General features: G+C 69.1%; 58 protein-coding genes (1 of these 58 only partly in view). 46 read left to right on the top strand and 12 right to left on the bottom strand.

Annotated elements, in window-relative coordinates:
* The 14 genes from M3C17_RS08195 to M3C17_RS08260 form a co-directional block, all read left to right on the top strand.
* Positions 1-617 (top strand): YggS family pyridoxal phosphate-dependent enzyme (locus M3C17_RS08195; protein ID WP_259977159.1); only part of this gene is annotated, 617 nt, incomplete at its 5' end.
* Between the two features lie 43 nt (positions 618-660).
* Positions 661-1,134, top strand: coding sequence for a cell division protein SepF (locus M3C17_RS08200; protein WP_259977160.1), 474 nt, complete (start codon positions 661-663; stop codon positions 1,132-1,134).
* 4 nt (positions 1,135-1,138) lie between these two features.
* On the top strand, positions 1,139-1,438 hold the full coding sequence (locus M3C17_RS08205; RefSeq protein ID WP_259977161.1) for a YggT family protein: 300 nt from the start codon (positions 1,139-1,141) through the stop codon (positions 1,436-1,438).
* Positions 1,439-1,619: 181 nt separating this feature from the next.
* Positions 1,620-2,216, top strand: a complete 597-nt coding sequence (locus M3C17_RS08210; protein WP_259977162.1) for a DivIVA domain-containing protein — start codon at positions 1,620-1,622, stop codon at positions 2,214-2,216.
* Positions 2,217-2,225: 9 nt separating this feature from the next.
* Positions 2,226-2,864, top strand: coding sequence for a signal peptidase II (lspA, locus tag M3C17_RS08215; protein ID WP_259977163.1), 639 nt, complete (start codon positions 2,226-2,228; stop codon positions 2,862-2,864).
* Positions 2,865-2,866: 2 nt separating this feature from the next.
* The gene (locus M3C17_RS08220; protein ID WP_259977164.1) at positions 2,867-3,787 is read left to right on the top strand and encodes an RluA family pseudouridine synthase; all 921 of its coding nucleotides are present in this window, start codon (positions 2,867-2,869) and stop codon (positions 3,785-3,787) included.
* Between the two features lie 53 nt (positions 3,788-3,840).
* Positions 3,841-4,413, top strand: coding sequence for a GNAT family N-acetyltransferase (locus tag M3C17_RS08225; protein WP_259977165.1), 573 nt, complete (start codon positions 3,841-3,843; stop codon positions 4,411-4,413).
* 127 nt (positions 4,414-4,540) lie between these two features.
* Complete coding sequence (locus M3C17_RS08230; RefSeq protein WP_259977166.1) at positions 4,541-5,146, top strand: RNA polymerase sigma factor; 606 nt, start codon at positions 4,541-4,543, stop codon at positions 5,144-5,146.
* A complete protein-coding gene (locus tag M3C17_RS08235; protein ID WP_259977167.1) occupies positions 5,121-6,224 on the top strand; it encodes a hypothetical protein in 1,104 nt (367 codons plus the stop codon). The genes M3C17_RS08230 and M3C17_RS08235 overlap by 26 nt, the downstream gene beginning before the upstream one ends.
* Positions 6,225-6,293: 69 nt before the next feature.
* The gene (gene dnaE / locus M3C17_RS08240) at positions 6,294-9,812 is read left to right on the top strand and encodes a DNA polymerase III subunit alpha (RefSeq protein WP_259977168.1); all 3,519 of its coding nucleotides are present in this window, start codon (positions 6,294-6,296) and stop codon (positions 9,810-9,812) included.
* 67 nt (positions 9,813-9,879) lie between these two features.
* Positions 9,880-11,274, top strand: coding sequence for a hypothetical protein (locus M3C17_RS08245; protein WP_259977169.1), 1,395 nt, complete (start codon positions 9,880-9,882; stop codon positions 11,272-11,274).
* Between the two features lies 1 nt (position 11,275).
* The gene (gene hisD, locus M3C17_RS08250) at positions 11,276-12,580 is read left to right on the top strand and encodes a histidinol dehydrogenase (RefSeq protein WP_259977171.1); all 1,305 of its coding nucleotides are present in this window, start codon (positions 11,276-11,278) and stop codon (positions 12,578-12,580) included.
* A gap of 10 nt (positions 12,581-12,590) precedes the next feature.
* Positions 12,591-13,061 (top strand): transcriptional regulator NrdR, encoded by a 471-nt coding sequence (gene nrdR / locus M3C17_RS08255; RefSeq protein ID WP_259977173.1) that lies wholly within the window; start codon positions 12,591-12,593, stop codon positions 13,059-13,061.
* A 10-nt stretch (positions 13,062-13,071) separates the two neighbouring features.
* On the top strand, positions 13,072-14,109 hold the full coding sequence (locus M3C17_RS08260; RefSeq protein ID WP_259977174.1) for a quinone-dependent dihydroorotate dehydrogenase: 1,038 nt from the start codon (positions 13,072-13,074) through the stop codon (positions 14,107-14,109).
* Here the strand turns inward: M3C17_RS08260 and M3C17_RS08265 are convergent.
* Complete coding sequence (locus M3C17_RS08265; protein WP_259977175.1) at positions 14,084-14,656, bottom strand: DUF3043 domain-containing protein; 573 nt, start codon at positions 14,654-14,656, stop codon at positions 14,084-14,086. The genes M3C17_RS08260 and M3C17_RS08265 overlap by 26 nt on opposite strands.
* 46 nt (positions 14,657-14,702) lie before the next feature.
* On the opposite strand from M3C17_RS08265, the gene M3C17_RS08270 reads away from it, so the two are divergent.
* The 5 genes from M3C17_RS08270 (at position 14,703) to M3C17_RS08290 (ending at position 19,753) form a co-directional block, all read left to right on the top strand.
* A complete protein-coding gene (locus tag M3C17_RS08270; RefSeq protein ID WP_259977176.1) occupies positions 14,703-16,106 on the top strand; it encodes a dipeptidase in 1,404 nt (467 codons plus the stop codon).
* A 69-nt stretch (positions 16,107-16,175) separates the two neighbouring features.
* Positions 16,176-16,538 (top strand): iron-sulfur cluster insertion protein ErpA, encoded by a 363-nt coding sequence (erpA, locus tag M3C17_RS08275; RefSeq protein ID WP_259977177.1) that lies wholly within the window; start codon positions 16,176-16,178, stop codon positions 16,536-16,538.
* A 143-nt stretch (positions 16,539-16,681) separates the two neighbouring features.
* Positions 16,682-17,578 (top strand): cytochrome c oxidase subunit II, encoded by an 897-nt coding sequence (coxB, locus tag M3C17_RS08280; RefSeq protein ID WP_259977178.1) that lies wholly within the window; start codon positions 16,682-16,684, stop codon positions 17,576-17,578.
* Positions 17,579-17,581: 3 nt separating this feature from the next.
* Positions 17,582-19,315, top strand: coding sequence for a cytochrome c oxidase subunit I (ctaD, locus tag M3C17_RS08285; RefSeq protein ID WP_259977179.1), 1,734 nt, complete (start codon positions 17,582-17,584; stop codon positions 19,313-19,315).
* Between the two features lie 3 nt (positions 19,316-19,318).
* Entirely contained in the window at positions 19,319-19,753 is a 435-nt protein-coding gene (locus tag M3C17_RS08290) for a cytochrome c oxidase subunit 4 (protein WP_206253308.1), read from the top strand.
* Between the two features lie 67 nt (positions 19,754-19,820).
* On the opposite strand, the gene M3C17_RS08295 is transcribed toward M3C17_RS08290, so the two are convergent.
* The 7 genes from M3C17_RS08295 to M3C17_RS08325 all read right to left on the bottom strand — a co-directional run bounded on the left by M3C17_RS08295 (position 19,821) and on the right by M3C17_RS08325 (position 25,733).
* Entirely contained in the window at positions 19,821-20,240 is a 420-nt protein-coding gene (locus M3C17_RS08295; RefSeq protein WP_259977180.1) for a rhodanese-like domain-containing protein, read from the bottom strand.
* An 80-nt stretch (positions 20,241-20,320) separates the two neighbouring features.
* On the bottom strand, positions 20,321-20,845 hold the full coding sequence (locus M3C17_RS08300; protein ID WP_259977181.1) for a GNAT family N-acetyltransferase: 525 nt from the start codon (positions 20,843-20,845) through the stop codon (positions 20,321-20,323).
* On the bottom strand, positions 20,842-21,255 hold the full coding sequence (locus M3C17_RS08305; RefSeq protein ID WP_259977184.1) for a Rid family hydrolase: 414 nt from the start codon (positions 21,253-21,255) through the stop codon (positions 20,842-20,844). The genes M3C17_RS08300 and M3C17_RS08305 overlap by 4 nt, the downstream gene beginning before the upstream one ends.
* Positions 21,256-21,334: 79 nt before the next feature.
* Complete coding sequence (locus tag M3C17_RS08310; protein WP_259977185.1) at positions 21,335-23,149, bottom strand: cytochrome bc complex cytochrome b subunit; 1,815 nt, start codon at positions 23,147-23,149, stop codon at positions 21,335-21,337.
* Positions 23,146-24,222 carry a ubiquinol-cytochrome c reductase iron-sulfur subunit gene (locus tag M3C17_RS08315; RefSeq protein ID WP_149085634.1) on the bottom strand — a complete coding sequence of 359 codons (1,077 nt, stop codon included), beginning with the start codon at positions 24,220-24,222 and terminating at the stop codon, positions 23,146-23,148. The genes M3C17_RS08310 and M3C17_RS08315 overlap by 4 nt, the downstream gene beginning before the upstream one ends.
* Before the next feature lie 36 nt (positions 24,223-24,258).
* Positions 24,259-25,059 carry a c-type cytochrome gene (locus tag M3C17_RS08320; RefSeq protein WP_259977186.1) on the bottom strand — a complete coding sequence of 267 codons (801 nt, stop codon included), beginning with the start codon at positions 25,057-25,059 and terminating at the stop codon, positions 24,259-24,261.
* Positions 25,060-25,079: 20 nt separating this feature from the next.
* Entirely contained in the window at positions 25,080-25,733 is a 654-nt protein-coding gene (locus tag M3C17_RS08325; RefSeq protein ID WP_259977187.1) for a heme-copper oxidase subunit III, read from the bottom strand.
* Between the two features lie 192 nt (positions 25,734-25,925).
* On the opposite strand from M3C17_RS08325, the gene trpD reads away from it, so the two are divergent.
* Complete coding sequence (gene trpD, locus M3C17_RS08330; RefSeq protein WP_259977188.1) at positions 25,926-26,996, top strand: anthranilate phosphoribosyltransferase; 1,071 nt, start codon at positions 25,926-25,928, stop codon at positions 26,994-26,996.
* 2 nt (positions 26,997-26,998) lie between these two features.
* Positions 26,999-27,985, top strand: a complete 987-nt coding sequence (locus M3C17_RS08335) for a PHP domain-containing protein (protein WP_259977189.1) — start codon at positions 26,999-27,001, stop codon at positions 27,983-27,985.
* A 13-nt stretch (positions 27,986-27,998) separates the two neighbouring features.
* On the opposite strand, the gene M3C17_RS08340 is transcribed toward M3C17_RS08335, so the two are convergent.
* The 3 genes from M3C17_RS08340 to M3C17_RS08350 form a co-directional block, all read right to left on the bottom strand.
* On the bottom strand, positions 27,999-28,952 hold the full coding sequence (locus M3C17_RS08340; protein WP_259977190.1) for a 5'-3' exonuclease: 954 nt from the start codon (positions 28,950-28,952) through the stop codon (positions 27,999-28,001).
* A 32-nt stretch (positions 28,953-28,984) separates the two neighbouring features.
* Positions 28,985-29,689 (bottom strand): hypothetical protein, encoded by a 705-nt coding sequence (locus M3C17_RS08345; RefSeq protein ID WP_259977191.1) that lies wholly within the window; start codon positions 29,687-29,689, stop codon positions 28,985-28,987.
* 89 nt (positions 29,690-29,778) lie between these two features.
* A complete protein-coding gene (locus M3C17_RS08350) occupies positions 29,779-30,321 on the bottom strand; it encodes a hypothetical protein (RefSeq protein WP_259977192.1) in 543 nt (180 codons plus the stop codon).
* Between the two features lie 235 nt (positions 30,322-30,556).
* Here M3C17_RS08350 and rpsA point away from each other — a divergent pair, with 235 nt between their 5' ends.
* The 11 genes from rpsA (at position 30,557) to M3C17_RS08405 (ending at position 42,612) form a co-directional block, all read left to right on the top strand.
* Complete coding sequence (gene rpsA / locus M3C17_RS08355) at positions 30,557-32,011, top strand: 30S ribosomal protein S1 (RefSeq protein WP_136028795.1); 1,455 nt, start codon at positions 30,557-30,559, stop codon at positions 32,009-32,011.
* A 145-nt stretch (positions 32,012-32,156) separates the two neighbouring features.
* The gene (locus M3C17_RS08360; RefSeq protein WP_259977193.1) at positions 32,157-32,999 is read left to right on the top strand and encodes an ABC transporter ATP-binding protein; all 843 of its coding nucleotides are present in this window, start codon (positions 32,157-32,159) and stop codon (positions 32,997-32,999) included.
* On the top strand, positions 32,996-34,036 hold the full coding sequence (locus M3C17_RS08365; RefSeq protein ID WP_259977194.1) for an aliphatic sulfonate ABC transporter substrate-binding protein: 1,041 nt from the start codon (positions 32,996-32,998) through the stop codon (positions 34,034-34,036). Before M3C17_RS08360 ends, M3C17_RS08365 begins: the two co-directional genes overlap by 4 nt.
* 101 nt (positions 34,037-34,137) lie before the next feature.
* The gene (locus M3C17_RS08370; RefSeq protein ID WP_259977219.1) at positions 34,138-34,923 is read left to right on the top strand and encodes an ABC transporter permease; all 786 of its coding nucleotides are present in this window, start codon (positions 34,138-34,140) and stop codon (positions 34,921-34,923) included.
* Entirely contained in the window at positions 34,914-36,923 is a 2,010-nt protein-coding gene (acs, locus tag M3C17_RS08375) for an acetate--CoA ligase (RefSeq protein WP_259977196.1), read from the top strand. Before M3C17_RS08370 ends, acs begins: the two co-directional genes overlap by 10 nt.
* Complete coding sequence (locus M3C17_RS08380) at positions 36,920-38,224, top strand: O-acetylhomoserine aminocarboxypropyltransferase/cysteine synthase family protein (protein ID WP_259977197.1); 1,305 nt, start codon at positions 36,920-36,922, stop codon at positions 38,222-38,224. Before acs ends, M3C17_RS08380 begins: the two co-directional genes overlap by 4 nt.
* On the top strand, positions 38,221-38,796 hold the full coding sequence (locus M3C17_RS08385) for a CoA-binding protein (RefSeq protein ID WP_396819883.1): 576 nt from the start codon (positions 38,221-38,223) through the stop codon (positions 38,794-38,796). Before M3C17_RS08380 ends, M3C17_RS08385 begins: the two co-directional genes overlap by 4 nt.
* A gap of 30 nt (positions 38,797-38,826) precedes the next feature.
* A complete protein-coding gene (coaE, locus tag M3C17_RS08390; protein WP_259977198.1) occupies positions 38,827-39,426 on the top strand; it encodes a dephospho-CoA kinase in 600 nt (199 codons plus the stop codon).
* A 138-nt stretch (positions 39,427-39,564) separates the two neighbouring features.
* Positions 39,565-40,113, top strand: a complete 549-nt coding sequence (locus M3C17_RS08395; protein ID WP_259977200.1) for a hypothetical protein — start codon at positions 39,565-39,567, stop codon at positions 40,111-40,113.
* A gap of 39 nt (positions 40,114-40,152) precedes the next feature.
* Positions 40,153-42,225 (top strand): excinuclease ABC subunit UvrB, encoded by a 2,073-nt coding sequence (gene uvrB / locus M3C17_RS08400; RefSeq protein WP_259977201.1) that lies wholly within the window; start codon positions 40,153-40,155, stop codon positions 42,223-42,225.
* Between the two features lie 12 nt (positions 42,226-42,237).
* Positions 42,238-42,612, top strand: coding sequence for a TfoX/Sxy family protein (locus M3C17_RS08405; RefSeq protein ID WP_259977202.1), 375 nt, complete (start codon positions 42,238-42,240; stop codon positions 42,610-42,612).
* On the opposite strand, the gene M3C17_RS08410 is transcribed toward M3C17_RS08405, so the two are convergent.
* Positions 42,609-42,857: a hypothetical protein gene (locus M3C17_RS08410; protein WP_396819885.1), complete on the bottom strand. Its 249-nt coding sequence runs from the start codon at positions 42,855-42,857 to the stop codon at positions 42,609-42,611. The two genes, M3C17_RS08405 and M3C17_RS08410, sit on opposite strands and share 4 nt — an antisense overlap.
* 39 nt (positions 42,858-42,896) lie before the next feature.
* Here M3C17_RS08410 and M3C17_RS08415 point away from each other — a divergent pair, with 39 nt between their 5' ends.
* The 14 genes from M3C17_RS08415 to tpiA all read left to right on the top strand — a co-directional run.
* Entirely contained in the window at positions 42,897-43,340 is a 444-nt protein-coding gene (locus tag M3C17_RS08415) for a MarR family winged helix-turn-helix transcriptional regulator (protein WP_259977204.1), read from the top strand.
* A gap of 56 nt (positions 43,341-43,396) precedes the next feature.
* Positions 43,397-44,149, top strand: coding sequence for a DUF4129 domain-containing protein (locus M3C17_RS08420; RefSeq protein ID WP_259977205.1), 753 nt, complete (start codon positions 43,397-43,399; stop codon positions 44,147-44,149).
* Positions 44,146-44,619 carry a hypothetical protein gene (locus M3C17_RS08425; RefSeq protein WP_259977206.1) on the top strand — a complete coding sequence of 158 codons (474 nt, stop codon included), beginning with the start codon at positions 44,146-44,148 and terminating at the stop codon, positions 44,617-44,619. Before M3C17_RS08420 ends, M3C17_RS08425 begins: the two co-directional genes overlap by 4 nt.
* Positions 44,616-45,587: a MoxR family ATPase gene (locus M3C17_RS08430; protein WP_259977207.1), complete on the top strand. Its 972-nt coding sequence runs from the start codon at positions 44,616-44,618 to the stop codon at positions 45,585-45,587. Before M3C17_RS08425 ends, M3C17_RS08430 begins: the two co-directional genes overlap by 4 nt.
* Entirely contained in the window at positions 45,584-46,891 is a 1,308-nt protein-coding gene (locus M3C17_RS08435; RefSeq protein ID WP_259977208.1) for a DUF58 domain-containing protein, read from the top strand. Before M3C17_RS08430 ends, M3C17_RS08435 begins: the two co-directional genes overlap by 4 nt.
* Positions 46,888-47,448: a hypothetical protein gene (locus tag M3C17_RS08440; RefSeq protein ID WP_259977209.1), complete on the top strand. Its 561-nt coding sequence runs from the start codon at positions 46,888-46,890 to the stop codon at positions 47,446-47,448. The genes M3C17_RS08435 and M3C17_RS08440 overlap by 4 nt, the downstream gene beginning before the upstream one ends.
* Before the next feature lie 37 nt (positions 47,449-47,485).
* The gene (gene uvrA / locus M3C17_RS08445) at positions 47,486-50,374 is read left to right on the top strand and encodes an excinuclease ABC subunit UvrA (RefSeq protein ID WP_259977210.1); all 2,889 of its coding nucleotides are present in this window, start codon (positions 47,486-47,488) and stop codon (positions 50,372-50,374) included.
* A complete protein-coding gene (uvrC, locus tag M3C17_RS08450; protein WP_259977211.1) occupies positions 50,374-52,278 on the top strand; it encodes an excinuclease ABC subunit UvrC in 1,905 nt (634 codons plus the stop codon). The genes uvrA and uvrC overlap by 1 nt, the downstream gene beginning before the upstream one ends.
* Before the next feature lie 36 nt (positions 52,279-52,314).
* Complete coding sequence (rapZ, locus tag M3C17_RS08455; protein WP_259977212.1) at positions 52,315-53,187, top strand: RNase adapter RapZ; 873 nt, start codon at positions 52,315-52,317, stop codon at positions 53,185-53,187.
* A gap of 63 nt (positions 53,188-53,250) precedes the next feature.
* Positions 53,251-54,228 carry a DNA-binding protein WhiA gene (gene whiA, locus M3C17_RS08460; protein ID WP_259977213.1) on the top strand — a complete coding sequence of 326 codons (978 nt, stop codon included), beginning with the start codon at positions 53,251-53,253 and terminating at the stop codon, positions 54,226-54,228.
* A 187-nt stretch (positions 54,229-54,415) separates the two neighbouring features.
* Complete coding sequence (locus M3C17_RS08465; protein WP_259977214.1) at positions 54,416-55,042, top strand: superoxide dismutase; 627 nt, start codon at positions 54,416-54,418, stop codon at positions 55,040-55,042.
* A gap of 115 nt (positions 55,043-55,157) precedes the next feature.
* Positions 55,158-56,168 (top strand): type I glyceraldehyde-3-phosphate dehydrogenase, encoded by a 1,011-nt coding sequence (gene gap / locus M3C17_RS08470; protein ID WP_259977215.1) that lies wholly within the window; start codon positions 55,158-55,160, stop codon positions 56,166-56,168.
* 10 nt (positions 56,169-56,178) lie between these two features.
* Positions 56,179-57,393 (top strand): phosphoglycerate kinase, encoded by a 1,215-nt coding sequence (locus tag M3C17_RS08475; RefSeq protein WP_259977216.1) that lies wholly within the window; start codon positions 56,179-56,181, stop codon positions 57,391-57,393.
* On the top strand, positions 57,384-57,450 hold the beginning of the coding sequence (gene tpiA / locus M3C17_RS08480) for a triose-phosphate isomerase (protein WP_259977217.1). 725 nt of this gene lie beyond the right edge of the window; 67 of the gene's 792 nt are visible here — the first part of the coding sequence; its start codon is at positions 57,384-57,386; its stop codon lies beyond the right edge, outside the window. The genes M3C17_RS08475 and tpiA overlap by 10 nt, the downstream gene beginning before the upstream one ends.

Here is a 57,450-nt window from a genome sequence, read left to right on the forward strand (position 1 = left end):
CCGGACGGTCGCCGGACGAGATCACGCGCATCGTCGTGACCAAGTTCCATCCGGCGTCCCTGGTGCGTGACCTCCACGCGCTGGGGGTGCGCGCGGTCGGGGAGAACCGCCAGCAGGAGCTCACGGCGAAGGCCGACGAACTGGCCGACCTCGACCTGGAGTGGCACTTCATCGGTCAGGGACAGACGAACAAAGCCGGCGCCATCCGTCGCAGCGCCGATGTCGTGCACTCGGTGGACCGCGAGCGGTTCGCCGATGCACTGCATCGCGCAGCCCCCGGCGACGACGTGCTCGACGTGCTCGTCCAGGTCAACCTCACCGATGACGCGGGCCGCGGAGGCGTCGCCCCGAGCGCCGCGACGGCGCTGGCCGAGCACGTGCTGACCCTGTCCACGCTGCGGCTCCGCGGCGTGATGGCCGTCGCCCCCCTCGACGAGGAGCCCGCCTCGGCGTTCGCGCGCCTGCGCCGCGTCGCGGACGACGTGCGGACCATCGCCCCTGACGCGGCCTGGATGTCCGCCGGGATGACCGGCGACTTCGTCGAGGCCGTCCAGGCCGGTGCGACACACCTGCGGATCGGTTCCGCAATCACGGGACCGCGCCCCGAGCGGGGTTAACCTGTGACAAGACCAGCCCGAGACGTTCGAACCGGAGGACACGATGGGTAACCCGCTGAAGAAGACCATGGTGTATCTCGGCCTCGCCGACGAAGAAGAGGTCTACGAGGAGGAGGCGCAGGCTCCGGCCCGCGCCCACCGCGAGCGTGAGCGTGAGCGCGAGGAGCCGGCCCCGGCGCCCGTCACGCCGCTCCGCCGTCCCGTCGCCGTCCGCCAGCCCGCAGCAGGAGCCGTGAACGAGATCCTCACCGTCCACCCGAAGCAGTACCGCGACGCGCAGCTCATCGCGGAGAACTTCCGTGAGGGCGTCCCGGTCATCATCAACCTCTCCCAGATGAGCGACGCCGACGCGCGCCGCCTCATCGACTTCGCGAGCGGTCTCTCCCTCGGTCTGTACGGCCGCATCGAGCGGGTGACCTCCAAGGTCTTCCTGCTCTCGCCGGAGAACATCGCCGTGTCGGGTCACGGGGGAATCGCGCACGCAGACGCCGAGTCTGCGGGCTTCGACCACTCCTGACCTCGTGCAGCTGGTCTCGGTTCTCGCCAGCATCGTCCATCTGGTGCTGCTGCTGTACATCTTCGTGCTCTTCGCCCGGCTGATCCTCGACTACATCCCGATGTTCAATCGGGAGTGGCGTCCCAAGGGCTTCGGCCTGGTCGCTGCGGAAGCGGTCTACACGGTCACCGATCCGCCGATCCGGTTCTTCCGGCGGATCATCCCGCCGTTGCGCATCGGGCAGCTGTCGCTCGACTTCGGCTTCGCGTTGACGCTTCTCGTCGTGCTGATCCTGATGAACATCGTGCGGCTCTTCATCCGCTGAGCGGCCCGCGTGTCGCGCACCAGGGCGCCGATGACTTCGCCGAGCCTGGGTGTCGTGGCATCGCGACCCCAAGGCTCGGGGGCTATGCTGGCACCCAGGTGCGCGCCCCGGGTTCGCGCCACATCACGAACACGCCATACATCGGTACTGGCAATCGAACTCATCGAAAGAGGAGCCACCCATGGCACTTACCCCGGATGACGTCGTCACCAAGCAGTTCCAGCACGTTCGCTTCAAGGACGGGTTCGACCCGGACGAGGTCGACGACTTCCTCGACGAGATCGTCATCGAGTGGCGCAAGGCCCTCGAGGAGAATGCCGAGCTGAAGGCCAAGCTGGCCGCCTACGAGTCCGGCGCCGCTCCGGCCGCGACCGAGGCCCCGGCCGCTGCGGTCCCCGCTCCTGCTCCGGCCGCCGAGGCCGCTCCGGTCGAGGCAGCGCCCACCGGCTCCGCCACCGCGACCGCCGGCATCATCGAGCTGGCTCAGCGCCTGCACGACGAGCACGTCGCCGAGGGTGAGGCCAAGCGCAACCAGCTCATCTCCGAGGCCGAGGCCGAGGTCGCCCGCATCCGCACCGAGGCCGAGGCCAAGCAGCGCGAGGAGACCGCCCGTCTCGAGCGCGAGCGCAACACGCTCGAGGCCCGCATCACGGAGCTCCGCAACTTCGAGCGCGACTACCGCGCCCAGCTGCGCGGCTACATCGAGGGCCAGCTCCGCGACCTCGACGAGAAGTCGGCTTCCACGGACTCCACGCCCGTCTCCGCGATCGGTCTGTAAGGCGCCCTCTTGCCAGGACGTCGCCCCCTTCGTCGGTCGGCGGCCGGTGCGATCGTTGCGATTCTCGCAGCGGTCGTGCTGGCCGCCGATCAGTTTGTGAAGTACCTCACGATCGAGCACCTGCCTCTGCACGAGGTCGTCCCGGTGCTCGGGGAGTTCCTTCAGCTGTACTTCGTGCGCAATCCCGGCGCGGCCTTCTCGCTCGGCTCCGAGGTCACGTGGATCTTCACGATCGCGATGGCCGTGGTCGCCGGCGTGATCATCTGGAAGGCCTTCGGCCTGCAGTCCCGGCTGTGGGCGGTCGTGCTCGGCTGCCTCCTGGGCGGTGTGCTCGGGAACCTCACCGATCGGCTCTTCCGGGAGCCCGGGTTCCCGGTCGGACACGTGGTCGACATGATCTCGATGCCGTGGATGATGCCGGCCATCTTCAATGTGGCCGACATCTTCATCGTCACGGGCATGATCTCGGTAGCGCTGCTCGTGGTCTTCGGTCTCCGCTTCGACGGGACGCGCGAGCGCGATCACGAACCGGTCGAGTCCGACGAGGAGGCCGAGGCCGCGGCCGTCGCCGCCGAGCGGCATGATCGTGCCGACGCCCCCGGCGACGACGCCACCACCGGCGCGGGCACGGCCCCCGAGGGGCGCTGAGCGTGGAGTCGCGCTCCCTTCCCGTCCCGGACGGGCTGGACGGCACGCGGGTCGACGCGGCCCTGGCGAAGCTCCTCGGGTTCTCCCGGACGTTCGCCGCCGAGGTCGCCGCGGACGGCGGCGTGCGGCTCGACGGCGTCACCCTCGACAAATCCGACCGCTTGCGCGGCGGGGCCTGGCTCGAGGTGGACTGGACCCCCAAGGAGGCGCCGAGGATCGAGCCGATCGCCGTCCCCGACCTCGGCATCGTGTACGACGACGACGACATCGTGGTGGTGGACAAGCCGACCGGCGTCGCGGCGCACCCTTCGCTCGGCTGGGAGGGACCGACGGTCGTCGGCGCTCTCGCGGCAGCCGGGTTCCGCGTGGCGACCAGCGGCGCCCCGGAGCGCCAGGGGGTCGTGCACCGACTCGACGTCGGCACGAGCGGTCTGATGGTCGTGGCCAAGAGCGAGTCCGCCTACACGGCTCTGAAGCGGGCGTTCAAGGAGCGCACGGTCGAGAAGATCTACCACGCGGTGGTCCAGGGGCACCCCGACCCGCTCGCCGGGACGATCGATGCGCCCATCGGGCGGCACCCGAACCACTCCTGGAAGTTCGCGGTCGTCCCCGACGGCAAGCCCTCCGTGACGCACTACGAGACGCTGGAGGCCTTCCCGGGGGCATCGCTGCTGGAGATCCATCTGGAGACCGGGCGCACGCACCAGATCCGCGTGCACATGGCCGCGCACCGGCACCCCTGCGTCGGCGACCCTCTCTACGGCGCCGACCCGACGCTGTCCGCGCGCCTGGGGCTGACGCGTCAGTGGCTGCACGCGCATCAGCTCGCCTTCGCGCACCCCACGACGGGGGAGTGGGTGCAGTTCGAGTCGCCCTATCCTGCCGACTTCCAGCACGCTCTGGACGTGCTCCGGGGCGAGTAGGCACCGGCCGCGTCCTGCGCCGTGGTGTCGGGGGTCTGGGCCAGACTGGCCGCATGAGCATCGAGGTGCGCCCCGCGACCGTGTTCGACGACGTCGCGACGCTGGTGGGGCCGAAGAAGCCGACGTCGAACGTGTGCTTCTGTCTGAGCTATCGGATCGGCAACAAGGAGAACGTGTCCTTGCGCGGGCAGGCGAGGGCCGACCGGGTCCGCGAGCTGTGCGACCACGACCCGCCTCCCGGGGTCATCGCCTATCGCGACGGCGAGCCGGTGGGATGGGCGGCGCTGCACCCGCGCCGTGACACGAGCTTCGCGCGCAACAGACTCATCCCGCATGTCGACGACCTCGACGTGTGGTCGCTGTGGTGCTTCCGCGTGCGGCCGGGGTTCCGCAAGCAGGGAGTCTCCCATGCGCTGATCGAGGGAGCGGTCGCATACGCCAGAGAGCGCGGGGCGCCGGCGGTCGAGGGGTACCCGCTGGACAACCGCGGCGAGAAGGTCAACCTGACGATGGCGTACGCGGGGACGAGGGCCCTGTTCGAGGACGCGGGATTCACGAAGGCCGCCGACACCGGTTCGGTGCTCGACGGCTTCCCCCGGGTGCTGATGCGGCTAGACCTGCGCTGAGCCGCCCCACGACGGACGCCAGCGCGGTCTGCATGAGATCCCTCGCCGCGATCGCCGAAGCGGATGGCAGGGAGAGATCTCCGTGACGAGTTTCGAACCGGACGAGCACTCTGAGGCAATACATAGTGTGAGCACAGACAGCGAGATCATTCAGCGCTCGCTCGGGCAGCCCCGGGCGTTCGCCGAATTGTTCGACAGACATGCCGGGGCGGTGGGGGGCTACGCGACCCGTCGTCTCGGTCCAGACGCGGGGGAGGACGTCCTCAGCGAGACGTTCCTCGTCGCCTTCGCGCGTCGATCGTCGTTCGACACGGCGTGGGACTCGGCGCTTCCCTGGTTGTACGGGATCGCCTCCCGGCTGATCAAGAAGCACCGGGCGCGTGAGGCGAAGCACCTGCGTTCTGCGGCCCAGTCCGCGGCGCGTGAGGAGCACATCTCGCAGGGCGACCTCGACGTGACGATCGCGCGGCTGGACGCCGAGCTCTCCACCCGTCAGCTCGCTCCGCTGATCGCCGCGCTGTCGTCGAAGGATCGCGAGACTCTCCTGCTGTACGCCTGGGGCGATCTGAGCTACGAGGAGATCGCGCTCGCCCTCGGTGTCCCTGTCGGGACGGTGAGGTCTCGCATGAACCGTGTGCGGACACGGTTGGATCCGGCTCGCACCCGCGGTCGGAACCAGGTGGTCACGGAGAGGGAAGGAGAAGTCGATGGACGTTTTCGAGCGCGTGCGTGAGGTCAACCGGGGGGCGGGCCTCAGCGAGGAGCACAGGACGTCGGCGAGGGCGCGTCTTCTCAGTGGAATCGATGCGGGCATGGCGGCGGCGCGGAAACGCATCGGCCGACGCCCCGTGTTCATCCTCGCCGGGGTGGCAGCGGGGGCGGCGGCGGCGACCGCGGGGGTGCTGGTCGTCGCGCAGCTGAACGCACCGGAGCCGCGGGTGGAGGCGGTTCCGGTGCAGACCCTGGACCCGAGGCCGCAGGGGGATCCGCTGCCGCGGCCGTCCGCGACCTCGGGCACGGGGATCACCGAGCCCTTCCCCGGCACCACCCCGCAGGCGGGGCAGTACCTGCACGTCACCACGACGGTGGACTCGCTGCTGTATCGGGACCCGCGGGTGACGGTGTTCACCTGGCCGGCGCACGAGGAGGGGCTCCCGCCGATCAGCGCGCTGCTGGTGCGGGATCACAGCGAGACGTTCGTCCCCGCTGATCGCACGGGGGAGTGGAGTGGGACTCAGGGCCCGAACACGCAGCGGCTGCAGTTCTTCCCGGAGGACCAGGGGCCGGGAGGGGAGTCGGCGTGGGACATCCTACTCCCGGCGAGTGACAGCGTGGGCCGGTGGACCTTCACCGGGGGATTCGACACCGAAGTGGGGCCGCCCCGTGGTTCGGCCGAGTACTACGCGCAGTTCCCCCGTGATCCGCAGGCGCTGCTGGAGTTCGCGAAGAGCTTCGAGCGCGGGTACGACATCTCACCGGAGCAGGCGGATGAGGCGGCGGTCATCACGATCATGGACGAGCTCCGGTCGAACGTGACCCCGGTCGACCTCAGGGACGCGCTGGTGAAGGCCCTCGCGCTCTCCCCGATCGTCGAGGCGAGCTCGGCGAATGGGAGCACGACCTACCGGGTCGCGTTGCAGCACATCGATGCACGGACGGACACTCTGACGATCGACGAGGCGACCGGCTGGATGAGCGAGTACACGCTGCGCTGGAACCGCACGGACGGCGCGGACGGGGACATGGTCCCCAGCGACGTCCCCGACATCCGGTTCACGTCGAGCGTGTCGATCGTCGACGGCGCTCCCTGAGTCCTCCGCGGCACGGACACGGCCCCGGCACCGATCTCGGTGTCGGGGCCCCGCCGTAGACTCGAGGACATGGCCTCCGACTCCTTCGTCCACCTGCATGTGCACAGCGAGTACTCGATGCTGGACGGCGCGGCCAAGATCAACGCGATGACCCAGGCGGCCGCCGACTACGGCATGCCGGCGATCGCCGTGACCGATCACGGCAACACCTTCGCGGCCTTCGAGTTCTACCGCGCGGCACAGGCGGCGGGCGTCAAGCCCATCGTCGGTCTCGAGGCGTATGTCACGCCCGGCACGCATCGCAGCGACAAGACGCGTGTGCAGTGGGGCTCGCCCGACCAGAAGAGCGACGACGTCTCGGGCTCCGGCGCCTACACCCACATGACGATGTGGAGTCAGAGCACGGAGGGCATGCACAACCTCTTCCGGCTCAGCTCGCTCTCGAGCATGGAGGGCTACTACTTCAAGCCCCGCATGGACCGCGAGCTGCTGCAGACGTATGGCAAGGGCCTGATCGCGACCACGGGCTGCCCGTCCGGCGAGGTGCAGACGCGGCTCCGCCTCGGCCAGTACGACGCGGCGCGTGCGGCGGCGGCCGAGTTCCAGGACATCTTCGGCAAGGAGAACTACTTCGCCGAGATCATGGACCACGGTCTCTCGATCGAGCGCCGGGTCATGACGGACCTGCTCCGGCTCGCGAAGGACCTCGGCATCCCGCTGGTCGCCACGAACGACTCGCACTACACGCACCAGCACGAGGCCGACGCGCATGAGGCGCTGCTGTGCGTGCAGTCCGGCTCGACCCTCGACGACCCGAACCGCTTCAAGTTCGACGGCGACGGCTACTACATCAAGACCGCGGCCGAGATGCGACAGCTGTTCCGCGACCACCCGGAGGCGTGCGACAACACGCTGTTGATCGCCGAGCGCTGCGAGGTCGAGTTCAACACCTCGGCGAACTACATGCCGCGTTTCCCCGTGCCCGACGGCGAGACGGAGGACAGCTGGCTGATCAAGGAGGTCGAGAAGGGCCTCCACTACCGTTACCCGAACGGCATCCCGGACAAGGTGCGCAAGCAGGCCGAGTACGAGACCGGCATCATCCTGCAGATGGGCTTCCCCGGCTACTTCCTCGTCGTCGCCGACTTCATCAACTGGGCCAAGGACAACGGCATCAGGGTCGGGCCGGGCCGAGGTTCCGGCGCGGGCTCCATGGTCGCGTATGCGATGAAGATCACCGACCTCGATCCTCTGGAGCACGGTCTGATCTTCGAGCGGTTCCTGAACCCGGATCGCGTCTCGATGCCCGACTTCGACGTCGACTTCGACGACCGTCGCCGCGGCGAGGTCATCGAGTACGTCACGGAGAAGTACGGCTCTGAGCGCGTCGCCCAGATCGTCACCTACGGCACCATCAAGTCCAAGCAGGCGCTCAAGGACGCCGGTCGCGTGCTCGGCTTCCCCTTCAGCATGGGGGAGCGGCTGACCAAGGCGATGCCCCCCGCCGTGATGGGCAAGGACATGCCCCTCGACGGGATGTTCGACTCCGCCCATCCGCGGTACAAGGAGGCCAGCGAGTTCCGCGCGCTGATCGAGACCGACCCGGAGGCGAAGACCGTCTTCGACCGCGCGCTCGGGCTGGAGGGCCTCAAGCGGCAGTGGGGCGTGCACGCGGCCGGCGTGATCATGTCGTCCGAGCCGCTGCTCGACATCATCCCGATCATGCGCCGCGAGCAGGACGGGCAGATCGTCACGCAGTTCGACTACCCGTCCTGCGAGACGCTCGGCCTCATCAAGATGGACTTCCTGGGGCTGCGTAACCTCACGATCATCTCCGACGCGCTCGACAACATCCGTATGAACCGGGGCGAGGAACTCGACCTGGAGCATCTCGGGCTGGACGACCCCGCCGTGTACGAGCTCCTCGCGCGCGGCGACACGCTGGGTGTGTTCCAGCTGGACAGCCCGCCGCTGCGATCCCTCATGCGCCTGATGAAGCCGGACAACTTCGGCGACATCTCGGCGCTCATCGCGCTGTACCGCCCGGGGCCCATGGGAGCGAACTCGCACACCAACTACGCGCTCCGCAAGAACGGACAGCAGGAGATCACGCCGATCCACCCCGAGCTGGCCGAGCCGCTCGCGGACATCCTGGAGGAGTCGTACGGACTCATCATCTACCAGGAGCAGGTGATGGCGATCGCGCAGAAGGTCGCCGGGTTCAGCCTCGGACAGGCCGACATCCTCCGGCGCGCGATGGGCAAGAAGAAGAAGTCCGAGCTCGACAAGCAGTACGAGGGTTTCGCGGGCGGCATGACCTCGCGCGGCTTCGGCGAGGCGGCCATCAAGGCGCTGTGGGACATCCTGCTGCCCTTCTCCGACTACGCCTTCAACAAAGCGCACTCCGCGGCGTACGGGCTCGTGTCCTACTGGACGGCCTACCTCAAGGCGCACTATCCGGCCGAGTACATGGCTGCGCTGCTCACGAGCGTCGGCGACTCGAAGGACAAGATGGCGCTCTACCTCAACGAGTGCCGTCGCATGGGCATCAAGGTGCTGCCGCCCGACGTGTCCGAGTCCATCAACTTCTTCGCCGCCGTCGGCGACGACATCCGCTTCGGGCTCGGGGCCGTCCGCAACGTCGGCAGCAACGTGGTCGACGGCATCGTGCAGGCACGGAAGGACGAACGCTTCACCTCGTTCCACCACTTCCTCGACAAGGTGCCGCTGCACGTGGCCAACAAGCGCACGGTGGAGTCGCTGATCAAGGCGGGCGCCTTCGACTCGATGGGTGACACGCGTCGTGCGCTTCTCGAGATCCATGAGGACGCCGTCGAGGCGGCGGTCGATCGCAAGCGGAATGAGGCGCAGGGCGCCATCGGCTTCGACTTCGACAGTCTGTACGACGGCCTGGAGGAGGCGGCCCCGGCCAAGGTGCCCGCGCGGCCGGAGTGGATCAAGAAGGACAAGCTGGCGTTCGAGCGGGAGATGCTCGGGCTGTACGTGTCCGACCACCCGCTCGCGGGACTCGAGGTGCCTCTCGCGAAGCATGCCTCGATCTCGATCCACGACCTCAACAACTCGGAGGATCTGCAGGACGGTGACCAGGTCACCGTCGCGGGTCTCGTCACCAGCGTGCAGCACCGCGTGGCCAAGGCGAGCGGCAACCCGTACGGCATGATCACCGTCGAGGACTTCAACGGCGAGGTCACGGTGATGTTCATGGGCAAGACCTACACGGAGTTCCAGCACACTCTCCAGCAGGATGCCATCCTGGCGGTGCGCGGCCGGGTGTCGCGACGCGATGACGGTCTGAACCTGCATGCCCAGTCGGCGTTCGCGCCGGACGTCGGATCGTTCGACGCCTCCGGTCCGCTCTCCCTGGTGCTGGCGGAACAGCGGGCCACCGAGCGGGTGATGACGGAACTCGCCGAGGTGCTGAGACGGCACAACGGCGAGACGGAGGTGCTCCTGCGCGTGCACCGGGGCGGCACCGCGAAGGTGTTCGAGGTGCCCATGCCGGTGAAGGTCTCGGCCGACCTCTTCGGTGACCTCAAGTCACTGCTCGGACCGACCTGTCTGGGGTGAGCGGGTAGGATCGTGAGCCGTCGACAGCACCGCTGAGAGCGGGCGCGCCGATGACGAAAGGACCACTATGAGCACGGATCTTCCCGAGCCGGATGCCGCGGACGCGGTGTTCAGCGATGAGGACGGAGTCCTGTACGACGACGAGGTCACGCCCGAATACGGCATCCTCGGGTTCACGCTGCGAGAGCTGCTGATCGTCGGTGTGTGGCTGCTGTCCTTCATCGTCTCCTTCTTCCCCTTGAGCGGGGGCGTGTCGCTGTGGGGTATCGGCATCCAGTGGATTCTGCCGATCGGCGTGCCCACGGTCGCCGTGTTCCTGCTCGTCCTGCGGCGCTTCTCTCCCGACGGCATCCGGCGCGTCGGCTCGCTCGGCATCGACCAGTTCGCGTCGGTCGCGTTCGCGGTCTCGGCCTGTGTCTGGGCGGGCAATCTGTGGCTCGCCGTCTCGGCGGTCATCTCGACCGGGCATTGGGGCCTGCCCTGGAATGCGCTGTTGCAGGTCGTGACGTCGGTGGCGCTCGTGGTGCTGACGGTGTTCGCACCGCTCATCCCCGGTCTCAAGGAGGACTTCCAGGGTCGACTGGTCACGCTGGCCCACCGGAACGCCAACCCCGTGCGCCCGGTGATCCCGCGTCCGCGCCCGGAGGGGGCGACACAGGGCGCTGCCGACGACTCCCGTACGGAGGCCGAGTCCGAGGGATACCGCACCGACGTGATCCCGGGCGCGCTGGACCCCGAACTCGCTGCCGACCGCGAGCGGGCCGTCGATCACTCCGCTCGCCACGAGGACGTCACGCTCGAACGCGATGTCGATCGCGACGCGTACACCGAGGACTACTCGGGCCGAGTGCCGCTCACCGCGCACGCGTCCGGCGGGGGCACCGGCACGGTTCCGGTGGCTTCCGACGAGGAGTACACCCCGGTCTACTCGCGCCGCTCGCGCGCGGAGCAGCCCGAGATCGTGTCAGACACCGGGAGCATCGAGTCGCTGCTGGGCACGCGCGCGCAGCCCGTCACCGGTCCGGTGGAGCTCCAGGACGAGGAGGCGCTGGGCGACGTCCGCGCGCAGCAGGACGACGCGACGGCGTTCTCGGGCGCCCCACCCGCTGAGGCAGGCGACGCCACCGTGGCTCCGGACGACGCGACCGCCGTGCGGGGCGACGCCTCCGCAGCGTCGGACGGCGCGATCGCGACACCGGACGACGCGACCGCCGTGAACCCCGTCGTGGCGGAGCAGGACATCGAGGCCACCAACCCCCGGGAGGCCGCTGCTGCACAGCCGTTCTGGATCCTCGCGCCGACCGAGCGCGACGTCCACGACGAGCGCGGTGCGCCTCTGTTCCGCATCGGCCCGAGTGCCTGGGCCCTGGTGATCGAAGACCGCGGGGGTGCGTTCGTCGTGCGCCATGACGACGGCCGGATCGGGTACCTCCACGACATCTCGGACATCACGAAGGGCTGACATGCGCACGATCGATCTGCGGGGGCGCGAGCTCTCGCCCGCCGACATGCTCGCCGCCGTCCCGCGCGCGACCCAGGCCAGAGCGGAGGCACTGGACACCGCGGCGCGGCTCGTCGACGAGGTGCGCGATCGCGGCGAAGGAGCGCTGCGGGAGCAGGCGGAGCGCTTCGATCGCGTGCTCGGTCACGAGGTCCGCGTCCCCGAGTCGCACCTGACGGAGGCGCTCGCTTCCCTCGACCCCGCCGTCCGGGAGGCACTGGAGGAGGCGATCCGTCGCGTCCGTCTGGCCTCGGCGGCGCAGGTCCCCGCGGCTCAGTCGACCACCATCGGCCCCGGCGCCGTGATCACGCAGCGGTGGCAGCCGGTGCACCGTGTCGGCGTGTACATCCCCGGGGGCAAGGCGATGTATCCGTCGAGCGTCGTGATGAACGTCGTGCCGGCGCAGGTGGCCGGCGTCCAGCAGATCGCGCTGGCCTCGCCGCCGCAGGCGGACCAGGGCGGCCGCGTGCACCCCACGATCCTGGCGGCTGCGGCGTTGCTGGGAGTGAGCGAGGTGTACGCGATGGGCGGTGCGGGTGCCATCGGTGCCTTCGCGCACGGCGTGCCGAGTCTCGGCCTGGATCCGGTGGACGTGGTGTCCGGTCCGGGGAACAACTACGTCGCCTCGGCCAAGCGCGCCGTCGCCGGCGTGGTCGGCACGGATTCCGAGGCCGGAGCCACCGAGATCCTCGTGGTCGCGGATGCCGCGGCCGACCCTGGACTGATCGCGGCGGACCTGGTGAGCCAGGCCGAGCACGACGAGCAGGCGTCTGCCGTGCTCGTCACGGACTCCGACCGCGTCGCCCAGGAAGTTCTCACCGAGGTGCGCCGGCTCGCCGGCTCCACGCGTCACAGCGCGCGGGTCGAGGCTGCTCTGACCGGCCCGCAGTCGGCCATCGTGCTGGTGGACGACCGGGCGATGGCGGTGGCCTTCAGCAACGCGTACGCCCCGGAGCACCTCGAACTGCACCTGGCTGATGCGGAGGATGCCGCGGCGGCCTTCACCAGCGCCGGCGCCGTGTTCGTCGGCGACCAGACGCCGGTCAGTCTCGGGGACTACATGGCCGGCAGCAACCACGTCCTGCCCACCGGTGGTCAGGCACGGTACGCGCCGGGGCTCGGCGCCTACACGTTCCTGCGCCCGCAGCAGGTGGTGTCGTACGATCGGGCGGCGCTGGCCGCGGTTCGCGAGGGTGTGGTCGCGCTGGCCGAGACCGAGGTGCTGCCGGCGCACGGGGCGGCGATCGAGGCGCGCTTCACCGCGTAGGATCGGTCAGATGCACTGCCCCTTCTGCCGCCATCCTGACTCCAGGGTCATCGATTCCCGCACCAGCGACGACGGACTGTCGATCCGCCGTCGGCGTCAGTGTCCGGAGTGCGGCGGTCGGTTCTCGACCACGGAGACGGCGAGCCTGAACGTCATCAAACGATCGGGCGTGATGGAGCCGTTCAGCCGCGAGAAGGTCATCTCCGGTGTGCGCAAGGCATGCCAGGGTCGGCCGGTGACCGAGGCCGATCTGGCCATCCTGGCGCAGCGGGTCGAGGAGGCCGTGCGGCAGACCGGTGTCTCGCAGCTGGACACGAATGAGATCGGGCTGGCGATCCTGGGGCCGCTGCGCGAGCTCGATGAAGTCGCGTTCCTGCGCTTCGCGAGCGTATACCAGGCGTTCGACTCGCTGGAGGACTTCGAGGCGGCGATCAGCGATCTGCGCGCCGACCACGACAGGGCGGAGACGGCGGACCGGTAATCTGGCAGGGATGTATCCGCTGCTCTTTCGCGCCGTTCTGTCGCGCTTCGACCCCGAGTTCGCCCACCACGCAGGCATGGCGGTGATCCGTGTCCTCGGCGTGCCGCCCTTCTCCTGGGTGACGAGCGCGATGACGCGGCCGGACCCCTCGCTGCGGGTGGAGGCACTTGGTCTCACCTTCCCCTCGCCGTTCGGTGTCGCGGCCGGCTTCGACAAGAACGCCGTGGGCGTGCGCGGGCTGGCGGCACTCGGCTTCGGTCACGTCGAGGTGGGTACCGTCACCGCGATCCCGCAGGACGGCAACCCGAAGCCGAGGCTGTTCCGACTGATCGCCGACCGCGCCGTCATCAACCGCATGGGATTCAACAATCGCGGAGCCGATGCGGCCGCCCGGCGCCTGGCACGCTTGCGGCGCGGCGCTCCGGACACGGTGATCGGTGTGAACATCGGCAAGAGCCGTGTGGTCGATGTCGAGGACGCCACCGCCGACTACGTCGCCTCGGCCACGCGCCTGGCACCGCTCGCGGACTACCTGGCCGTCAATGTCTCGTCGCCGAACACTCCCGGCCTCCGCGGGCTGCAGGCGGTGGAGACGCTGGCGCCTCTGCTGCGCGCGGTGCGGGATGCGTCGGGAGCGACGCCGCTTCTGGTCAAGATCGCGCCCGACCTCCCCGATGAGGAGATCGCCGCGATCGCGCGTCTCGCCGTCGACGAGGGGCTGGCGGGCATCATCGCGCACAACACCACCATCAGCCGCGAGGGGCTGCTCGCTGACGCGAAGACCGTCGAGGCTGCCGGTGCGGGCGGACTCTCCGGGGCACCGCTCAAGCAACGGTCCCTCGAAGTGCTCCGCGTGGTCCGCGCCGCCGTGCCGGAGGACTTCTGCGTGATCGCCGTCGGCGGAGTGGAGACGGCCGAAGACGTGCAGGAGCGTCTGCGGGCGGGTGCCACCCTGGTGCAGGGATACACCGCATTCCTGTATCGCGGACCGTTCTGGGGCCGCGAGATCAACAGGGGGCTGGTCAGTCGGGGTACTGCCCGCGCTTGACCTGCGGCTTGGGCAGACGCATGAAGCGCATCTGGAGGGCGCGCATGCCCGCGTACCAGCCGAGCCCCTTCTCGACCCGGTCCTTGCCGAACTTGGCGGCCGCCTTGCGCTTGACGCGCATGCCGAGCAGGATCATGCCGCCGATCGCGATGACCAGGTACGCCATCATGAACAGGTAGGCGTAGAAGGAGATCATGGCGTTCGTCGGCAGCAGCGACGCGAGGATGACGAGCACCATGACGCCCATCACGAACTCGGCGGGGTGCCAGCCGGCGTCGACGTAGTCGCGCACCCAGCGGCGCTGGGGACCCTTGTCCCTGACCGGGAGGTACTTCTCCTCGCCGGCCGCCATGCCCGCCTGGGCCCTGGCGCGACGCTCGTTGAGCTCCGCGCGGGCGGCGGCCTTCGCCTCCTTGGTGTTCGCGACGAGCGGGCGGCGACGTGCGGCCTCCTGCTCGGCGCGGGTCGGCGTGGCGCGTCCCTTGCCGACGGCAGGCGTCTGGGGGGCGTCGTCGTTCGTCGAAGGGGAGGCGGGGGTAGTGGCCACGAGGATCCTCGGTTCGCTGAAGGTGGGTCACCTTAAGATTACTCGCATGACCTCACCTGCTCTTCCCCCCGAGTCCGACGCCGCCGTCCTCGAGGCGGCCACTCTCGGCATCCCCGCCGCACTGTCCGACCTGGGGCACTTGGTGCGCATCCCCGGCATGGCGTGGCCGGCGTTCGACCAGACGCAACTGGAGCGCAGCGCCGACGCGGTGGCGACGCTCGCGAAGGAGACGGGCGTCTTCGATGAGGTGCGGGTGCTGCGTGCCGCGGTCCCCGGGACCGACGAACAGGGACAGCCCGCGGTGCTGGCCACGCGGGCGGCGCGCAACGGCCGACCGACGATCCTCCTGTACGCCCACCACGACGTGCAGCCCCCGGGCGACGACGCCCTCTGGGAGACGCCTCCGTTCGAGCCGACCGTGCGCGATGGACGCCTCTACGGCCGCGGGGCCGCCGACGACAAGGCGGGCATCATGGCCCACATCGCCTCGATCCGGGCGGTCTCGGAGGTGCTGGGCGACGACCTCGACCTCGGCATCGCGATGTTCATCGAGGGGGAGGAGGAGTACGGATCGCGCTCCTTCGCGCAGTTCCTCTCCGACAACAAGGAGGCGCTGCGCGCGGACGCGATCGTCGTCGCCGATTCGGGCAACTGGGATTCCGAGACGCCCGGGCTCACGGTGTCGCTCCGCGGGAACGCCCGTTTCACGATGTCCGTGCGCACGCTCGACCACGCCTCGCACTCCGGCATGTTCGGCGGCGCGGTGCCCGACGCCATGATGGCCACCGTGCGTCTGCTCTCGACGCTGTGGCACGAGGACGGTTCGGTCGCGGTCGAAGGTCTCGTGGTGCGGGACGCGGAGACGCCCGAGTACACGGAGGAGACGCTGCGGCACGAGGCGGGGCTTCTTCCCGGCACCACGCCGATCGGCGACGGCACGATCCTCAGTCGCATCTGGAACAAGCCGTCGGTCACGGTGATCGGGATCGACGCGACCAGCGTCGCGGCGGCGTCCAACACACTGCTCCCCGAGGTCACCGTCGTGATCAGCGCGCGTGTCGCCCCCGGCCAGACCGGGCGAGACGCCTACGAGGCCATGGAGCGTCATCTGCGCGCCCATGCACCGTTCGGTGCCGAGCTCCGCTTCTCCGACGTCGACCTCGGCGACCCCTTCCTGGTGGACACCAGCGGCTGGGCGGTCGAGCTGACGCGCGATGCGATGAGCGACGGATACGGCGTGGCGCCGGTCGACCTCGGTGTCGGCGGGTCCATCCCGTTCATCGCCGACCTGGTCCGCGAGTTCCCCGAGGCGCAGATCCTCGTCACCGGCGTGGAGGATCCGCACTCCCGCGCGCACAGCCCCAACGAGTCGCTGCATCTCGACACGTTCCGCCACGCGGTGGCCACCGAGGCGCTGCTGCTCGCCCGGATGAACGCCGTGCAGATCTGAGCCTTCCGCCATGACCGGCGGTAGAATCAGGAGAGAAGCCGTGTACTGCGGCCCGTCACAAGGAGCGACATGAGCGACACCACCCTGTCCGCAGAGACCACCCGCGCCCACGGCGTCAGCCTGACGGACGCCGCAGCCACGAAGGTGAAGAACCTTCTCGAGCAGGAGGGCCGCGACGACCTCCGCCTGCGGGTCGCGGTGCAGCCGGGCGGCTGCTCCGGCCTGATCTACCAGCTGTACTTCGACGAGCGCTACCTGGAGGGCGACGAGACGGTCGACTTCGACGGGGTCGAGGTCATCGTCGACAACATGAGCGTCCCGTACCTGGACGGCGCCTCGATCGACTTCAAGGACACGATCTCGGAGCAGGGGTTCACGATCGACAACCCGAACGCCGCCGGCAGCTGCGCCTGCGGTGACAGCTTCCACTGATCGGCGCTTTTCCGGACCCAGGGCCGTCGTCACCTCGTGTGGCGGCGGCCTTTCCGCGTCTGGAACCTGCGTGGATGGCATGAATCAGGTGTGAGCTTGCTCTAGACTGAGGTGTGCCCTGTCCGCAATCTGAAAGGTGCATCGTGCCCTCGAAACGCCGCCTTCGTTGGGCCGCACTCCCTGTGGGAGTCGTGGCAGCCGTGGCCCTGGCGGGATGTACTCCCACCGAGCTCAATGGCTTTCTTCCGGGCTTCGTGGAGGGTGGTCCGGCAGCAACCAACCAGACGGAGCGCGTCTCGTCCCTCTGGGTGAACTCCTGGATCGTGCTCCTCGCGGTCGGCGTGATCACCTGGAGCCTCATGGCCTGGGCCGCGATCGCCTACCGCCGCCGGAAGGGCCAGACCGGCCTGCCCGTGCAGATGCGGTACAACATGCCGATCGAGATCTTCTACACGATCGTGCCGCTCATCCTCGTGCTGGGCATGTTCTTCTTCACCGCTCGTGACCAGACGGAGATCGAGGCGAAGTGGGACGACCCCGACGTCGAGATCACCGCGATCGCGAAGCAGTGGGCCTGGGACTTCCAGTACAACGGCGAGACCGAGGACGACACCGTGTGGACCATGGGCATCCAGGCCCAGCCCGACGCGGAGGGGAACATCGACCAGGCCGAGCTGCCGACGCTGCTCCTGCCGGTCGACAAGAAGGTCACGATCAACCTGCAGTCGCGCGATGTCATCCACTCCTTCTGGATCATCGACTTCCTCTACAAGAAGGACATGTTCATCGGGAAGGACAACTCCTGGTCCTTCATCCCGACCCGTGAGGGTGAGTACGCGGGCAAGTGCGCCGAGCTCTGCGGCGAGTACCACTCGATGATGCTCTTCAACGTGAAGGTCGTCTCCCAGGAGGAGTACGACGCCTACCTCGAGTCGCTCGAGGAGAAGGGCAACACGGGAGACATCACCGACGCCTACGACCGTCTCTCCAACCTCCCGGGTACCTCCGGGAAGACCGAAACCGAGGAAGGAGAGGAGTAAGTCATGTCGACCACCGAAGCTCCTCGCACGGACGAAGCGCCTCGCTCCCGTCCCACCACGCTGCCGGCGCGCCAGGCCGCTCTCATGAGCTCCTCGCGTGTCGAGCAGAAGGGCAACATCGTCGTCAAGTGGATCACCTCCACTGACCACAAGACCATCGGGTACATGTACCTCATCGCCTCGGTGATCTTCTTCCTCCTCGGCGGTGTGATGGCTCTCGTCATCCGCGCCGAGCTGTTCGCGCCGGGAATGCAGATCATCCCGACGAAGGAGCAGTACAACCAGCTCTTCACGATGCACGGCACGATCATGCTGCTGATGTTCGCGACGCCGCTGTTCGCGGGCTTCGCGAACGCGATCCTGCCGCTGCAGATCGGTGCGCCGGATGTCGCCTTCCCGCGACTCAACGCGTTCGCCTTCTGGCTGTTCCTGTTCGGCTCGACCATCGCGGTCGCCGGCTTCCTCACCCCGCAGGGCGCGGCGTCGTTCGGCTGGTTCGCCTATCAGCCACTCGCGAACGCCTCGTTCTCACCCGGTGCCGGCGGCAACCTGTGGATGCTCGGCCTCGGAATCTCGGGCTTCGGAACCATCCTCGGTGCGGTGAACTTCATCACCACGATCATCACGATGCGCGCTCCGGGCATGACGATGTGGCGCATGCCCATCTTCAGCTGGAACACGCTGATCACGAGCCTTCTGATCCTGATGGCCTTCCCGGTGCTGGCTGCGGCGATCTTCGCTGCTGCTGCCGACCGCGTGCTCGGCGCGCACATCTACGACCCGGCGAACGGCGGCGTGCTGCTGTGGCAGCACCTGTTCTGGTTCTTCGGTCACCCCGAGGTCTACATCATCGCGCTGCCGTTCTTCGGCATCGTCTCCGAGATCTTCCCGGTGTTCAGCCGCAAGCCGATCTTCGGCTACAAGACGCTGGTCTACGCGACCATCGCGATCGCGGCGCTGTCCGTGGCGGTGTGGGCGCACCACATGTACGTCACCGGCTCGGTCCTGCTGCCGTTCTTCGCCCTCATGACGATGCTGATCGCCGTCCCGACGGGTGTGAAGATCTTCAACTGGATCGGCACGCTGTGGCGAGGATCCGTCACGTTCGAGACGCCGATGGTGTTCTCTCTCGGCTTCCTCGTGTCGTTCGTGTTCGGTGGTCTGACGGGTGTCATCCTCGCGGCGCCGCCGCTGGACTTCCACCTCAGCGACTCGTACTTCGTCGTCGCCCACTTCCACTACGTGGTGTTCGGCACCGTCGTGTTCGCGATGTTCGCCGGCTTCTACTTCTGGTGGCCGAAGTGGACCGGACGCATGCTGAACGAGCGCCTCGGCTACGTGCACTTCTGGATGCTGTTCGTCGGCTTCCACATGACGTTCCTCATCCAGCACTGGCTGGGCGTGGACGGCATGGTGCGCCGTTACGCGGACTACTCCGCGGCTGACGGATGGACCTGGCAGAACCAGGTGTCGACGATCGGCGCCATCATCCTCGGCGCCTCGATGCTGCCGTTCTTCCTGAACGTCTGGATCACGGCCCGCAAGGCGCCCAAGGTGACGGTGAACGACCCGTGGGGCTACGGTGCGTCGCTGGAGTGGGCCACGTCGTGCCCGCCGCCGCGTCACAACTTCACGTCGATCCCGCGGATCCGCAGCGAGCGTCCGGCGTTCGACCTGAACCACCCGGAGGCGGCGGAGTTCGCAACCACCGCACCCGGCGAGCGAGAGGGCCACTGAGCCATGCGCGACAACGTCATCATCTGGTGGGTCCTGACCGCGTTCTTTGCGCTCGTCGGGGTCGTCTACACCGGCTGGAACATCCTGGCTCACCCGAGCCTCCCGCTCGTGAACCAGATCGAGTGGGTCGGCACGGTCGCCCTGTTCTTCTCGGCCTTCATGGGCGCGATGGTCGCGTTCTACCTCGACCGCACGCACAAGGCGCAGAACGGCGAGCTGCCGGAGGACATCCTGACGTCGGACATCGACGACGGTGACCCGGAGCTCGGCGAGTTCAGCCCGTGGTCCTGGTGGCCGCTCGTGCTGGCCGCCTCCGCCGGTGTGTTCGTCGTGGGTCTCGCGGTCGGTCACTTCCTGCTGCCGATCGGTCTGGCGATCTTCGTCGTGGCGATCGTGGGCTGGGTGTACGAGTACTACCGCGGCAACTTCGCCCGCTGAACCACGCTGTACGAAGGCCCCCGGAGTCTCTCCGGGGGCCTTCGTCGTGTGAGGGCACAGCGGGTGCTCACGCGCGCGTACGGACGCGGGGGATGCCCGTCAGCGGGTCCACAGGGCGGTGGTGAATGCCGTCGGCGTCCTCGATCGGGTAGCCCTCGCGCGCCCAGTACTCGAAGCCGCCGATCATCTCCCGCACGCGATAGCCCAGACGCGCGAAGGCGAGGGCCCCGCGGACCCCGCCGTTGCATCCAGGGCTCCAGCAGTAGACGACGACATCGGCCTCCGCAGGGATCTCCTGTGGCGCGCGCTGTGCGATCTCGCTGTGGTGCATATGGACGGCCCCGGCGACGCGACCCTGGGCGAAGGCTTCCGCCGAACGGACGTCCACCACCACGAGTGCGCGTCCGGCGGATCGATCCGTGTGCACATCACTGGGGTCGGTCTCATAGGCGAGGCGGGCGGCGAAGTAGTCGGAGCGATCGATCATGAGCCCAGACTACGGAGCGACGCGAGCCGACGACCGAGGGCGACCGTCGTGCGTCGCCCGAATCCTGCCGTCGTGCGCGGTCAGAGCGCCGCGGTCATCTGGATCCGTCGTCCGTGCCGCGTCAGGGCCAGTCGTTCCTCGACGGCGACGAGCGCGCGGAGGAAGTCGGTGTCGGGCGTCGACTCTTCGAAGCCGCAGCGGGAGTAGAAGGGAGCGTTCCAGGGCACGTCCGCGTAGGTACGCAGTGTGAGGTGAGTGTGGCCGCGTCGGCGCGACTCGTGCTGGGCCGCCAGGACAAGGGCGCGCCCGATCCCGCGGCGGCCGTACGCGGGCGCAACGGACAACTGTTCCAGATGAGCGTGATCGGGTCTCTCCAGGACCTGCACGAACCCGACCGGTGGCTCGAGTCGACCGGTGGACTCGTCGGTGACGGAGGGTGCGGCGATCAGGACGAATCCGGCGGCTCCTCGGCGCTCCTCGGCTGTCGCCGGCGGAGGCCAGTCCTCTGCGCGGAAGCGATCGGTCAGAAGGCTGTCGGCCGCACGTTCGACGTCCTCGAGGGCGGCGTGGTCCTGATCCGTCGCGTGCCTGATGACGATGCTCATGCGCGGTCCGCGGGAAGGGCGGCGACCGCCTCGATCTCGACGAGCTGGTCGTCGTATCCGAGGACCGTGACGCCGAGGAGCGTGCTGGGGACGTCATGAGCGCCGAATGCGGTGTGGATGACGTTCCAGGCGGTGACGAGGTCCTGCTGCGCCGAGGAGGCCACCAGGACCCGTGTGCTGATGACGTCTGTGAGAGTGGCGTTCGCAGCGCTGAGCGCCTGCTGCAGCGTCTCCACGCACCGCGCCGCCTGTGCGGCGTAGTCACCGGGCGCGGTGGTCGTCCCGTCGTCTTCCAGCGGGCAGGCTCCGGCGAGGAAGACGAGACGAGAATCCGCGGGTGCAGTCGCCGCGTAGGCGTAGGGCGCATCGGCAAGCTGGGGGGCACGGAGCAGTCGGACAACCGAAGACATGAAGCGATCCTCTCATCGTGGATGACGACGAAGGCCCCGTCCGAGCGGACGGGGCCTTCGATGGGGGAGGGGCGGCGATCTACTCGCCGTCCTCCGACTTCTTCTTCCGCGGCTTCTTGACCGGCTCCGTGGAGATCACGGTGCTCGGGGTGTTCGGAGTCTCGTCCACGTGGGTCTCCTCCACCGTGAGCGGTGCGTCCGGGAAGCCCGCACGCTCGTGAGCGCCCTGGATCTCGGCGGTCTCTGCGGCCTCGTTACCCGCGGTCACGTGGTGCTGGTGAGCATCCGCCGCCTCGACCTCGGCCTGCGTCAGAGGGGCGAGCCGGTCCTCGAAGAACCAGCGCGACATCGCCGAGCGGAGGTTCTCGGTCCACGGGATTCGTCCCTTGGCGTTGGGACGAACCACGAGCGGCTCGTAGCCGTCGACGTCGATGAGCTTCCAGCGGTCGTACTTGTCGACGGGCTGGTGGACCTCGATGTACTCGCCGCCGGGGAGGCGGACGATGCGACCCGACTCGAAGCCGTGCAGCACGATCTCACGGTCCTTCTTCTGCAGCGCCAGGCAGATGCGCTTCGTCACGAAGTAGCCGATGATCGGGCCGAGGAACAGCAGCGCCTGCAGCGTGTGGATCACGCCCTCCATCGTCAGCATGAAGTGCGTCGCGATGAGGTCGGACGAGGCGGCAGCCCAGAGCACGGCGTAGAAGATCACGCCGGCGACGCCGATCGCAGTGCGGGTGGCGGCGTTGCGCGGACGCTGTGCGATGTGGTGCTCGCGCTTGTCACCGGTGACCCACGCCTCGATGAAGGGGTAGATCGCCACGATCACGATGAACAGACCGAGCACGGCCACGGGAGCGAGGATGCCGAACGACCACGTGTGGTCGAGGAACACGATGTCCCAGTTCGACGGCGCCAGGCGCAGCGCGCCATCCGCGAAGCCGATGTACCAGTCCGGCTGCGTACCGGCGGACACGGGCGAGGGGTCGTACGGGCCGTAGTTCCAGATCGGGTTGATCTGGAAGAACGTCGCGATCAGCACGATGGTGCCGAAGACGATGAACAGGTAGCCGCCCATCTTGGACATGTACACGGGCATCATCGGGAAGCCGACGACGTTGTCGTTCGAACGGCCGGGGCCGGCGAACTGCGTGTGCTTGTTGATGACCATGAGCATGAGGTGCAGCACGATGAACGCGATCACGATCATCGGCAGCAGCAGGATGTGCAGCGTGTAGAGGCGACCCACGATGTCGGTGCCGGGGAACTCGCCGCCGAACAGCAGGAACGAGGTCCAGGTGCCGATCAGGGGGAGGCCCTTGATCATGCCGTCGATGATGCGCAAGCCGTTGCCGGAGAGCAGGTCGTCCGGCAGGGAGTAGCCGGTGAAGCCCTCGGCCATCGCGAGGATGAACAGCACGAAGCCGATCACCCAGTTCAGCTCGCGCGGCTTGCGGAACGCACCGGTGAAGAAGACGCGCAGCATGTGCACGCCGATGCCGGCGATGAACACCAGGGCCGCCCAGTGGTGGATCTGGCGGACCAGGAGGCCACCGCGGAGGTCGAACGAGATGTGCAGGGTCGACTCGAGAGCCGACGACATCGCGATGCCGCGCATCGGGGCGTACGCACCGGTGTAGTGCGTCTCGACCATGGACGCCTGGAAGAAGAACGTCAGGAAGGTTCCGGAGAGGAACACCACGACGAAGCTCCACAGGGCGATCTCGCCGAGCATGAACGACCAGTGATCGGGGAAGATCTTGCGACCGAGCTCCTTGACGAAGCCCGAGAGGCTGGTGCGCTCATCGATGTAGTTCGACGCGGCACCGACGAAGCGGCCGCCGAGAGGCGCCTTGGTGTCCTTCTCGTCCTTGGACAGCGTTGCGGTGCTCAATGGCGCTCCCAGAAGCTCGGGCCGACGGGTTCGGTGAAGTCGCTGCGGGCGATGAGGTAGCCCTCGTCGTCGACGGTGATGGGCAGCTGCGGCAGCGGCCGCGCGGCCGGGCCGAAGATGACCTTCGCGTGGTCGGTGACGTCGAACTGCGACTGGTGGCACGGGCACAGCAGGTGGTGCGTCTGCTGCTCGTACAGGGCGACAGGGCAGCCGACGTGCGTGCAGACCTTGGAGTAGGCCACGATGCCGTCGTACGACCAGTCCTTGCGGTCCTCGGCCTCGATCAGCTGCTCGGGACGCAGACGCATCATGAGCACGATCGCCTTGGCCTTCTCCTCGAGGTAGCCCTCGTCGTGGCCCAGCTCGGCGAGGTCCTCGGGGATCACGTGGAACGCGGAGCCGAGCGTGACGTCGGCGGCGCGGATGGGGGTGCCGTCGGGGTCGCGCACGAGGCGCATGCCCTCATCCCACATGGTGTGCTTGAGCAGCGCCACCGGGTCGCCCTTGGTGGGGTCGTCCGGCGTGGAGTGCGGCGCCAGGCCGCGGAACAGCGTGACTCCCGGGATGATCGACGCGACGATCGCCGCGAACAGCGAGTTCCGGATCATGGTCCGGCGGCCGAAGCCCGACTCCTCGTTCGCATCCGCGAACGCCTTGATGGCGGCCTCACGCGTCGAGTCCTTGCCCCGAGTGGGGTGGCGGAGCTCGACGTGCTCCTTGTCGGACATGAGCGCCTTCGACCAGTGGATCGCGCCGATGCCCAGGGCCAGCAGCGCGAGTGCGATGCCGAGACCGATGAAGAGGTTGTTCTGACGGATGTCGATGAGCGCGCCGCTCTCGATCGGGAACAGCATGTAGGCGGCGACCGCCCAGATGCTTCCGGCGAGAGACAGGTAGAACAGCGTGTAGACGGTGCGGACTGCGGCCTTCTCGGCGCGCGGGTCCTTGTCGGTCATCCGCTCGCGGTGCGGCGGAAGCCCGGGGTTCTGCACGGGATCGCTGACTGCGACACCCAGCCCCGGAGAGGGCTGGTAGGCCCTGTCAAGAGCCTGCGAGTCGTCGTCGTGTGCCATGGTGCTCCTCGTACGTTCCTCTTCGATGAATAAGCGTCAGTTGGACTTCGCCGTGATCCACACGGTGATGGCGACGAGCGCGCCGATACCGAAGATCCACACGAACAGGCCCTCGGAGACCGGTCCGAGCGAACCGAGGGAGAAGCCGCCGATCTGCACGGACTGCTGCTGGAAGAGCAGCGCCGAGATGATGTCGCGCTTGTCCTCGTCGGACAGGTTCATGTCGCCGAAGACCGGCATGTTCTGGGGGCCGGTGACCATGGCGGCGTAGATGTGCAGCGCGCTGGTCTCGGTGATCGCCGGAGCGTACTTGCCCTCCGTGAGCGCACCACCCGCGGCGGCCACGTTGTGACACATCGCGCAGTTGACGCGGAAGAGCTCGGCACCGTGTGCCACGTCGCCCTCGCCGTCGAGGATCTCGTCGGCGGGGAAGGTCGGGCCAGGGGCCTCGGACTGCACGTAGGCGGCCATGGCGAGGACCTGCTCCTCGGTGAACTGCGGCTCCTTCTGCGGCGCCTGCGGTCCCTGCATCTGCAGCGGCATGCGACCGGTCGACACCTGGAACTCGACCGCCAGCTCGCCGACGCCGTAGAGGCTCGGGCCGTTGGGCGTGCCCTGCAGATCAAGACCGTGACAGGTGGCGCAGTTGGCCTGGAACAGCTTCTCGCCGTCTTCCACGGTGAGCTGCGTGGCCGCGGTGGGGGCATCGTTCGCCGCGAAGGCGGCCGACGCTCCTGCGTACACAGCGCCCGTGATCATCAGGCCTGCGCCGATCAGCGCTGCCGCTGCCAGGGGACTGCGGCGACCGTGGGAACGGCGCTTCTTCTCTCGTGCCATCTCGGGGATCAGCTCCGCTCTTATTTCAGGAAGTAGATAACGAAGAACAGCACGATCCAGACGACGTCGACGAAGTGCCAGTAGTAAGACACCACGATCGAGGAGGTCGCCTCCTTGTGCCGGAAGTTCTTGACGGCGTAGGCGCGTCCGATGACGAGGAGGAACGCGACGAGACCGCCGGTGACGTGCAGGGCGTGGAAACCGGTCGTCAGGTAGAAGGCGGACGCGTAGGAGTCGGCCTGGATGGGCATGCCCTCGGCGACCAGCTGCGCGTACTCCCAGACCTGGCCGGAGACGAAGATCGCGCCCAGGGTGAAGGTGAGGAAGAACCACTCGACCATGCCCCAGCCGAACAGGCGGCGGCGGCCGGCGCCGTTCTTCTGGCCCTTCGCGATGCGGTAGGGCTGCAGGTCCTCGGCCGCGAACACGCCCATCTGACACGTGAACGAGGAGAGCACGAGGATCGCGGTGTTGACTGCGGCGAACGGAACGTTCAGCAGCTCGGTCCGGTCGGCCCACAGCTCGGGTGAGGTGCTGCGGAGGGTGAAGTAGATCGCGAAGAGTCCCGCGAAGAACATCACCTCGCTGCCGAGCCACACAATGGTGCCGACAGCTACCGGGTTGGGCCGCTTGATGGTTCTCGCCGCCGGGGCATACGTCGCTGAGGTCGTCACCCCTCCATTATGGCCGATCCGCAGACGTGATTCTTGCACCCGCGGCCGGTGAATCGCTCGCCCAAGACTTAGGGGACCCTAAGAAAACACTGCGAATAGCCGGTGAATCCGCGGGAAACAGGGGTTCGCGCGGATGTGGGCCTCCGCCCGGAACGATCTGCACGTTTTCTCCGCGCCGATAGGATCGCACACATGGCTGATTCCCTGACCTGGTCCGACGTGCTCACTTCCCTGCTGGAGCGCCGTGATCTGAGCGTCTGGGAGTCCACCTGGGCCATGCGGCAGATCATGCAGGGCGGCGTCACCGAGGCGCAGCTCGCCGGCTTCCTGGTGGCGCTGCGTGCGAAGGGCGAGACGATCGACGAGATCGTCGGATTCCGCGATGCCATCCTCGAGGCCGCTGTCCCGCTTCCGGTCTCACCCGACGTGCTCGACATCGTCGGCACCGGCGGGGACAGAGTCGGCACCGTCAACGTGTCGACCACGGCCGCGATCATCATCGGGGCGACCGGCATCCCGGTCGTGAAGCACGGGAACCGCGCGGCGAGTTCGGCCTCCGGCTCCTCCGACGTGCTGGGAGCGCTCGGGCTCGAGCTCTCGCTCGATCCGGCCGACGTCGCCTCCATCCTCGACCGCACAGGGATCACGTTCGCGTGGGCCGGCGCCTTCCACCCCGGCTTCAAGCACGCGGGCGCCGTGCGGGCGCAGCTCGGCGTGCCCACCGTCTTCAACATGCTCGGGCCGCTGTGCAACCCGGCCCGCGCCGAGGCGAATGCCGTCGGCGTGGCACAGATGGAGCGGGTGCCGCTCATCACCGGCGTCTTCCGCACCCGCGGCGCCACCGCCCTGGTCTTCCGCGGAGACGACGGGCTGGACGAGCTCACCACCACGGGACACAGCCGCATCTGGGAGGTCACGCGAGGGGACATCCACGAGCACGACCTCGACCCCCGCGACCTCGGCATCCCCCTGGCCGACCTGGCCGACCTCATCGGCGGGTCGCCCCAGCACAACGCCGACGTGCTGCGCCGCACCCTCGCGGGCGAGCAGGGCGCTGTGCGCGACATCGTGCTGTTGAATGCCGCTGCGGGCATCGTCGCCTTCGAGCTCTCCCAGGACGCGACGCAGGTGCAGCGCCCGATCCTGGAACGGCTGCGTGACGCGCTCGCCCTGGCGTCGGCCGCCGTGGACGACGGACGCGCGCTCGCGAAGCTCGACGAGTGGATCGGCGTCAGCAGCGAGCTGGCGGCACCGAGGGAGTGACCGTGGATCCCGTCGACGCACTCCTCGAGATCGCCTCCCTGCTGGAGCGCGAGCGGGCGTCGCGGTACCGGGCGAAAGCCTTCCGCCAGGCCGCGGCCACCTACGACGACCTCCCGGAGGACGTGCGGGAGGATCCGACCCGGCTCCGGGCGTCACGCGGCATCGGCGAGTCGACGTTCGCCGTGATCCGTCAGGCCCAGTCCGGACAGACCCCGGAGTACCTCGTGGAACTGCGCGGCGACGTGGAGCCCGAGCGGGTCTCCGAGCTGCGCGCCAAGCTCCGCGGCGATCTGCACGCGCACACCGACTGGTCGGACGGGACCACCTCGATCGACGTGATGGCCGCCGCCGCCCGTGCGCTCGGGCATGAGTACCAGGCGATCACCGACCACTCGCCGAGGCTTCGGGTGGCCCGCGGTCTCTCGGCCGAACGCCTCAGGGAGCAGATGCCCCTGGTGCGGGCGCAATCCGGCGACGGCTTCACTCTCCTCGCCGGCATCGAGGTCGACATCCTCGAAGACGGCGCCCTGGACCAGGAAGACGGGCTGCTGGCCGAGCTCGACATCGTGGTGGCGTCCGTGCATTCGAAGCTGCGCATGGACGCCCGTGCGATGACGGCCCGCATGATCGCCGCCGTGTCGCACCCGCGTGTCAACGTGCTCGGCCACTGCACGGGGCGCCTTGTGCAGGGCGATCGGGGGACCCGGCCGCCCTCCGCCTTCGATGCGGCCGCGGTGTTCGCCGCCTGTGCCGAGCACGGCGTCGCCGTCGAGATCAACTCGCGGCCCGAGCGACAGGATCCGCCCGACGAGCTCATCGCCGTCGCCCTCGAGGCGGGCTGCCTCTTCTCCATCGACTCCGACGCTCATGCGCCAGGGCAGCTCTCGCTGCTGGATCACGGAGCGGAGAGGGCGGAGCGCGCCGGAGTGCCCGCGTCGCGCATCGTCACGACGTGGGGGCTCTCGCGACTGCTCGCCTGGGCCGAGTGAGGCCACGCAGCGGTCAGGCGTCGTCGGTCGCCGCTCGCGCCGCCGCCGTCACGGCTGCCAGTGCTCGTGTCATCGAGCCGCCGAGGTTCCACTTCTCCGCCAGCGCGGTCGCGGCATCTGTCTCTGCCGCCGACGGCTCGCGCAGCGGGACTCCGGGGGCCGCGATCGGCAGCGAGGTCGCGACCGCGACCACGGTCGGCGCCACATCGAGGTAGGCGGACGCCGCCAGGATCTTCGCCCGCACACCCGCGCTCATGCCCTCGCCGGCCTCCGCCGCCTCCCGGATCCCGATCAGGTCGCCGTGCACCTGCAGCAGCGTCGCGGCCGTCTTCTCCCCGACACCGGCGACGCCAGGGAGACCGTCGGACGCGTCGCCGCGCATGGTCGCGAAATCGGCGTACTGCGAAGGCAGAACCCCGTACTTGGCCACCACCGTCGCGTCGGTGACGACCTCGAGATTGCTCATGCCGCGTGCCGTATAGATGACGCGGACGTCAGCCGCGTCGTCGACCAGCTGGAACAGGTCCCTGTCGCCCGTCACGATGTCGACCGGCATCGATGCGTTCGTCGCGAGCGTGCCGATCACGTCATCCGCTTCGTGCTCGGCCACGCCGACGATGGGGATGCCGAGCGCCGCGAGGGTCTCCCTGATCAGCGGGATCTGCGCCTCCAGCGGGTCCGGCACCTCCTCGACGTCGGGTCCCGCCTCGACCACCTCGACCACGCGGTGGGTCTTGTACGTCGGGATCAGGTCGACGCGCCACTGCGGTCGCCAGTCGTCGTCCCAGCAGGCGACGACGTGCGTCGGCTCGTAGAGGGTGACCAGTTTCGCGATGATGTCGAGCAGGCCGCGGGCGGCGTTGATCGGCGACCCGTCCGGAGCCGTCACCTTGTCCGGCACGCCGTAGAAGGCCCGGAAGTAGAGGCTGGCGGTGTCGAGCAGCATGAGGCGATCGGCGCGGGTCATGCACTCAGGGTAGGGCGTGGGATCGTGTGGGCTCAGCAGCCGGGCGCGGTGGGTTGTTCGATGCAGGTGTGCTGGACGAGTGCGGTGGTGGCCTTGTAGATGCGGATGGTGCGGGTGGGGCCAGGGATCGGGAGTTCGCCGCTGAGGGGGATCCATCCGTCGCCGGAGTCGAGTTCGGCGGTGTAGGTCGTGGTGGTCGCCGTGATGTAGGTGCCCCGCTCCGCATAGGTATGGCTTGTCGGTGTGGGGGTGAAGGGCTCTTGGTGCAGGGCGTTCCAGGGCAAGCCGGGAGCTGTCGACGTGAGTGTGGAGCCGTCGCCGAAGGTGAAGTCGTAGCGGACGGGTGTGAAGCGGACGCTGACCGGGGTGTCGAAGAGGCTGCCGGTGCGGGTGGTGGGGGTGGTCGGGGTGAGGAAGTTGGTGGGGAGGCCGGAGACGCCGGCGTCGGCGGGCTCGGTGGCGGTCGTGGTCGGGTCGGGGGCGAACTGGGCGACGTCGGTGATCGTGAGGGGCTGGCCGGAGTCGGCGGCTGGGGGAGGTGGGGTCTGAGGGTGGGCTTCGCGGCAGCGCTCGTCGGCGATGCCCACGCAGACGTCGTTCTGGTGATTCTGGTCCGGGCGCAGGTAGCGCGGAGTGGTGCGGACCTGGTGCCCACCCGTGGAGTCATCGGCGGCAGGAGCCCTCTGGGTCTGCGTCGCGGTGATGGTGACGGCGTGGGTCGAGATGTTCGTCGTCAACCCGCCCTCCGGGTCTGCGGGTGGCGGCGGTGTGTTACCGGCTCCTCCTGCGAGGACCAGCAGGATCGCAATCGAAATGCCGGTATGAGTCAGCACGAAAGCTCCTCAGTGGCGATGCTCGAGAAGATCGCCAAGCCGGTGGCGGTTTGCGCACGACGGAGTTCCACCTCGAGCGGCTGGCGCGCTGGACGGTCTGAAGCGACGATGGAAACCCCGGCCGGATCGACCACGTCCACCTGCGACACATCGAGACAGAGCCGCGCAGTGATTGCGGTCCCGTCGTATGCAACAGGTGTGAAGTGATCGAATGTGGATTCGCCGATGCGGGTGGCGCCCTCGGCGTTGTATGCGGTGAGGGATTTCCTGGACGCGGCGAGTGCGTCGGATCGCAGCCACGTGAACACCGCTTCGAATGTGCTCGAATCGTTGAGGACTGACGCATTCGCCGCATCCCTGTACGCACGGTAGGTCGCCTCGGCGGCGGCGAAGGCCTCCTTCTCGGTGGCGAAGAGAGGGGTCGCGGTCGGGGAGGGCGTGGCGTCCGGGGCAGGGCTGCAGGCGGCGAGGGAGACGAGCGTCGCGAGGATCGCCGCGATCGCCGTGGGCGCACGGAAAGAGGAAACCGGGATCACGCGGTCACGGTACGCGGAATGCGGGAGGCGCCGCGCGAGTTGTCCACAGGGGAGAGGACGAGACCCGGCACTCACGGGGATCGCTTCTTCTGATAGCCTGAAGTGTCACTCGTGGCGTGCACGCGCATGCCCAGGTGGCGAAGCAACCACAATCCAACCGCTGTGAAGCATGCTGTCGGCCGTGCGCGGCCGCGCTTCCAGCCCGAGTATCCATTCAACAAGGACAACCCACTACATGACTACCGCAACGACCGCCCCGGCCACCAAGCAGGTCGCCATCAACGACATCGGATCTGCTGAGGACTTCCTGGCCGCGGTCGAGAAGACCCTGAAGTTCTTCAACGACGGCGACATCATCGAAGGCACGATCGTCAAGATCGACCGCGATGAGGTCCTCCTCGATGTCGGCTACAAGACCGAGGGTGTCATCCCCTCGCGCGAGCTCTCGATCAAGCACGACGTCGACCCCAACGAGGTCGTCGCCGTCGGTGACCAGGTCGAGGCCCTCGTTCTCCAGAAGGAGGACAAGGAAGGCCGCCTGATCCTCTCCAAGAAGCGCGCCCAGTACGAGCGCGCCTGGGGAGACGTCGAGAAGATCAAGGAGAACGACGGCGTCGTCACCGGTACGGTCATCGAGGTCGTCAAGGGTGGACTCATCGTCGACATCGGCCTCCGTGGCTTCCTCCCGGCGTCGCTCATCGAGCTGCGTCGCGTCCGCGACCTCACGCCGTACCTCGGCCAGGAGATCGAGGCGAAGATCCTCGAGCTCGACAAGAACCGCAACAACGTCGTCCTCAGCCGCCGCGCGCTGCTGGAGCAGACGCAGTCGGAGTCGCGCACCACGTTCCTGAACAACCTGCACAAGGGTCAGGTCCGCAAGGGTGTCGTCTCCTCGATCGTCAACTTCGGCGCGTTCGTCGACCTGGGCGGCGTGGACGGCCTCGTGCACGTCTCCGAGCTGTCCTGGAAGCACATCGAGCACGCCTCCGAGGTCGTCGAGGTGGGCCAGGAGGTCACCGTCGAGATCCTCGAGGTCGACCTCGACCGCGAGCGCGTCTCCCTGTCGCTCAAGGCGACGCAGGAGGACCCGTGGCAGGTCTTCGCCCGCACCCACGCGATCGGTCAGGTCACGCCGGGCAAGGTCACCAAGCTCGTTCCGTTCGGTGCGTTCGTGCGTGTCGCTGACGGCATCGAGGGCCTCGTGCACATCTCCGAGCTCTCCAGCAAGCACGTCGAGCTGGCGGAGCAGGTCGTGTCGGTCGGTGAAGAGGTCTTCGTCAAGGTCATCGACATCGACCTGGAGCGTCGCCGTATCTCGCTGTCGCTGAAGCAGGCCAACGAGTCGGTCGACCCCAACGGCACCGAGTTCGACCCGGCCCTCTACGGCATGCTCGCCGAGTACGACGAGAACGGCGAGTACAAGTACCCGGAGGGCTTCGACGCCGAGACCGGTGCGTGGAAGGAAGGCTTCGACGCCCAGCGCGAGGCATGGGAGCAGGAGTACGCTGCAGCCCAGGCTCGCTGGGAGGCGCACAAGGCTCAGGTCGCCAAGGCGGCCGAGGCCGAGGCTGCGGCCGGCGACGACTTCGGCGGCCAGTCCTTCTCGAGCGAGTCGGCCGGCGCCGGCACGCTCGCCGATGACGAGGCTCTCGCCGCTCTGCGCGAGAAGCTCTCGGGCGGCAACTCCTAAGTAACATTCGCAAGAGGGCCGTCCCCCCGCCCCACGGCGGGGGTGGCGGCCCTCTTCGCATGCCCGGGGGAGCCTCGGATCTGCTGCGTGACGCCACATTACGCCCGTATTCGTAACACAGGAGCCGCTCCGCCAGCATGGGCATATGACCGCCCTGCTGCCCGCGTCGCGCACCGCCGACGTTCCCCCGACCACGGGCACCGCGCAGGCCGTCCGCCTGGACGGCATCGAGCGCTCGTTCGCGCTCGCACAGGGGCGTCGCGAGGTGCTGCGCGGCATCGACCTCGACATCGCCGCGGGTGAGATCGTCGCGGTCGTCGGCCCCTCCGGATGCGGCAAGTCCACGCTGCTCCGGCTCGTCGGCGGGCTCGACAACCCCACCCGCGGAAGCATCAGCATCGACGGCACGACGGTCGCCGCCGCCGACGAGCGCACTGCCGTCGCCTTCCAGGAGCCGCGCCTGCTGCCGTGGCGCACCCTGGCCCAGAACGTCGAGCTCGGGCTTCCGCGTGGTACGGCGCGCCGTCCGGGGCGCGAGCGGGTCGAGGAGCTGCTGCACCTCGTGGGACTCGCCCACGCCGCCGACCAGCGCCCGCGCGAGGTGTCCGGAGGCATGGCGCAGCGCGCCTCGCTTGCCAGAGCCCTCGCCCGGAACCCCTCGGTGCTGCTGCTCGACGAGCCGTTCGGGGCGCTCGACGCCCTGACCCGCCTCCGCATGCACGACCTTCTCCTGAAGATCCACGCCGCGGAGCCCACCACCGTCCTCCTCGTCACCCACGACGTGGAGGAAGCGCTGTACCTGGCCGACCGTGTGCTGCTGCTGCGCACGCTCGGCGACGACGCGCACCCCTCGATCGCCCGCACGATCGACGTCCCCGGGATCCGCCCGCGCGACCGCGCGGACCGCGGACTCGCCGACCTGCGCGCCGACCTGCTCGAAGGGCTCGGCGTCGACACCCACCACCGCATCACCGAGGAGAACCGATGAGCACCATCACCCGCCGAATCATCCCTGCGATCGCCGTCGCCGGGACGATGATGCTCGTCGCCACCGGCTGCGTCGCCGGTGAGAACGCCACCGCGGACGAGGAGAAGACCCCGGCGGCGGGGAGCGAGTGGTCGTCCGACACGCTCTCCATCGACTTCGCCACCTACAACCCGCTCAGCCTCGTCATCCGCGACCAGGGCGTCCTGGAGGAGATCCTCGGCGATGACGTGACCGTCGAGTGGGTGCAGTCCGCCGGCTCCAACAAGGCGAACGAGCTGCTGCGCTCCGGCTCGGTCGACGTCGGCTCCACGGCGGGTTCTGCGGCGCTGCTCGCCCGGGCCAACGGCTCACCCATCCAGGTGATCGACATCTACTCGCAGCCGGAGTGGTCGGCGATCGTCGTCGGCCCCGACAGCGACATCACCTCGGTGGAAGACCTCAAGGGCGCCTCCATCGCTGCGACCAAGGGCACCGATCCGTACTTCTTCCTCTTGCAGGCGCTGGAGGAGGGCGGACTGTCGCTCGCCGACGTGGAGGTGCAGAACCTGCAGCACGCCGACGGCAGGGCGGCGCTCGACGGCGGCTCCGTCGACGCGTGGGCCGGTCTCGACCCGATCATGGCCGCGGCCGAGGTCGAGTCGGGCGACCAGCTCATCTACCGCAACGTGGACTTCAACACCTACGGCTTCCTCAACGCGACCGAGGACTTCATCGACAACCACGCCGACCTCGCGCAGGCCGTGGTCGACGCCTACGAGCAGGCGCGTGAGTGGGCGCTGCAGAACCCCGAGGAGACGGCGGCGCTGCTCGCCGAGGTCGCCGGCATCGACATCGAGGTCGCGACCACCGTCATCCAGGAGCGCTCGAACCTCGACGTCAACGGCATCCCCGGCGAGGACCAGCTCGCGGTGCTGGAGAAGATCGCGCCGGTGCTCGTCGAGTCCGGCGACGTGCAGGGCGGCCAGGAGTCGGTCGACACGGCGCTGTCCTCGATCGTGAACGACACCTTCGCGAAGAAGGCGGTCGGCGGCGAGTGACGGCATCGGACCAGCAGGGCGGCGGCGTCGACCAGACGCTGCTGCTCCCTGATCACCCATCGGCCGCGGAGCAGGAGGCCCTGCGCGGCCCCCGAGCGGCGGTGCGGAACGACGCCGGGATCCGTCGCACCTGGGATCGGCCCGGCGTGCGCGTCCTCGCCGGGCTGCTGCTGCCCGCCCTCATCCTGATCGCCTGGCAGCTCGTGACCTCCAGCGGACTCGTCCCGCCCTATCGGCTTCCCGCGCCGGCCTCCGTCTTCACCGCCGGAGTCGAACTCGCACAGCGCGGAGAACTGTGGACGCACATCGCCATCTCCGTGCAGCGCGTGCTGCTCGGCTTCGCGATCGGGTCGGCGATCGGCCTGGCCGCCGCCGGGATCGTCGGGCTCTCGCGACTCGGCGACGTGCTGCTCAGTCCCACCCTCGCGGCTCTGCGCGCGGTGCCGTCGCTCGCCTGGGTGCCGCTGCTCATCCTGTGGATGCAGATCGGCGAGGAGTCCAAGGTCACCCTGATCGCGATCGGCGCCTTCTTCCCCGTGTACACCACGGTGGCATCCGCGCTGCGTCACGTGGACCCGCAGCTCGTCGAGGCGGGACGGTCCTTCAGTCTGCGCGGCTGGTCCCTGTTCCGCGTCGTGCAGCTGCCGGCCGTGGTGCCCTCGGTGGTGTCCGGCCTGCGCCTCGCGCTCGCGCAGGCGTGGCTGTTCCTCGTGGCCGCGGAGCTCATCGCGTCCTCGATGGGGCTGGGCTTCCTGCTGACCGACTCGCAGAACAGCGGCCGCGTCGACCGGATCCTGCTCTCGATCGTGCTGCTCGCGCTGCTCGGCACCCTCACCAACGGCGTGCTGGCACTGGTCGAGAAGTACCTGCTGCGGCGATGGACGTGACGGCGACCGAGGCGCGGCTGCACGAGGACAGGGTGTACCCGCCGTCTCGCGCGTTCGCTGACGCCAATGTGACGGCGGAGGCGTATGCGCGCGCGGCGGCCGACCCCGTGGGCTTCTGGGAGGAGGCGGCGCGTCGCCTGGACTGGACGGAGCCGTGGCACACCGCTCACGAGTGGGAGCCGCCCGGCGGGGACGCGATCCCCGCTGCGCGCTGGTTCGTCGGCGGACGGCTGAACGTCGCGGTGAACTGCGTGGACCGTCACGTCGACGCGGGTCGAGGCGACAAGGTCGCGCTGCACTTCGAGGGCGAGCCGGGCGACCGGGAGTCCGTGACCTACGCCGAGCTGCAGCGTCGTGTCGCGCGCGCGGCCAACGCGCTGCTGGACCTGGGCATCGGCCGGGGCGACCGTGTGGTCGTGTACCTGCCGGTGCTCGTGGAGACCGTGGTGATCGCTCTGGCCTGCGCGCGGATCGGCGCCGTGCACTCGCTCGTGTTCGGCGGCTTCTCCGCCGAGGCCGTGCGCTTCCGCCTGGAGGACACCGGGGCGAAGCTGCTGGTGACCAGCGACGGGCAGTTCCGGCGCGGTGCCGCCGTCGAGGTGAAGTCCACCGCGGACGCCGCCGCCGCGGGACTCGAGGGACTCGCGCATGTCCTCGTGCTGCGACGCACGGGGCAGGCGGTCCCGTGGACGGACGGTCGGGATGTCTGGTGGCATGACGTGGTGGACGCGGCGTCGCCCGTGCACGAGGCCGAGTCCTTCGACGCGGAGCATCCGCTGTTCATCATCTACACCTCGGGCACGACGGGGAAGCCGAAGGGACTCGTACACACCGCCGGCGGCTACCTGACCCACGCGAGCTGGGCGCACTGGGCGCACTTCGACGCCAAGCCGGACGACGTGCACTGGTGCACGGCCGACCTCGCCTGGGTCACGGCCCACACGTACGAGATCTACGGTCCGCTCTCGAACGGGCTGACACAGGTGATCTACGAGGGAACGCCGGATGCGCCCCATCGCGAACGGCACCTGGAGATCATCGAACGGCTCGGCGTCACCGTGTACTACACCGCGCCCACGCTGATCCGCACCTTCATGACCTGGTTCGGTGCGGACCTGCCCTCCGGGCACGACCTCTCGTCCCTCCGGCTGCTGGGCACCGTGGGGGAGGCGATCAACCCCGAGGCCTGGGTGTGGTTCCGCCGGAACTTCGGTCGCGACGAGCTCCCCGTGATCGACACGTGGTGGCAGTCGGAGACGGGCGCGGCGATGATCGCCCCGCTGCCGGGTGTGACGCCGTTGAAGCCGGGGTCGGCGTCCGTGCCGCTGCCGGGGATCGACGTGGCCGTGGTGGACGACGACGGGGACGAGGTGCCACCCGGACGGTCGGGCACGCTCGTCGTACGACGCCCCTGGCCGGGTATGGCGCGCACCGTGTGGGGGAACCCGGAGAGGTATCGGGACGCGTACTGGTCCGCGTACGCGGGCCGCGGGGCGCACGGCGGGTACTACGTCGCGGGCGATGGCGCCGCCCGGGATGCCGACGGGTACATCTGGATCCTCGGCCGCCTCGACGACGTCGTGAACGTCTCAGGGCACCGGCTGTCGACGATCGAGATCGAGTCCGCGCTCGTGGCGCACGCCAGCGTCGGGGAGGCGGGCTCCGCCGGAGTCTCCGATACGGTCACCGGGCAGGCCGTCGTGGCGTTCGTGACGCCGTCCGGGCGTGCGGAGGTCGACCCGGGGGCACTGCGCGCGCAGGTCGCTTCGGCCATCGGACCGGTCGCCAAGCCGCGTCACGTCGTGGTCGTGCCCGACCTGCCGAAGACCCGCTCCGGCAAGATCATGCGTCGGCTGCTGGCACAGTTGTGGGAGGCCGAGCGCGACCGTCGCGCCGGACGCACGCCGGGCCCGCTCGGCGACACCACCTCGTTGCAGAATCCCTGGGCGGTCGACGACATCGCCTCCGCACTCTCCGCCGCAGAACTGAGGACATCATGACGGAAGAACACCGCTTCGGGTTCCGCACCAGGGCCCTGCACGCCGGGGGCACCCCCGACGCCGCCACCGGCGCCAGAGCGGTGCCGATCTACCAGACCACGTCCTTCGTCTTCGACGATGCGGCGGACGCGGGGAACCTCTTCGCTCTGCAGAAGTACGGCAACATCTACTCGCGCATCGGCAACCCCACGGTGGCCGCGCTCGAGGAGCGGCTGGCGTCGTTGGAGGGCGGGATCGGTGCCGTGGCCACGGCCTCCGGCATGAGCGCCGAGTTCATCACCTTCGCCGCACTGGTCGGCGCCGGCGACCACGTCGTCGCCGCCGCACAGCTGTACGGCGGCACGGTCACTCAGCTCGACGTGACCCTGCGGCGCTTCGGGGTGGACACCACCTTCGTCGCCTCGACGGATCCGGCGGAGTACGCGGCGGCGATCCGGCCGGAGACCAAGGTGGTGTACGTCGAGATGATCGGCAATCCGTCCGGGGAGATCGCCGACATCGAGGGCCTGGCCGAGGTCGCGCATGCGGCCGGTGTCCCCCTCGTCGTCGACGCGACCCTCGCGACGCCCTACCTGGCCCGGCCGCTGGAGCACGGCGCGGACATCGTGATCCACTCGGTCACGAAGTTCCTGGGCGGCCACGGCACCACGCTGGGCGGTATCGTGATCGAGAAGGGCACGTTCGACTGGGGGAACGGGAAGTTCCCGCAGATGACGGAGCCGGTCGACTCGTACGGCGGCATCAAGTGGTGGGACAACTTCGGTGAATACGGATTCCTCACCAAGCTGCGCTCCGAGCAGCTGCGCGACATCGGTCCGGCGCTGAGCCCGCAGGCCGCGTTCAACCTCCTGCAGGGCATCGAGACGCTGCCGCAGCGGATCGACGCCCATGTGGCCAACGCCCGCGTCGTGGCCGACTGGCTCGCGTCCGACCCGCGCGTGGCGTATGTCACCTGGGCCGGCTTGGAGGGGCACCCGCACCATGAGCGGGCCGCCAGGTACCTGCCCCTCGGGCCGGGGTCGGTGTTCGCCTTCGGCGTGGCGGCGGAGGACGGACGGCGGGCGGGGGAGAAGCTCATCGAGAGCCTCCAGCTCGCCTCGCACCTCGCCAACATCGGCGATGCGCGCACGCTCGTCATCCATCCGGCATCGACCACGCATCGCCAGCTCACGGAGGATCAGCTGGCGGCTGCGGGGGTCCGCCCGGACCTGATCCGGATCTCGGTGGGGCTGGAGGATGCGGAGGACATCGTCTGGGACCTCGACCAGGCACTCACCATCGCGACGGGAGCGAGCCGATGAGCACCGAGTACGCCACCGGCGACGCCTGCGCGTTGCCCGCTCCGACCGCCGCCGCCTGCGCGCTTCCCAGCCCGGCGTCGACACCGGGGCGACGCTGGGTCGGGCCCTCGCAGCAGGAGCGCTTCGGGATGCTCCGACGCGCACGATCGATCGCGATCGTCGGCGCGTCGAACAACCCGGCGCGTGCCTCGTTCTTCGTGGCGACCTACCTCCTGTCGAGCACCGCGTACGACGTGTACCTCGTGAATCCGCGGGAGAGCGAGATCCTCGGGCAGCCGGTGTACGCATCGCTCGCGGAGCTGCCGGTGAAGCCGGACATCGTGGACGTCTTCCGGCGGCACGACGACCTGCCCGGGGTGGCGCAGGAGGCGATCGACAGCGGTGCGAGCACGCTGTGGCTGCAGCTCGGCTCGTGGAACGAGGAGGCGGCGGCGATCGCCGAGGCGGCGGGGCTCGCCGTGGTGATGGACCGGTGCGTCAAGATCGAGCACGCGCGGTTCCACGGCGGACTGCACCTGGCCGGATTCGACACGGGCGTGATCAGCTCGCGGAGGCAGCTGCTCGCGCGCTGACCTCGTGCCGGGGGAACCTAGACTGGCGCCATGCCCCTCATCGCGCTGACCGGCGGTATCGCGTCCGGGAAGTCCACCATCGCACGACGCCTCGCCGAGCACGGAGCGGTGGTGGTCGACGCCGACGCGATCGTCCGTGAGGTGCAGGCACCGGGATCGGCTGTGCTCGCACGCATCGCCCAGGTCTTCGGGCCGGACGTCATCGCGGAGGACGGCGCTCTGGACCGCCCCGCCCTCGGTGCGCGCGTGTTCGGGGATCCGGAGCTGCTCGCGCAGCTCAACGAGGTCGTGCACCCGGCGGTACGCGAGGAGTCGCAGCGCCGGTTCACCGAGGCGCTCTCCGCGGACCCTCGGACAGTGGTGGTCTACGACGTTCCGCTCCTCGTCGAGGCGCGCGTCGACGACCCCTGGGACCTGATCGTCGTCGCCCACGCACCGGTCGAGGAGCGCCTGCGACGACTGATCCAACTGCGCGGCCTGGACGAGGTCGCGGCGAGGGAGAGGATCGGGGCGCAGGTTCCGGACGAGAAGCGGCTCGCGATCGCGGACGTGGTGATCGATACGAGCGGTTCGCTGGAGCAGACCCTCGCTCAGACCGATGCCCTCTGGGAGCGTCTCGTCTCGCGCTGAGCGGCGCCCTCGCTCGCCTAGCATCCCTGCGGCGGTGGCGACAGTGGACTTTCGTCCACATCTGGTATTCTGGCTGCGGGCGTGGGGACGCACCAGGGGATGGTCTGCTGGGGGATAGCTTTTTCCACGCGTTGGGGAGTGGAAGAAGTGACTCAGTCGAGCCATGGCATCTCGCGTCGGACTCTGATCAAGGGCGCCGCGTGGTCGGCGCCCGTCATCGCGGTGGCTGTCGCCGCACCGCTGGCGGCGGCAAGCGGCACCGTCGTGCCGAACGGGGTCGCCAACTACTACTGGGACGCGGAGGCGCAGGGCGCCTTCACCAGCCTCGTGGCTGCCGGCGGAGGGCTCCGCGCCACCTTCAGCACGCAGATCAGCTACCGCGCCAACCCCTGGGTGAACCCGCCGTCCGGCGCCTCGCTCGTGGTGGTCGTCTCGTTCTCGTCGCCGGTCACGCTCGACCCCGCCTCCTCCTTCGGTCAGTGGACCCCGGTGCCCCCTGGGGGCTCGAGCGCCACGTCCTTCACCTTCACGCGCACGCCGTCGAGCTTCGGTGATGCGCTCTCGTTCAACGTCATCGGCACGGCGCCGGGCGCGCTGACCTCGACGGCGACGATGAGCCTCATCAACGGCGGCAGCGCGACGGCGACCACCGAGCCCTCGGCGCAGACGGCGACTCTGATCGCCTGACGCGGCCCCGATGTCGGAGGGGCGGAATACGCTGGAAGCATGCAGCCCACGCGCAGTGTCCGCCCCTTCGAGGTCATCAGCGAGTACGCCCCGGCCGGTGACCAGCCGCAGGCGATCGCCGAGCTCGCATCCCGCATCAATGCGGGTGAGACCGACGTCGTGCTCCTCGGTGCGACCGGTACCGGCAAGTCGGCGACGACGGCGTGGCTGGTCGAGCAGGTGCAGCGGCCCACCCTGGTGCTCGCGCACAACAAGACGCTGGCGGCGCAGCTCGCGAACGAGTTCCGCGAGCTCATGCCGAACAACGCGGTCGAGTACTTCGTCTCCTACTACGACTACTACCAGCCGGAGGCCTACGTCCCGCAGACCGACACCTTCATCGAGAAGGATTCGTCGATCAACGCGGAGGTCGAGCGGCTGCGGCACTCCACGACCAACTCGCTGCTCAGCCGCCGCGATGTGGTGGTCGTCTCCACGGTGTCCTGCATCTACGGCCTCGGTGCTCCCGAGGAATACCTGCGTGCGATGGTGGCCTTGCAGGTCGGCGAGCGGTACGACCGCGACGCGCTGATCCGCCAGTTCATCGCGATGCAGTACAACCGCAACGACGTCGACTTCTCCCGCGGCAACTTCCGTGTGCGCGGCGACACGATCGAGATCATCCCGGTCTACGAAGAGCACGCGATCCGCATCGAGCTGTTCGGCGACGAGATCGAGGCGCTCTACTCCCTGCACCCGCTCACCGGCGAGGTCATCGAGAAGCTCGACGCCGTGCCGATCTTCCCGGCGTCGCACTATGTTGCCGGAACGGACGTGATCCAGCGCTCCATCGGCACGATCGAGCACGAGCTCGAGGAGCGGCTGAAGGAGTTCGAACGGCAGGGCAAGCTGCTGGAGGCGCAGCGTCTCCGCATGCGCACGACGTTCGATCTCGAGATGCTGCAGCAGCTCGGATTCTGCTCCGGAATCGAGAACTACTCCCGGCACATGGACGGTCGCATGCCGGGCGAGCCGCCGCACACCCTGCTCGACTTCTTCCCCGACGACTTCCTGCTGGTGATCGACGAGTCCCACGTCACGGTGCCGCAGATCGGCGCGATGTACGAGGGCGACGCGTCGCGCAAGCGCACCCTGGTGGACCACGGCTTCCGTCTGCCGAGCGCGATGGACAACCGCCCCCTGCGGTGGGACGAGTTCAAGAACCGCGTGGGCCAGACTGTGTACCTGTCGGCCACCCCCGGCAAGTACGAGATGGGCATCGCCGACGGCGTGGTGGAGCAGATCATCCGTCCGACCGGGCTGGTCGATCCGGAGATCATCGTGAAGCCGTCGAAGGGGCAGATCGACGACCTGCTGGAGGAGATCCGCCTCCGCGTCGAGCGCGACGAGCGGGTGCTCGTGACGACGCTGACCAAGAAGATGGCCGAGGAGCTCACGGACTTCCTGGGCGAGCACGGAGTGCGGGTGCGCTACCTGCACTCCGACGTGGACACACTGCGCCGTGTCGAACTGCTCAGCGAGCTGCGCGCCGGTGTGTACGACGTCCTGGTGGGCATCAACCTCCTGCGTGAGGGCCTCGACCTCCCGGAGGTGTCGCTCGTGGCGATTCTCGACGCCGACAAGGAGGGCTTCCTGCGCTCGGGCACCTCGCTGATCCAGACCATCGGCCGTGCGGCGCGAAACGTCTCCGGCGAAGTGCACATGTACGCGGACAACATGACCGACTCCATGGCCAAGGCCATCGAGGAGACCGACCGTCGACGTGAGAAGCAGATCGCGTACAACAAGGAGAACGGCATCGACCCGCAGCCGCTGCGCAAGCGGATCGCCGACATCACCGAGGTGCTGGCGCGGGAAGGCGCCGACACCGCGGACATGATGTCAGGGCGCGGTCGTGCGTCCGGCAAGGGCAAGTCGCCGACGCCGAACCTGCGCCGCACGGGCATCGCCGCAGAAGGGGCGCAGCAGCTGGAGGCCACGATCCAGGACCTCACGGATCAGATGCTCGCCGCGGCGTCGGAGCTCAAGTTCGAGCTCGCCGGACGGCTGCGCGACGAGGTGCAGGACCTGAAGAAGGAACTGCGGTCGATGGAACGCGCGGGACACGCGTAGACGGTGCCGACAATGGATGCCGCGGGGGAGGAGCTGGCCGATCGCATCAGGGCTCTGCTGAGTGCGGACGCCTCGATCGAAGAGAGGCGCATGTTCGGGACCAGGGCGTTCCTCGACGAGGGCCGCATCCTGGTGGGCGCGCGGAAGAACGGGATCCTGCTCGTGCGCGTCGACGACGAGAACGGTGCGGCCATGCTCACGCTGCCGGGGGTCTCGCGGGCGGTGATGGGCTCACGCACCATGAGCTCCGGCTGGCTCGACGTGGCATCATCGGCGATCACCGACGATGTCACACTCATGATGTGGCTCGACGTGGCGCGCGAGTCCACCGGCGCCGCGGTCGAGACCCCCGAGGCGGAGGCCTCGACCGACGAGCAGCGCGACTAGGGGCAGTGCACCAGGGTCTTCGGTCCCGAGCGGTCGATCTCGTGCTCCGTCATGGGGGCGCCGCAGAGGGGGCACGCGCGTTCGGCGCGTTCGGCGGCACTGGGCGGAGGCGTCTTCTCGTACGGACCGACCGAGGCGGGGCCCGCGAGCCGGACGAGATTGGTGTTGACCCAGGTGTAGAGGCCGCCCGCTTCGCGGATGCGGGTGCGAAGCGGGGGCCGGTTGGAGTCCTTCGACATGTTCATTAGTGTACTAATGATTCGTGCAGATGTATAGTCGGAATCGTGACCGCAACCGATGACCTGCTCCGCTTGGAGAACCAGCTGTGCTTCGCGCTGGTGACCGCGGCCCGCAACGTCGTGGCCATCTACCGCCCGATTCTGGAGCCTCTCGGGCTCACGCACCCTCAGTACCTCGTGATGCTGGCGCTGTGGGAGCGGGCGCCCCGCACGCTGAACGACCTCGCCGCCGACCTGGCCCTGGAAGCGGCCACGGCGTCACCGCTCGTGAAGCGCCTCGAGGCCGACGGTCTCGTGACCCGCCAGCGTAGCGCCGAGGATGAGCGCCGCCTGGAGATCGCGCTCACCGATGCGGGAGTCGCGCTGCGGGAGCGCGCGGTCGACGTGCCGATGCAGGTGATGCGAGCGGTCGGCATGGGCATCGAGGAGATCGGTGCCCTGCGGGACGGCCTCGGCGCGTTCGCGGGTCGTCGCCCCGAACTGCCCTGATCGACACCCCCGCCCGAGCGACCGGTTCGACCCGGCCCCGCCCCTAGGGCGGATTCATGTCGCGCACCGAGGCCCCAGCCGTGGTGCCCGCACGCGCCGAGCCGCCGACCTCCCTGCGCGTGGTGACGTCGCTGAGCGCCACCGCCGCCCTCTTCGCGATGCTCACGCTCGCCGCCGTGCTCCAGGGGATTCCGCAGTTCGCGCCCCCGACTCCGCAGCCCAGGGAGCGGCCGGCGGAGGAGACGGTGATCCCGGAGGTCACCACGTCGCCGCCGCCCGTGATCGAGCCGCCCGAGGACACGCTGCTGATGCAGATCCTGGGGATCGTGTTCGGGGCGCTGCTGGCCCTGGTGGTCCTCGCCCTGCTCGTCGTCGTGCTGCGGTGGGCCATCCGCCGGCTCCGGGAGCTCTGGCGCGATCGACCAGGCGCCCGCCGTCCGGTCGCCGCTGCCACCGTCGAGCTCGTGGGCGACGGTGTCGAGGCGGAGCCGGACGAGGCCGTCATCCGCCGAGGCGTGTCGGACGCACTTCGAGCGATCGAGGACGGCGCCGACCCCGGCGATGCCATCGTGGCGGCATGGCTCGAGCTGGAGCGCTCGGCGCAGGACGCCGGTGCCGGTCGTGCGCGGAGCGAGACGCCGGGAGAGTTCACCGTCCGCATCATCAGTCGGCGCTCCGGTATCGCGGCGGACGTGCGCACTCTTCTCGGACTCTACGAACGCGTGCGCTTCGGCGGGATGCCCGCCGGCGAGGCGGACCGCGCGACGGCGGCAGCGAGCGTGCGGGGGATCAGGGCGGGGTGGCGATGACGGGCAGAATCGTGCTCCTGACCATCGGCGGGCTGGTCGCGGCGGCCCTGCTCGTGATCATGGTCAGCCTGGGGTTCCCGATCCTCTTCGCACTGTCCTGGATGCTGATCGCGGCCGCCGTCGTCCTCGCGAGCCGGCAGCCCTTCGTGGACGAGGGGGCCGCCTGGCCGCCGATGAAGCCGGCGCAGGAGGCGCGCGGCTCCGAGGTCTCCCGGCTGGCATGGGCCATCAACCCCCGCACCGGCGTCGCGGGGCACGTCGTGGTCCGCCGCGTGCAGAGCGTGCTGCGCCGCCGGCTCGCGCATCAGGGCCTCGACCTGGACGACCCGGCTCAGCACGAGGGCGTCGATGCGCTGCTCGGCGAGGGCGTACGGGAGGGACTGCATCGACGCGAGGTGCACACGGCCGACATCGAAAGGGCGCTCGACGCGCTCGACCGCATACCGAGCGAGCTGAAGGAGAACCGATGACCAGGGACGAGACGACGCAGATCGCCGAGGTCGGCCGCCGCGTGCTGGACGGCGTGCGCACGGCGGTCGTCGGCATGGACGAGCCGCTCACCGTCGCCCTCGCGACGATCCTCGCCGGCGGGCATGTGCTCTTCGAGGATGTGCCGGGGCTGGGCAAGACGCTGGCCGCACGCAGCCTCGCCAAAGCGCTCGGGCTCGACTTCCGCCGTCTGCAGTGCACCCCGGACATGCTCCCGGGCGACGTCACCGGCTCCTATGTGTATGCGCCGGCGGACGGCGACTTCGTGTTCCGCCCGGGGCCGCTGTTCACGGGGCTGCTCCTCGCCGACGAGGTAAACCGCACCACGCCCAAGACGCAGTCCGCGATGCTCGAGGCGATGGAAGAGCGACAGGTGACGGTGGAGGGCAACCGCTTCCCGCTTCCGCGACCCTTCCATGTGATCGCGACCTCCAACCCGATCGAGTACGAGGGCACGTATGCGCTCCCGGAGGCGCAGCTCGACCGGTTCATGGTGCGTCTTTCCGTCGGGTACCCCGAACCCGAGGACGAGACGCAGATCATCCTGGACCGCGTGCGACGGCAGACGCCGGACGTGCGAGTCGAGCCCGTGGTGGATGCCGAGGGGCTACTCGCGCTCCAGGCGGCCGTGGAGCGCATCCACGTGGACGCCGATGTCGCGCGCTACTGCGTCGAGCTGGCCAGGGCGACGCGCGACGCCGCGAACGTGTCGGTGGGTGCTTCCCCCCGCGGGTCCCAGGCGCTCGTGCTGCTGGGGCGTGCGCTCGCGGCCCTCGACGGGCGGGCCTACGTGCGCCCGGACGACATCAAGCGCATCGCCGTCCCGGTGCTGGCGCATCGCCTCACCCTCACCCCGCAGGCGTGGGCGCAGGGGGTCGATCCACGCAGTGTGGTGTCGGCGGTGCTCGCGCAGACGGCGGTGCCTCCCACGGTCGCGGCGGCGCGGTGACCGCGCGGACGACGAGGACCACCGTCGGCGCGGTGGGCTGGCGGCGAACCCCCGTGATCGCGGTCGGCTCCCTCGGCGCGGCGCTGCTCGCAGGGGGCGGGTTGACGTTCTCCCGCCCGGACGTGATCGGCATCGGGCTGCCTCTGGCGCTGACCGCGGTGTGGGCCGTGTGGGGACGCCCGCGCGATGGCGAGACCACGGTCACGCTGCGCGCGGAGGCGGCGGATATCGACGAGCCCCTCGTCCGGACGACCGCGGACATTGAGCTCGCCGCAGAGTGGGCGCAGGTCGCGGTGGAGCAGGAGGGGAGGCGGACGGGTCTCGCGGATGTGCGCCCAGGGTCCGGTGCGCTCAGAGCGCGCACGCGGCTGCAGCACTCCGGCCCTGTCGAGCTCCTCGCGCTGACCGTGCGCGGCACGGCGATGGACGGCGCCTGGGTGACCGCGCCAGGCCCGCGCAGCAGCATCGTCTGGAACGCGGCCCCCGGCGCCCGCCGAGCCGAGCGGCTTCCGGTGGCGGCGCGCCTGGGCGGTCTGCATGGCACGCACGAGGGGCGCCGTCTCGGTCAGGGCGGGGACTTCCATGACATCCATCCGTTCGTGCTCGGGGACGAGCTGCGGCGCGTGGACTGGCGCGCGACGGCCCGGGCCGCGCGGCGCCCCGGGGAACTGCTGGTGCGGCGCAGGAACGCCCTCAGCGAGTCCTCGGTCGTGCTCGCGGTGGACACCGCGGAGGAACTGGGGACAGCGGTCGCGGCGTGGGGGACGACGGATCCCGACCGGTCGGGCGTCACCTCGCTGGACCTGGCGCGCGAGGCGGCCATGTCCGTGGCGACCGCGGCGATCGAGTCCGGCGATCGGGTCGCGTACCATGCGCTGTCGCCCGGCGGGCAGAGCGTGCCGTCCGGCGGCGGACGTCGCCAGCTCGCCCTGGTGCGTGCGTCGATCGCTGCGACGGGGAAGAACGAGGACACGTCCTACCGCCGATCGCCGATCATCCCGCCGGGGTCGGTGGTATTCGTGCTGTCGACGTTCGCGGACGGTGTCGCCGCCCGGCTGGCGACGGGATGGCGCGCGGCGGGCCACGCGGTGGTGGCGGTGGACGTGCTGCCCGCACCGGACACCGCACGGCTCACGCGCGAGCAGCGCGTCGCCCTGCGGATGCTCCTGGCGGAGCGGGCCGACATCCTCGCCGAGCTGCGCGGCGCGGGGGTGCAGGTCATCGCGTGGGCGCAGGACGACGTGGACGTCGCGCTGCGGGTGGCCGCGGTGCTGCAGGAGCGCTTCAGGGCGGTGCGACCGTGAGCCGTCGCGTCCGCGGGTTCCGCGTAGGCGCCGCGCTTCCCGGTGCGGTGCTGCGGCTGGCGGTCGTCGCCGTGACACTGGTCGGCGCGCTCACGCTCCAGCCGTATCCGCTGTGGCAGGGTGTGGCCGTCGCCGCGGCGGTGGTCGCGGCCGTCCTTCCCCAGTCGCTCGCCGCCTGGGTGGGAGCGGCGTGTCTGCCGTTCGGCGTGATCCTGTCCGAGCCGGCGCCTGGGCGGACCGCGCTCGCCGTGCTGCTCGTGCACGCCATCCACGTCCTGGGCTCGCTCTCGCTGACGGTGCCGGCGCTGTCGTGGGTCGCGCTGCGGGTGCTCGTGCCGACGCTCGGGCGGTTCGTCGTGGTCCAGCTGGTGGCGCAGTCGGTCGTGCTCGGGGCATGGGCGCTCACGCAGCGCAGCGGCGACGGAGGTCCCTGGATCGCGCCGGTGGCGGCTGCCGGGCTCCTCGCCGGGGTCCTGCTGCTGCTCCGCTCCCTGCGAGGTATCGACGCGGGGAAAGCGGCCGCCGCGCCGGGTGTGGGCGGGGGGAAACGGCCGTAGCGGAGCCGATGTCCGTGGCCCCTCGTAGACTTGTTCGGTGCCCATCGTCCCCGTTGCGTCCCCAGGAAAACTCAGTGTCCGCGGTGCCCGCGTCCACAACCTCAAGAACGTCGACATCGACATCCCCCGTGATTCGCTCGTCGTCTTCACCGGCCTGTCGGGGTCGGGCAAGTCGAGCCTCGCGTTCGACACGATCTTCGCCGAGGGGCAGCGTCGCTACGTCGAATCGCTGAGCGCGTACGCGCGCCAGTTCCTCGGACAGGTGGACCGTCCGGACGTCGACTTCATCGAGGGTCTGAGCCCGGCGGTGTCGATCGACCAGAAGTCGACGAACCGCAACCCGCGCTCGACGGTCGGCACCATCACCGAGATCTACGACTACATGCGGCTGCTGTGGGCGCGGATCGGCGTTCCGCACTGTCCGGAGTGCGGTGAGAAGATCCAGCGCCAGACGGTGCAGCAGATCGCAGACCAGCTCATGGAGCTTCCGGAGCGCACCCGCTACCAGGTGGTCGCACCGATCGTCTCCCAGAAGAAGGGCGAGTTCGTCGACCTGTTCCGCGAGCTCGGCGCGAAGGGCTACTCGCGGGCGATCGTCGACGGCGACCTCATCCAGCTGGCCGAGCCGCCCACGCTGAAGAAGAGCTACAAGCACGACATTGCCGTGGTCGTCGACCGCCTCGTCGCCACGCCCGACATCCTCGGCCGCGTCACCGACTCGGTGGAGACGGCGCTGGGCCTCGCGGGCGGCGTGGTGCAGATCAACTACGTCGACGGCGAGGGCGACGACGCCTGGCAGACGTTCTCCGAGAAGCTCGCGTGCCCGAACGGTCACGCGCTGACGCTGACCGAGATCGAGCCTCGCACCTTCTCGTTCAACGCGCCGTTCGGCGCCTGCCCCGCCTGCTCCGGCCTGGGCACGCGCATGTCCGTCGACGTCGAGCTGATGCTGGGCGACGAAGACCTGTCGATCCGCGAGGGCGTCATCATCCCCTGGACCACGCAGGGCAAGGGGCTGTTCCAGTACTACGAGCGGCTGCTCGAAGGTCTCGCGCGCGATCTCGACTTCTCTCTCGACACACCCTGGCGCGAGCTCCACTCCGACGTGAAGGACGCGGTCCTCCGCGGCGAGAACTATAAGGTCACCGTCAAGTGGAAGAACCGGTACGGACGTGAGATGCGCTACGCGTCCGGGTTCGAGGGGGTGGTGCCGTACATCGAGCGGCAGTACCTCCAGGCCGAGTCCGACACGCAGCGCAGCCGCTGGGGCGAGTACCTCCGCGAGGTGCCCTGCCCGGTGTGCAACGGCGACCGCCTCAAGCCCGAGGTGCTGGCTGTGCGGGTGCACGGTCACTCGATCGCCGAGGTCTCGCACCTGAGCCTCGCCGACGCCAGGGACTTCATGGAGAAGCTGCACCTCACCGAGCGCGAGGCCAAGATCGCCGCGCAGGTGCTCCGAGAGATCCGGCTGCGCCTCGACTTCCTGCTGCAGGTGGGGCTGTCGTACCTGAACCTCAGCCGCTCTGCCGGCTCGCTGTCGGGCGGGGAGGCGCAGCGCATCCGTCTGGCCACGCAGATCGGCTCCGGCCTCACCGGGGTCCTCTACGTCCTCGACGAGCCCTCGATCGGGCTGCATCAGCGGGACAATCGCCGGCTCATCGAGACGCTGCTCACGCTGCGGGATCTCGGCAACACGCTGATCGTCGTCGAACACGACGAGGAGACCATCGAGGCCGCCGACTGGGTGGTCGACATCGGACCCGGCGCGGGGGTGAACGGCGGTGCCGTGGTGCACTCCGGCCCCTACTCCGCGCTGCTCGGTGACACCGAGTCGATGACCGGCGACTACCTCGCAGGGCGTCGCGAGATCCCGATGCCGGACAAGCGCAGGAAGATCGACAAGAAGCGCATGCTGAGCGTCGTCGGCGCCCGCGCGAACAACCTGCGCAACGTCACGGCGGACTTCCCGCTCGGAGTGCTCACCGCGGTCACCGGCGTCAGCGGGTCGGGCAAGTCGTCGCTCGTGAACGACATCCTGTACCAGGTGCTCGCGTCGCGTCTCAACGGGGCGCGCACCGTGCCGGGTAAGCACACCCGAGTGACCGGGCTCGACAACCTCGACAAGGTCGTGCACGTCGACCAGGCCCCGATCGGTCGCACCCCGCGCTCGAACCCGGCGACCTACACGGGCGTCTTCGACCGCATCCGCACCCTCTTCAGCGAGACGCCGGAGGCGAAGGTGCGCGGGTATCAGCCGGGGCGCTTCAGCTTCAACGTCAAGGGCGGCCGCTGCGAGGCCTGCTCCGGCGACGGCACGATCAAGATCGAGATGAACTTCCTGCCCGACGTCTACGTGGACTGTGAGGTCTGTCACGGCAAGCGGTACAACCGGGACACGCTCGCGGTGCACTACAAGGGCAAGAACATCGCCGAGGTGCTGGAGATGCCGATCGAGGAGGCCGCGGAGTTCTTCGAGCCGATCCAGGCGATCCACCGCTACATGAAGACGCTGGTGGACGTCGGCCTCGGCTACGTGCGGCTCGGTCAGTCCGCCACGACCCTGTCCGGCGGCGAGGCGCAGCGCGTCAAGCTCGCGACCGAGCTCCAGCGCCGCAGCAACGGGCGCAGCATCTACGTGCTCGACGAGCCGACGACCGGTCTGCACTTCGAAGACGTCCGCAAGCTCCTCGAGGTGCTCAACGGCCTCGTCGACAAGGGCAACACGGTCATCGTGATCGAGCACAACCTCGATGTGATCAAGTCGGCGGACTGGGTGATCGACCTCGGACCGGAGGGCGGGTCCGGTGGCGGCACCATTCTCGCGACGGGGACGCCCGAGCAGATCGCGCGGGTCGAGGAGAGCCACACCGGCCAGTTCCTCGCCGAGATCCTGGGTGAGGGGCGCGCTGCGCGGAAGGCCAGCTGATGGCGGACGTGCTGCCGTACAAGCCGCGGACGGGGGAGATCCCCACCGACCCCGGCGTGTACCGCTTCCGCGACGCCAACGGGCGGGTGCTCTACGTCGGCAAGGCGAAGAACCTGCGGCAGCGGCTCTCGAACTACTTCGCACCGCTGCGCACACTCCACGAGCGCACGCGGCGGATGGTCACGACGGCTGCCTCCGTGGAGTGGACGGTCGTGCCCACCGACGTGGACTCCCTGCAGCTGGAGTACATGTGGATCAAGGAGTTCGATCCGCCCTTCAACGTGAAGTACCGCGACGACAAGTCGTATCCGTTCATGGCGGTCACCCTGGGCGACGAGGCGCCGCGGGTGCTGGTGACCCGCAACAGGAGGATCCCCGGCGCGCGGTACTTCGGTCCGTACCCGAAGGTGTGGGCGGTGCACGAGACCATCGACCTGATGATCAAGGCCTTCCCGATCCGCACGTGCAGCGACGCGAGCTACAAGCGGGCGATGCAGACCGGCCGGCCGTGCTTCCCCGGGCAGATCGGCAAGTGCGGCGGGCCGTGCTCGATGACCGTGACGATCGAGGAGCATCGCGCCATGGTCGACGACTTCGTGGCGTTCATGGCGGGCGGGGACGAGCGGTTCACGCGCGAGCTCACGAAGCGCATGCTCGCGGCCTCCGCGGCGATGGACTACGAGACGGCGGCGAAGTACCGCGACAAGCTCTCGGCGATCGAGGCCGTGCTCGGCAAGAGCGCGCTCGTGCTTCCCGCCGACGAGGACGCCGACCTGTTCGGCATCGCCGAGGACGAGCTGGCCGCGGCCGTGCAGCACTTCGTCATCCGCGGCGGCCGCGTGCGCGGTGTGCGCGCGCTGACGATCGAGAAGGAGATCGACATCACGAGCGCCGAGCTCGTGGAACAGGTCCTGCAGCAGGCCTACGGTGAAGCGCAGGATGTGCCGCGGCGGATCCTCGTGCCGACCCTGCCCGACGACGCCGCCGAGCTCGAGCAGTGGCTCCGCGAGCGTCGCGGTCGCAAGGTCGAGATCGCCGTGGCACACCGTGGGCAGCGTGCTGACCTGATGCGCACCGCCACCCTGAACGCTCAGCAGGCGCTCATCCGCCACAAGACGCGTCGCACGAGCGACTACGTCGCCCGCACCCAGGCCCTGACCGACCTGCAGGAGGCGCTGGGGATGGACGAGGCGCCGCTGCGGATCGAATGCTTCGACATCTCGCACCTCGGCGGCACGAACGTCGTCGCCTCGATGGTCGTCTTCGAGGACGGGCTTCCGCGTAAGGACCAGTACCGCACGTTCGGGATCGCCGAGACCACGGACGACACCGATTCGATGTATCAGGTGCTGCGGCGTCGGCTGGCCTACCTCGACCGGCCGGAGGTCGAGGAGGCGATCGACCCCACGACGTCGGACGTGGTGGGGGAGGACGTGGGCGAGGCGGGCGTCCGCCGCAAGCCTCGCTTCGCGTATCCGCCGCAGCTGCTGCTGGTCGACGGCGGCAAGCCGCAGGTCGAGGCCGCAGCGCGTGCCCTTCGCGACGCTGGGCACACCGAGATCGCGGTCTGCGGCATCGCCAAGCGCCTGGAGGAGGTGTGGCTCCCCGGCGACGACTTCCCGGTGATCCTGCCGCGCACCAGCGAGGCGCTGTACCTGCTGCAGCGCCTGCGCGATGAGGCCCATCGCTTCGCGATCACGCACCAGCGGAAAAAGCGCAAGAAAGACATCACGACCGTGCTGGCCGAGGTGCCGGGACTGGGTGCCTCGCGGATCAAGGTGCTGTTGAAGCACTTCGGCTCAGTCACGGCGCTGCGCGCGGCCGAACCGGGCGAGATCCAGCAAGTGCAGGGCATCGGCCCCGTGCTCGCCGAGAACATCCATACGCACCTGTCCACTCGCTAGGCTGGGAGGCCGAGGGGGGAGAAGGAGCACTGAGCGATGACTGACGGGGAGAAGGGCGAGTTCCTCATCGTCACCGGGATGTCCGGCGCGGGTCGGACGACGGCGGCGAATGCGCTGGAGGACCTCGGCTGGTATGTCGTCGACAACCTGCCGCCGCAGATCCTGCGGCCCCTGCTCGATCTCACGGGAATGGGCGGTGATTCGCTGCCGAAGGTCGCCGCCGTGGTCGATGTGCGGGGTCGCAACCTCTTCGACGACTTCCCCGGGGTCGCCCGACTCCTGCGCACGCGCGGTGAGATCAGGGTCCTCTTCCTCGACGCCTCCGACGACGTGCTGGTGCGCCGCTTCGAATCGGTGCGCCGACCGCATCCGCTCCAGGGCGACGGCACGCTGCTCGACGGGATCCGCACGGAGCGCACGCGGCTCGCCCCCATCCGCGAGGCCGCCGATCTGGTGATCGACACCTCGTCGCTGAACATCCATCAGCTCGCTACGCAGGTGTCGGACATCTTCTCCGAGGAGGGCGAGGCGCGCCATCGGGTGACGCTGCTCAGCTTCGGCTTCAAGTACGGTCTGCCGACGGACGTCGACCTCGTCGCCGACATGCGGTTCCTCCCGAACCCATACTGGAACGAGGAGCTGCGCGGGCTGACCGGCCAGGACGAGACCGTGCGCGAGTACGTGCTGTCCCGCGACGGTGCCACGGAGTTCCTCGATGCGTACGCCAAGGCGCTCGTCCCGGTGCTCGAGGGGTATCAGCGCGAGAACAAGAGCCACTCCACGATCGCGATCGGCTGCACGGGTGGCAAGCACCGCTCGGTGGCGATGTCGGAGGAGCTGGCGCGCCGATTGGCGGCGATCCCCGGTGTCGCGGTCAACGTGCGGCACCGCGACCTCGGCAGGGAGTAGTCGCCCAGGCGAGTAGGCTGGAGGTTTGCGTCGCGACCCGGCGCGTGAACGTGAAGGAGTCTCGTGGCACTAACCACCGACGTCAAGGCTGAGCTCGTCAGCATCCGCAATGCACCCCCGACGGTGCGCGTCGCGGAGGTGACGGCCATCCTCCGGTTCGCCGGTGGCCTGCATTCGATCGCCGGCCGCGTGGCCGTGGAGGCGGAGGTCGACGCGGAGACGCTCGCCCGCCGCGTGGCCAGGGATCTCGCGGAGATCTACGGCGTTCGTCCCGAGATCGCTCAGGTGCAGTCCAGCACGGCCAACGACGGCGCCCGCTGGGCGGTGCGCGTGATCGCCCAGGGCGAGACGCTCGCCCGCCAGACCGGTCTGCTCGACCAGCGGCGTCGGCCGGTGCGCGGCCTGCCGAACCGGCTCACCACGGGATCGCGTGCGGAGATCGCCGGTCTCTGGCGGGGTGCGTTCCTCGCCGCAGGAACCCTCAGCGAGCCCGGCCGCTCGGCGATGCTCGAGGTCGCCTGCCCGTCCTCGGAGGCTGCCATGGCCCTCGTCGGCGCCGCCCACCGACTCGGCGTGGCGGCCAAGGCACGCGAGGTGCGCGGCATGCCCCGCGTCGTGGTGCGCGAGGGTGAGGCCATCCGCACGATCCTCAGCGAGATGGGCGCGCAGCGCACCGCTCTCGCCTGGGAGGAGCTCCGTCAGCGCCGCGAGGTGCGCGCCGGGGTCAATCGTCTGGTGAACTTCGACGACGCGAACCTGCGCCGTTCCGCCCAGGCCGCCGTCGCGGCGTGCGCGCGCGTGGAGCGCGCGCTGGAGATCCTCGCCGATGACGTCCCCGACCACCTGCGCGTCGCGGGGGAGCTGCGTCTCGCCCACCGGGACGCCAGCCTCGACGAGCTCGGTCATCACGCCGACCCGCCGCTGACGAAGGACGCCGTCGCCGGCCGCATCCGCCGCCTGCTGGCGATGGCCGACAAGCGCGCGCAGCAGGAGGGCGTCCCGGGGACGGAGGCGGCCGTGCCCGCCGGACTCGACGTCTGACCCTGCCCTGAAGCCTCGATGGCCCGTCACCTCTACCGGGGTGGCGGGCCTTCGTCAACGGCAGGAAGGTTCCGGACCGTGCTCGCGTTGTCCTCAGTAGGATGAGAGACGTCCGCTCCACGCCGCACTTCGGTGGCGCGGAGGATCGGCAAGCGCCGCGGCGCGGCGCGGATTGGATGAAAGCGATATGGCGACCTACACGCTCCCCGACCTCCCGTACGACTTCGCAGCTCTCGAGCCGCACATCAGCGGCAAGATCATGGAACTGCACCACGACAAGCACCACGCGACCTACGTCGCCGGTGCGAACACCGCGCTCGAGCAGCTCGCCGAGGCCCGCGAGAGCGGCAACCTCGCGAACGTCAACAAGCTCGAGAAGGACCTCGCCTTCAACCTCGGCGGCCACGTCAACCACTCGATCTTCTGGACCAACCTCTCGCCGAATGGCGGCGGTCAGCCCGAGGGCGAGCTCAAGGCCGCGATCGACGAGTACTTCGGCTCGTTCGAGAAGTTCCAGGCGCACTTCACGGCTGCCGCGACCGGCATCCAGGGCTCTGGTTGGGCGGTGCTCAGCTGGGACCCGATCGGTGCACGTCTCATCATCCAGCAGCTCTTCGACCAGCAGTCCAACACGGCACAGGGCACGGTGCCGCTGTTCCAGCTGGACATGTGGGAGCACGCCTTCTACCTGGACTACCTCAACGTCAAGGCCGACTACGTGAAGGCCGCGTGGAACATCGCCAACTGGGAGAACGTCGCCCAGCGCTTCGAGGTCGCCCGCGAGAAGACGAACGGCCTGCTGGTACTGTCGTAATCGGGTCGCGTCCCGGCGGGCCCACGGCTCGTCGGGGCGCCATCTCAGCCAAAAAACCCGCGCATGGCGCACGCTCGACGGCGGCGCCAGACGCATGAGAAACAGGGAGACCTGAGTGTCTGTCAAGATCGGTATCAACGGCTTCGGCCGCATCGGACGCAACTACTTCCGCGCGGCTCTCGCGCAGGGAGCAGACCTTGAGATCGTCGCGGTCAACGACCTCACCGACAACAAGACCCTGGCACACCTGCTGAAGTACGACTCGGTCGGCGGCGTCCTCGACGCGCAGATCACGTACGACGACGACAGCATCACCGTCGACGGCAAGCAGATCAAGGCCTTCGCGGAGCGCGACCCCGCCAACCTCCCGTGGGGCGAGCTGGGTGTCGACATCGTGATCGAGTCGACCGGCTTCTTCACCAACGCCGACGCGGCGCGCAAGCACATCGAGGCGGGCGCGAAGAAGGTCCTCATCTCGGCCCCGGCGACGGGCGACGACCGCACCATCGTGATGGGCGTCAACGAGGAGACCTACAACCCGGAGACGGACCACATCATCTCCAACGCCTCGTGCACCACGAACTGCCTGGCACCGCTGGCGAAGGTCTTCAACGACGCGTTCGGCATCGACCGCGGCTTCATGATGACCGCCCACGCCTACACGGCCGACCAGAACCTGCAGGACGGCCCGCACAAGGACCTCCGTCGTGCCCGCGCCGCTGCGATCAACATCACGCCCGCGTCGACCGGTGCCGCCAAGGCCATCGGCCTGGTGCTGCCGGAGCTGAACGGCAAGCTCAGCGGCTCCTCGTACCGCGTGCCGGTGCCCACGGGCTCCATCGTCGACCTCACCCTCATCACCGACCGCGAGAACCTGACGGTCGACGAGGTCAACGAGGCGTACCGCGCCGCCGCTGCCGAGGGTCGCCTCGCCGGCTACCTGCAGTACAACGAGGACCCGATCGTCTCGAGCGACATCGTGCACAACCCGCACTCCTCGATCTTCGACTCGACGCTCACCAACGTGAGCGGCAACCTGATCAAGGTGTCCAGCTGGTACGACAACGAGTGGGGCTACTCCAACCGTCTCGTCGACCTGACCGAGTACGTGGCCGAGCGCCTCTAAACTCAGACACATGACTCTGCGCACCCTGGATTCCCTGGGGTCGCTCGAGGGCAAGCGCGTCATCGTCCGTTGTGATCTCAATGTCCCCCTGCGGGACGGGGTCATCACGGACGATGGCCGCGTTCGGGCCTCGTTGCCGACTCTGAACGCTCTCATCAACGCCGGCGCCCGTGTCGTCGTGTGCTCGCACCTCGGGCGACCCGACGGTGCTCCCGACCCGCAGTACAGCCTCGAGCCGGTGGCTCAGCGTCTGTCCGAGCTGCTCGGCGCGCCGGTCGCGTTCGCGCGCGACACGGTCGGCGAGTCCGCGAAGGAGGCAGTGGCCTCGCTGGAGGACGGCGGCGTGGTGGTGATCGAGAACCTCCGCTTCAACCCGGGGGAGACCTCGAAGGACGAGGGCGAGCGGTCGGCGTTCGCCGCCCAGCTCGCGGAGCTCGGTGACGTGCTCGTCTCCGACGGCTTCGGCGTGGTGCACCGCAAGCAGGCCAGCGTCTACGAGCTCGCCCAGCTGCTGCCGTCGGCGGCGGGCCTGCTGATCGCGGCGGAGCTCGACGTGCTCGACCGGCTCACGGAGAACCCCGAGCGTCCCTACGCGGTCGTGCTCGGCGGGTCGAAGGTCAGCGACAAGCTCGGAGTCATCTCGCACCTGCTGCCTCGCGTGGATCGCATCCTCGTGGGCGGCGGCATGCTCTTCACCTTCCTCAAGGCACAGGGCCATCCTGTCGCGTCGAGCCTCCTCGAAGAGGACCAGCTCGACACGGTTCGCGGCTACATCGCCGAAGCCGCCGAGCGCGGCGTGGAGCTCGTGCTCCCCACCGACGTGGTGGTCGCAGAGTCCTTCTCGGCCGACGCGGCGCACGAGGTCGCAGCGGCCGACGCGATCGAGGACACCGCGTTCGGCGCCGCCGGCATCGGGCTCGACATCGGTCCGGAGACGGCGGCGCGCTTCGCCGAGGTCATCCGCTCCTCGACGACGGTCTTCTGGAACGGGCCCATGGGCGTGTTCGAGTTCCCGGCGTTCGCCGCCGGCACCAAGGCCGTCGCGCAGGCGCTGACCGAGGTGCAGGGACTGAGCGTCGTGGGCGGGGGAGACTCGGCCGCGGCCGTGCGTCAGCTCGGCTTCGCGGACGACCGCTTCGGCCACATCTCGACCGGCGGCGGAGCAAGCCTCGAGTTCCTCGAGGGCAAGAAACTACCTGGGCTGGAGGTCCTCGGATGGGCGTGAGCTCCCGTACCCCGCTGATCGCGGGCAACTGGAAGATGAACCTGGACCACCTGCAGG

Origin of the sequence: Microbacterium sp. p3-SID336 (assembly GCF_025143365.1) — a bacterium.
Taxonomy (GTDB): Bacteria; Actinomycetota; Actinomycetes; order Actinomycetales; family Microbacteriaceae; genus Microbacterium.

Coding starts and splice junctions, on each gene's coding strand:
- M3C17_RS08200 (WP_259977160.1), top strand. CDS start 661: ATGGGTAACCCGCTGAAGAAGACCATGGTGTATCTCGGCCTCGCCGAC.
- M3C17_RS08210 (WP_259977162.1), top strand. CDS start 1,620: ATGGCACTTACCCCGGATGACGTCGTCACCAAGCAGTTCCAGCACGTT.
- M3C17_RS08225 (WP_259977165.1), top strand. CDS start 3,841: ATGAGCATCGAGGTGCGCCCCGCGACCGTGTTCGACGACGTCGCGACG.
- M3C17_RS08235 (WP_259977167.1), top strand. CDS start 5,121: ATGGACGTTTTCGAGCGCGTGCGTGAGGTCAACCGGGGGGCGGGCCTC.
- dnaE (WP_259977168.1), top strand. CDS start 6,294: ATGGCCTCCGACTCCTTCGTCCACCTGCATGTGCACAGCGAGTACTCG.
- M3C17_RS08245 (WP_259977169.1), top strand. CDS start 9,880: ATGAGCACGGATCTTCCCGAGCCGGATGCCGCGGACGCGGTGTTCAGC.
- hisD (WP_259977171.1), top strand. CDS start 11,276: ATGCGCACGATCGATCTGCGGGGGCGCGAGCTCTCGCCCGCCGACATG.
- nrdR (WP_259977173.1), top strand. CDS start 12,591: ATGCACTGCCCCTTCTGCCGCCATCCTGACTCCAGGGTCATCGATTCC.
- M3C17_RS08260 (WP_259977174.1), top strand. CDS start 13,072: ATGTATCCGCTGCTCTTTCGCGCCGTTCTGTCGCGCTTCGACCCCGAG.
- M3C17_RS08270 (WP_259977176.1), top strand. CDS start 14,703: ATGACCTCACCTGCTCTTCCCCCCGAGTCCGACGCCGCCGTCCTCGAG.
- erpA (WP_259977177.1), top strand. CDS start 16,176: ATGAGCGACACCACCCTGTCCGCAGAGACCACCCGCGCCCACGGCGTC.
- ctaD (WP_259977179.1), top strand. CDS start 17,582: ATGTCGACCACCGAAGCTCCTCGCACGGACGAAGCGCCTCGCTCCCGT.
- M3C17_RS08290 (WP_206253308.1), top strand. CDS start 19,319: ATGCGCGACAACGTCATCATCTGGTGGGTCCTGACCGCGTTCTTTGCG.
- M3C17_RS08295 (WP_259977180.1), bottom strand. CDS start 20,240: ATGATCGATCGCTCCGACTACTTCGCCGCCCGCCTCGCCTATGAGACC.
- M3C17_RS08300 (WP_259977181.1), bottom strand. CDS start 20,845: ATGAGCATCGTCATCAGGCACGCGACGGATCAGGACCACGCCGCCCTC.
- M3C17_RS08305 (WP_259977184.1), bottom strand. CDS start 21,255: ATGTCTTCGGTTGTCCGACTGCTCCGTGCCCCCCAGCTTGCCGATGCG.
- M3C17_RS08315 (WP_149085634.1), bottom strand. CDS start 24,222: ATGGCACACGACGACGACTCGCAGGCTCTTGACAGGGCCTACCAGCCC.
- M3C17_RS08320 (WP_259977186.1), bottom strand. CDS start 25,059: ATGGCACGAGAGAAGAAGCGCCGTTCCCACGGTCGCCGCAGTCCCCTG.
- trpD (WP_259977188.1), top strand. CDS start 25,926: ATGGCTGATTCCCTGACCTGGTCCGACGTGCTCACTTCCCTGCTGGAG.
- M3C17_RS08340 (WP_259977190.1), bottom strand. CDS start 28,952: ATGACCCGCGCCGATCGCCTCATGCTGCTCGACACCGCCAGCCTCTAC.
- rpsA (WP_136028795.1), top strand. CDS start 30,557: ATGACTACCGCAACGACCGCCCCGGCCACCAAGCAGGTCGCCATCAAC.
- M3C17_RS08360 (WP_259977193.1), top strand. CDS start 32,157: ATGACCGCCCTGCTGCCCGCGTCGCGCACCGCCGACGTTCCCCCGACC.
- M3C17_RS08365 (WP_259977194.1), top strand. CDS start 32,996: ATGAGCACCATCACCCGCCGAATCATCCCTGCGATCGCCGTCGCCGGG.
- acs (WP_259977196.1), top strand. CDS start 34,914: ATGGACGTGACGGCGACCGAGGCGCGGCTGCACGAGGACAGGGTGTAC.
- M3C17_RS08380 (WP_259977197.1), top strand. CDS start 36,920: ATGACGGAAGAACACCGCTTCGGGTTCCGCACCAGGGCCCTGCACGCC.
- M3C17_RS08385 (WP_396819883.1), top strand. CDS start 38,221: ATGAGCACCGAGTACGCCACCGGCGACGCCTGCGCGTTGCCCGCTCCG.
- coaE (WP_259977198.1), top strand. CDS start 38,827: ATGCCCCTCATCGCGCTGACCGGCGGTATCGCGTCCGGGAAGTCCACC.
- uvrB (WP_259977201.1), top strand. CDS start 40,153: ATGCAGCCCACGCGCAGTGTCCGCCCCTTCGAGGTCATCAGCGAGTAC.
- M3C17_RS08405 (WP_259977202.1), top strand. CDS start 42,238: ATGGATGCCGCGGGGGAGGAGCTGGCCGATCGCATCAGGGCTCTGCTG.
- M3C17_RS08410 (WP_396819885.1), bottom strand. CDS start 42,857: ATGAACATGTCGAAGGACTCCAACCGGCCCCCGCTTCGCACCCGCATC.
- M3C17_RS08420 (WP_259977205.1), top strand. CDS start 43,397: ATGTCGCGCACCGAGGCCCCAGCCGTGGTGCCCGCACGCGCCGAGCCG.
- M3C17_RS08425 (WP_259977206.1), top strand. CDS start 44,146: ATGACGGGCAGAATCGTGCTCCTGACCATCGGCGGGCTGGTCGCGGCG.
- M3C17_RS08430 (WP_259977207.1), top strand. CDS start 44,616: ATGACCAGGGACGAGACGACGCAGATCGCCGAGGTCGGCCGCCGCGTG.
- uvrC (WP_259977211.1), top strand. CDS start 50,374: ATGGCGGACGTGCTGCCGTACAAGCCGCGGACGGGGGAGATCCCCACC.
- rapZ (WP_259977212.1), top strand. CDS start 52,315: ATGACTGACGGGGAGAAGGGCGAGTTCCTCATCGTCACCGGGATGTCC.
- M3C17_RS08465 (WP_259977214.1), top strand. CDS start 54,416: ATGGCGACCTACACGCTCCCCGACCTCCCGTACGACTTCGCAGCTCTC.
- M3C17_RS08475 (WP_259977216.1), top strand. CDS start 56,179: ATGACTCTGCGCACCCTGGATTCCCTGGGGTCGCTCGAGGGCAAGCGC.